Source organism: Stenotrophomonas sp. TWI819 (assembly GCF_039673075.1).
Taxonomy (GTDB): Bacteria; Pseudomonadota; Gammaproteobacteria; order Xanthomonadales; family Xanthomonadaceae; genus Stenotrophomonas; species Stenotrophomonas rhizophila_B.
Genome location: NZ_JBDJKY010000001.1, coordinates 1 through 56954, shown reverse-complemented (window position 1 = coordinate 56954; position 56954 = coordinate 1). Strand labels below are relative to the sequence as shown.

The window sequence follows — 56954 nt, the reverse complement described above, 5'->3', positions numbered from 1 at the left end:
CAGGGCTGGATCGAGCATGGCGGCAGAGGGGTCTACGGATTCGGAGGGGGATTATCGCCTGTTATGCGTTTTTCTGCCGCCGGTTCATCCCGGGCGTGGCAGAATCGCGGTGATCCATACGGTATGCCCCATGTCTGCTTCCCGCTCGACTTCTGGCAAGAACATCACCTTCCACCTGCCCCGCCGCAGCCTCGTGATCGCCGCGATCGCCTTTGGCGTGGGCCTGCTGCTGTTCCTGGTGGTATGGCTGAGCAGCCGCAACAACGACTTCTACAAGGCCGACCCGGCCGCGCAGACCCCCGCCCAGGTGGCCGAGGTGGTGCCGCTGCCGGAGCCGCTGGCCGCGGCCGCCGGCTCCAGCGACATGCCCGACGCCAAGGCCCCGCCGGTCAACGAGGAAAAGCCGCAGCTGGTGGAAACCGCCCCGCCGCCACCGCCGGCCGCCCCGGCTGCACCCGCCGCGCCTGCCGCGCCGACGGCCATGGCGCCCAGCGACCGCCCGCAGCCGATCGCCGACCAGTCGCCGCCGCCGAGCTACCCGCCCGCCGCATTGCGCCGCGGTGACCGCGGCACGGTGGTGGTCCGCGTGGATGTGGATGCTACCGGCTATCCCTCGGCCGTAACGTTGATCCAGCGCAGCGGTTCACGCGATCTTGACCGCGCGGCGTCCGATGCGGTGCGTCGCTGGCGTTTCCAGCCGGCGCAGAGCAACGGCGTGCCAGTGCCCGGCAGCCTGGAAGTACCGTTCGACTTCACGCCGCAGTGATTCATCGCCGCCGGGTGCGGCGATTGTGCAACGGCTCAGCAAACTGAACCCCGATGGGAATGCAGTCATCGCGTTGACGTTGCGCTGACACATCCACAACCGCACACGGGCAAGACTGCGGGTGTCACATCGACACCAGGAGTCAGCCATGAGTGTTACCCATGCCCCGGACATGCCCCACTCGCCGCAGCACCAGCGCGACGTGATCGATGAACCCCGCAATCGCCGCTCCTCACCCTGGTTGTGGGTAGCGTTGATCGTGGCGATGTTCGCCGCCGCGCTGGTGTGGTTGCGGTATGCCACCCCGGGCGATACGAATGACGCGCCAGTGGGCCAGCGCATGTTGCCGACGACCGAGACTGCCCCCGTGGCGACCGCGCCCGCCCCGGCTGCGCAACAGGCGGCCCCGGCCGCGGCGCAGCGCAAGGCAACCCCGGCCGTGCGCAACCGTGAGGCCCGTCCGCTGGCAAGCAACGCCAAGCCGGCCTACCCGCGCACTGCCCTGCGTAGCGGCGTGCAGGGCAGCGTGGTGGCCAGCCTCAACGTGGATACGCGTGGCCAGGTGACCGATGCCAGCATCGTGCAGCGTACCGGTACGCGTGACCGCGATCTGGATCGCGCCGTGCTGACCACCGTGCGCGACTGGAAGTTCGAGCCGGCCATGAACAATGGCCGCGCCGTGGCCAGCGTAGTGCGCGTGCCGGTGGATTTCCGTACCGAGCGCTGAGGTGATGCGCTGACGCGGGAACGAAAAGGGAGGCCAATGGCCTCCCTTTTTTGTGCCGCATTTTTTTCGTGCCGCAAGGAGCCGGACCGAACGCGGCGCTACCTCAGCCAGCGCGAAGCCCGAAACCCGCGCCGGTCGCCAGGCCATCGAAGTCGGGGAAGGACGTCGCTACGTTGGCGATGTCATTGACGCGCACCTCGCCGCTGCTGAGCTGGCCGGCAATCGCGAAGGCCATCGCGATGCGGTGATCGCCGTGGCTCTCGATGGTGCCGCTGCCAAGCACGGCGCCGCCGTGGATCGTCGCGCCGTCATCGGTTTCATCCACCTGCACGCCCAGAGTGCGCAGGCCGGTTGCCATCGCAGCCAGACGGTCCGATTCCTTGACCCGCAGTTCGGCTGCACCGCGCACCACCGTGTTGCCCTGTGCCGCGGCCGCTGCGACGAACAAGGCCGGGAACTCATCGATCATGTCCGGCACCAGCGCTTCGGGAATCTCGGCACCGTGAAGCGGTGCGTAGCGCACCACCAGATCGGCCACCGCTTCCCCACCCTGCTCGGCATGGTTTTCTTCGGTGATGTCCGCGCCCATCAGGCGCAGCGCCGCCAGCAGCCCGGTACGGCGCGGGTTGAGGCCCACGGCACGCAGGCGCAGTTCGGAACCCGGGATGACGCTCGCCGCCACCAGGAAGAACGCCGCCGAGGAGAAATCGGCCGGCACCACGATATCCGTCGGGCGCAGGCGCTGGCCACCGCGCAGGCGTGCCTTGCCCGGCGAAAAGTCGATCTCCACGCCGAATGCACGCAGCATGCGTTCACTGTAATCGCGGGTCGGGTGCGGCTCGGTGACAGACGTTTCGCCATCGGCATACAGACCGGCCAGCAGCACGGCGGATTTGACCTGCGCGCTGGCCACCGGCGAGGCGAACGTGATGCCGTGCAGCGCCTGGCCGCCATGCACGCGCAGCGGCGGCGTGCCGTCAGCCTCGGTATCGATCTTCGCGCCCATCTCGGCCAGCGGACCGGTCACGCGGCGCATCGGGCGGCGCGACAGCGATTCATCGCCGACCATCACCGAATCGAAGGGCTGTGCAGCCAGCAGCCCAGCCAGCAGACGCATGCCAGTGCCGGCATTGCCGCAATCCAGCGGGGCGCTCGGTGCCTTCAGGCCATCCACGCCGACGCCGTGCACGATGCGCTGCGAGGGCGACGGGGTGTCGATGCGCACGCCCATCTGCGAAAAGATCGCCGCGGTGGCGCGGGTGTCTTCGCCTTCCAGGAAGCCATCGATAAGCGACACGCCATCGGCCAGCGCGGCAAACATCACCGAGCGGTGCGAGACGGACTTGTCACCGGGAATGGTCAGGCTGCCCTGCAGGGGCTGGCCCTTGTGGGCGATCCAGTACGGAGATGCGGTCATGGGAAATCCTAGGGGGCGGGCCGCCGCAGCGGCGATGCAACGGTGTACGGGAGAAGCCGCAGCGCCCCTAGGGGCGCCGGGCCGGGCGCAGCGCGCGAGGCGGCTACGCCGGTCGGATCAGGGCACGGCGACCGGATAGGAGCCGAGGATCTTGATCTGCGCCGAGTGGGCTTTCAGTTCGGCCAGGGCCGCCTGCATCGCTTCGTCGTCGACATGGCCGGCCAGATCGATGAAGAAACCGTACTCCCACTTGGCGTTGTGCGAGGGGCGCGACTCGATCCGGTTCATGCTGATGCCATGCCGCGCGAACGGGCTGAGCACATCGAACAGCGCACCGGGCTTGTCGTGGATGAACACCAGCACCGAGGTGCGGTCATGGCCGGAGGTCGGGAAGATGTTGCGGCCGATGACCAGGAAACGCGTGGTGTTGTCCGCGTCGTTCTGGATCGGCTTGGTCACCACTTTCTTCAGGCCGTACACATGCCCGGCGCTCTCGCCACCAATCGCGGCGGCATCATCGGCATTGCGGGCGCGGCGCGCGCCTTCGGCATTGCTGGAGACCGGCACCTTCTCGGCCTTGGGCAGGTTGGCGCGCAGCCACGAGGAGGTCTGCATGAACGACTGCGGGTGGCCGTAGACACGCTCGACATCCTCCAGCCGGCCGCTACGCGACATCAGGTACTGCTGCACGCGCAGTTCCACTTCACCGCAGATTTTCAGGTTGGAGGTCAGGAACATGTCCAGGGTGATCTGGATGGTGCCCTGCCCCGAGTTCTCCACCGGCACCACGCCGAAATCGGCGTTGCCCGCTTCCACTTCCTGGAACACTTCTTCGATGCTGGCCAGTGGCAGGCCCAGCGCCGAGCGGCCGAAGTGCTTGAGCACGGCCTGCTGGCTGAAGGTGCCTTCCGGGCCGAGGTAACCGATCTTCAGCGGCTCCTGCTGGGCCAGGCAGGCGGACATGATTTCGCGGTAGACGTGGACCAGCACTTCATCGCTGAGCGGGCCCTCGTTGCGGTCCACCACCATGCGCAGCACCTGCGCTTCGCGCTCGGGGCGGTAGTAATCCACGGCGGCAGCGAGCTTGCCCTTGGCCTTGCCGACCTGGTGGGCGAAGTTGGCGCGCTCGGCAATCAGCGCCTGGATGCTGCGGTCGATATGGTCGATCTTGGCGCGCACATCCGACAGCACGGGCGCGGCAACCGCCGGCGCGGCATCGCGCTTGGCGGCCTTGGCCTTCTTCGCGGGGGCAGCCGCCTTGGGCGGGGTCGGTGCCGGCTTGGCAGCCTTGGGCTTGGCGGGTTTGGTGGCCATCTGGGTTCCAAGTGCAGTGGGGCGGCGAGCGCCCCGGGAAAAACGAATGCGTCAGCCGTTGCGTTGCTGGAAATCGCGCATGAAGGCGGCCAGCGCCTGCGCGCCCTCCACCGGCAGGGCGTTGTACAGCGAGGCACGGATGCCGCCGACCGCCTTGTGGCCCTTCAGCGCCAGCAGGCCGGCCGCTTTGGATTCACTGACGAAACGAGCATTGAGCGTGTCGTCGGGCAGGAAGAAGGGGATGTTCATGCGCGAGCGTGCGGCCGGCACGACCTCATTGCGGTAGAAGCCGCCGGACTGGTCGATCGCCCCGTAGATCAGGCCCGACTTGACCGCGTTGCGGCGCGCGAATTCCTCCACGCCGCCTTCGGCCAGCATCCACTGGAACACCAGGCCGGCCAGGTACCAGTTCCAGGTCGGCGGGGTGTTGAGCATGGAATCGCGGGCGACGTGCGAGCGGTAATCGAAGATGTCCGCGCGCGGTTGACCGCTGCGCTCGAGCAGGTCGCGGCGCACGATCACCACCGACACGCCGACCGGGCCGAGGTTCTTCTGCGCGCCGGCATAGATCAAGCCGTACTTGCTGACATCCAACGGCTCGCTGGCGATCGAGGAGCTGAAATCGGCGAACAGCGGCACAGCGTCCACGTCCGGGGTGTCACGGAACTCCACCCCGTGGATGGTTTCGTTGGCGGTGATGTGCACGTAGGCCGCGTCATCGGAGAGCTGCCAGCTGGCGCGCGCCGGGATGTCATGGAAGCCATTGGCTTCGCTGCTCGCGGCGACATTGACCGTGACGTAAGGGCTGACCTGCTTGATCGCGGTCTTGCCCCAGTGCCCAGTGAGCACGTAATCCACGGTCTGGCCGGGGTGGGCGAAGTTGAGTGCGAGCAGGGCCTGCTGGGTGGTGGCGCCACCGGCCAGGAACAGCACCGCGTAGTCGTCCGGGATGCCGATCAGGCGACGCAGATCGGCCTCGGCCTGAGCGGCGACGGCCATGAACTCCGGGCCGCGGTGGCTCATTTCGACAATGGAGGCGCCCGCGCCGTTCCACTCCAACATCTCTTCCTGCGCCTGGCGCAGGACCGATTCCGGCAACGTTGCAGGGCCGGCACTGAAATTGAACGCGCGCGTCATGTCACACCTATGGGGCAAGACCCCTAGTATGCCGCAGCGCACCAGCCTTTAGGCCTTGCAGCACAAGGCGAATTTGGTTGCAAACGAATCTAATGGCCCACCCGAGGCGTGCCTGGTTGCCGGCCAGCGGCCGGCACTACCTCGCGCCAAACCAGAGCAGCCCGCTCAGCGCTGCGGCCAGCAGCAACGCACTGGCCAACAGCCACGGCCAGCGACTCACCCGCTTGGGCGCAGCCACCGGTTCCGGGCGCTGACGTGCGTCGAAGCCGTCGTCCTCTTCTTCGATCACGATGCGCTTGCGGCCGTCGTGTGGGACTTCGAGCACGAAGCGATGCTGGGCATCGAAGACCAGCTGGTCGCCCGGCTGCAGCCAGCAATGGCGAACGGTGACGCCATTGACCCGCGTCGACTCGCCAGCGCCCAGGTCGCGCAGCAGCAGGCGCTCCCCGTGCTGCTCCAGACGAGCGTGCTGTTCGGCGAAGGCAGGGTCGTCGATGACGATGTCCACCTCCGGCCCCCGCCCGATCACGCGCGGGCGATCAAGGGTGAAGCTGCGCCCGTGGTGCTGGCCGCCGACCCCGCGCAACAGGCGCTGGTCGTCGCCGCCCTCATCGCTGCGCGGCGGCGCATGGACGACAGCCTCGCAATCGCCCTGCACCACCATCTCCACGCCGTCAGCGTAAACGGCGTCGCCGGCGCGCAGCAGCGCCATCCGGCGCACCGGGCGACCGTTGACGTGGATGCCACGGATTCCGTTGGCGACCTGCAGCCACAGGCCACGGTCGTCCAGGCAGAACTGGGCCAGCAACAAGGTGCCGGGCGTGTCATCGCCAAGCCGGACGGTGCCCGATGCATGACGCACGATGCGCTGCACCCCGGGCCGCAGGGGCTGGTCGGGATGTTGGCGTTGAGTAAAGTGAACTAGCAGGTTCTGCACGCGGCGCAGCCTAGCAGGTTGAATGTCAGGGAAGAAGAAGTGTGACGCAGACCTTGGAGTTGTGCCTGAGGATGCGCACAATGCACGCCCAAATCCGCGCCGTTGCCCGCCAGGAGCCCGCATGTCCACCATCGATATCCGTCACGCCCACACCCTGCCCGCCGAAAACGCGCGCAAAGCCATCGAAGAAGTCGCCGCCAAACTGTCCGAACGTTTCGGCCTGCAATCGAACTGGGTCGGTGACGTGCTGAACTTCAACGGCTCCGGTGTGGATGGCGCGATCGCGCTGCAGCCCGGCCAAGTGCAGGTCACCGCCAAGCTCGGCTTCCTGCTCTCGGCCATGAAGGGCATGGTGGAAAGCGAGATCCAGCGCGTGCTCAAAGAAAAGCTCGGCTGAACCGACGCCCGGCCCGGCGCCACAACGGCGCCGGCCATCACATCGCTTGAAGCCGGCGATGCATACGATCCAAGGGTGTCCACCCAAGGGATCGCCCCATGAATGCACCCAACGATTTCGACGATCGCATCCCCGGCGAGAAGCCCTCGCTGCAGGATCAGGCCGAGCGCTTCTCGCGCAAGCTGACCGATTCGGCCCAGCAGATCTGGCTGGCCGGCCTGGGCGCCTTCGGGCGTGCGCAGGCCGAAGGTAGCCGAGTGTTCGACAACCTGGTCAAGGAAGGCGAGAACATCGAGGCCCGCAACCGCGAACAGACCGGCGATACGCCGCGCTGGCGCGACAATGTCGAGGAACACCTCGGCGAGGCCCGCGAAAAGGCCAGCGGCACCTGGGACAAGGTCGAGAAGGCGTTCGATGATCGGGTCCAGGGCGTACTCAAGCGCCTGCACATCCCGACCGCCGAGGACGTCGCCGCGCTCAATGCCCGGATCGACGCGCTCAACACCCGGGTCAACCGTGCCGAGGCCCGCAATGCCTCGCCGTCCGGTGCGCCGTCCCCGGGCACTCACCAGTCGCCCACCTCCGACGCCTGACCGCCCCCATCGATTGTTGCAAAGCAGCACAACTTTGTTGACAATCGAAACCGACCCGCCAATCGCTTCCACCGCCGTTTGTTCCCTCCCCTCACGGCTCTGGATTGGCGGGTTTTTTGTGGGCGCTGCTACCGCAAGGACCCGCAAAGTGAGACGGCCGTCACCGACGTGATCGCCGGACACACGGCAAGTGCGAAAACGACGCGCCGCAGACGTGCAAAGGCGCATATAAACTGTCTATCGCACTTCCCTGTTCATATCCCCCTGCATGCTCTCCTGGATTCTGGCCCTGCTGTTGGCCCTCATTGTCTGGTTCCTGGCCACGGCCTACTTCTGGCTGATCAAACGGAAGCAGAAGGAGACCCAGCTCGGCCTGAACGCCTTGGCAGGGATGCACTGGCGCGAGTTTTCCCTGATCGTCCGGCGGGCGATGCACGAGCGACGCGGCCTGCAGGATGTGCCGGACGAGACTGCAGACAGCCGGGAGCCGCGCAGCGATTTCCTGATGCACGACGGTCCGCAGCGCTGGCTGCTCTCCTGCAAGCACGGCCGCGCCTACCGGATCGGCACGGCGGCCGTGAACGAACTGGGCGCCGCCGCGCGCCTGGCCGGTGCCCGTGGCGGCATCCTGATCACCGAAGGCAAGGTTGAGCGCGACGGTCGCATCGCTGCTGAAAAACAGAGCGTCGAGGTCCTCGATGGCCCGCTGCTGTGGCCGTTGCTGAAGCCCTACCTGCCGGGCGACATGGAAGCCCGTGTCGAGGCCGGTGCCCGTGGCGAGGCCCTCCGCCGTATCTCGATCGCGGCACTGGGCGCGGCGACGTTGGGCCTGATGGTCGGGCTGGGCTCGCTGACCGCCGGGCTGGAAAAGGAGTGGGCCGAGGACGAAACCACGGTGGCCCCGCCGGCTGCCGCCACATCTGCCGCAGCGCAAGCACCGGCCACGGCTGACGCACGGCCCACTGCGGCTGCGACGCCAGCCCCGGCAGCCCCTGGGACCGCTGAAAATCGCGCTGCCGACGCCGCCTTGCCTGCAATGGAAGCGAACCCGGACAACGCCACGCTGGACCGCTATCAGCAGGAATTGTCGCGCAAGGTCGCCACCCACCCCGGCGTGGCCAGTGGCATCTGGCTGACCCGCCAGACGCTGGCGATCAACCGCACCGGCGAGATCGACACGATCTGGCCGCTCATCTGCGAGGAAGTGACCCGCTACCCGGCGCTGCGCACCGTGCGCATCCAGCTCAACCCACGCCCCGGCGTGGATGAGCCGGTCCGCTGGCGGCAGTGCACCACGCTGTAAGGCTCAGCGCGCGCCCGGCGAGAACCGGGCGACCAGATCGTAGGCATCGCCCAGGAACATCTGCCGCACGCAGGTGATCGGCTGCTCGCCGCGCCATGTAAGACGGTCGATGACCAGGCACGCCGTGCCGGGTTTGACCTGCAGCAGCGTCGCTGCCGCCTCATCCGCGCCCCAGGCGCTGATCCGATGCTGAGCGCGCGTCCAGGAGACGTTCTGCAGCAGCCAGCTGCCCGGTGCCGTGGTCTCGAAATTTACCTCCAGCACCTCCGGCACACCGACCGGGCTGATCAGGCGGTGCTCCAGCGCCAACGGCCGGCCGTCGGCCAGATGCAGGCAGCGGATCGCCAGCAGCTTCTCGCTCCCGGACAGCGCGGTTTCTTCGGCCACGTGCTCACGCGGCAGCCGGTAGGCGCGCTCCAGAAGCTGGTAACCGTAGACATGGCCACGCGCCTGCACCGCCATCGCGATGTCGGGAATCTCCAGCGCCACCTGTTCCAGGTGCGGCGGCTGGCGCGCGACGAACGAGCCTGCACGGCGGCGGCGCTCGATCATGCCGCTCTCGGCCAGCGCGGTCAGCACTTTGTTCACGGTCATCCGCGAGCAGCCGTACTGCTCCATCAGTTCGTGTTCGTAGGGGATGCGGAAGCCAGGCTCCCACTGTCCACTGAGGATGCGGCTTTCCAGATCAGCACGGATGCGCTGATTGAGGGTTGCTGCTTTCTTGCCCGTCACTCTGGATTCCTGCATGGGAGGGTCGGATCAGACCCTCAACAACGGTCGAAGTGCCGCGGCAAACCGTGCGGCCACCGCCTCGCGTTGCGGGTGGCGACCATCACGGACCCACTGGCGCCCCTGGCGCCACACCGATCGCACGGCGCCATTACGTGCGGCGAACACCCAGCTGTCAAGCAAGGCATCGCCATCGCGGGCGATCAGCGCCGGGTGGTCCGGATCGAGTTCAACGATGTCGGCCGGTGCGCCTGCCTGCAGTCCGGTGGTCACGCCCAGGGCCTGCGCGGCACCGTTCAACGACTGTTCGTACAACCAGCGGCCGGTGGATTGACCATCGCCCGGGGCCAGCACATTGCGCCCGCGCAGCTGCAGGCGCTGGCCGTACTCGAGCAGGCGCAGCTCTTCGGCCACGTCGATCAGCACGTTGGAGTCCGAGCCGACCCCGAACCGGCCGCCGGCACGCGCGAAGGCCTGCATCGGGAACAGACCATCGCCCAGATTCGCCTCGGTGATCGGGCACAGCCCGGCCACCGCACGGCTGGCGACGATCTGCTGCATCTCCACCTCTGTGATGTGGGTGGCATGCACCAGACACCAGCGCGCATCCACCGGCGCGTGTTCGTACAGCCACTGCACCGGGCGCATGCCGCTCCAGGCGACGCAGGCATCGACCTCGCGGGTCTGTTCGGCAATGTGGATGTGGACGGGCCCGGTGGTGAGCGGCAGCAGCGCCGACAGTTCCTCGCCGGTCACCGCGCGCAGGCTGTGCGGGGCAAAGCCGAGCATCGCATCGTCCTGGTCCTGCAGCGCGCGCGTGCAGGCCTGCAGCAGTTCCGCAAAGCCGTCGACATCGTGGATCAGCCGCCGCTGGGCCGGATTCGGCGCGGCGCCGCCGAAATCGGCATGCGCGTAGAACACCGGCAACAGGGTCAGGCCGATGCCACTGGAGTGGGCAGCGGCCGCGATACGTTCGGCCATTTCGGCGCGATTGGCATAGGGCACCCCATCCAGGCCGTGGTGCAGATAATGGAACTCGCCGACCCGGGTGAAGCCGGATTCCAGCATTTCCACATAGGCCTGCTCAGCGATCGCCTGCATGGCTTCGGGCTGCAGATGCGCCAGGAAGCGGTACATCAGCTCGCGCCAGCTCCAGAAGCTGTCGCCGCTGTTGCCGCCGATCTCGGTGAGCCCGGCCATGCCGCGCTGGAAGGCGTGGCTGTGCAGGTTGCCCAGGCCCGGCAGCGCGATCGCCAGCGCGGTATCGCCCGGCTCGGCCGACACACCCTCGGTCACCTCGAGGAGCGTGCCGCCCTGGCTGAGGATGCGCACATCGCGCGCCCAGCCATGTGGCAGCAGTGCATGAGCGGCGTGGAAACGAAGGATCGGTGCGGGGGTGGCTGGCATCACTGGACATCCCGGAAGAGGCGCCTATATTGTATAGACATATACACCGATGTGGTTGCTGCCATGCACTGTGACACCCTCTGGTACCACGCCAACCTGATCACCGTCGACGGCCCGGGCCTGGGCGTGATCGAGAATGGCGTCATCGCCGCGACCGATGGGCGCATCATGCATGTCGGTGCGGCCGGTTCTGCCGATCACCTGCAGCCCGCCCAGCGTACCGACTGCGCCGGGCGCTGGATCAGCCCCGGTCTGATCGACTGCCACACCCACCTGGTCTATGCCGGCAACCGTGCCGGGGAGTTCGAACAGCGCCTGCAGGGCGTGAGCTATGCCGACATCGCCCGCGCCGGCGGCGGCATCGTCTCCACCGTGCGTGCCACCCGCGCCGCCAGCGAGGCCGACCTGCTCGCCGCCAGCCTGCCCCGGCTCGATGCCATGCTGGCCGAAGGCATCACCACGCTCGAGATCAAATCCGGCTACGGGCTGACCCTGGCCGACGAGACCAAGCAGCTGACGGTCGCGCGCGAACTGGGGCAGCAGCGCGCGGTCGAGATCGTGCCGACCTTCCTCGGCGCGCACGCGATCCCGCCGGGCCGGCAGGCGCAGGAATATATCGACGAGGTCTGCAACGTCATGATTCCGGCGGTCGCGGCGGCCGGGCTGGCCGAGGCGGTGGACGTGTTCTGCGAGAACATCGCCTTCAGCGCCGCACAGGCCGAGCAGGTCTTCCTCGCCGCGCAGCAGCACGGGCTGGCGATCAAGATCCATGCCGAGCAGCTCAGCAACCAGCACGGTGCCGCCCTGGCGGCACGTCACGGCGCACTGTCGGCCGACCATATCGAACACCTCGACGCCGACGGCATCGACGCCATGCGCAGCGCCGGTACCGTGGCCGTGCTGCTGCCGGGCGCGTTCTATTTCACCCGCGATACCACCCTGCCCCCGATCGCCGCACTGCGCGCCGCCGGCGTGCCGCTGGCGCTGGCCACCGATTCCAATCCCGGCACCTCGCCGCTGACCAGCCCGCTGCTGGCGATGAACATGGCCGCCACCCTGTTCCGCATGACCGTGGCGGAGTGCATCGCCGGCTTCACCCGTGAAGCGGCGCGCGCCCTTGGCCGCCAGGACCGGATCGGCCGGCTCGCCGTCGGCCTGGACTGCAACCTCGCCCTGTGGGACATCGAGGCGCCTGCCGACCTCGTCTACCGCATGGGTTTCAACCCTCTGCACAGCCGCGTGATGCGCGGCCAACCCGTCTGAATCTAGTGATGTCTGGAGATTTCATGAGCACTACCCTGACCCTGCACCCCGGCGCCGTCACGTTGGCGCAATGGCGCGCGATCCATGACGGCGCGCGGGTGCGGCTGGACCCGACCTCGGCCGCGGCCGTGCTGCGCAGTGCGCAGACCGTGGCCGACATCGTCGCCAAGGGCGCGCCGGTGTACGGCATCAACACCGGCTTCGGCAAGCTGGCCAGCGTGCGCATCGAGCGCGACGACCTGGAAACCCTGCAGCGCAATATCGTGCTCTCGCATGCGGCCGGCGTCGGCGAGCCCATGCCGGCCCCCGTGGTGCGCCTGATGATGGCGTTGAAGCTGGCCAGCCTGGCGCAGGGCGCCTCCGGTATCCGCCCGCAGACGCTGGCCTTGCTGGAAGCCTTCCTGCAACACGATTTCATTCCGGTGATTCCGTGCCAGGGCTCGGTCGGTGCCTCCGGCGATCTGGCCCCGCTCTCGCACCTGGCCAGCGTGATGATCGGCGTCGGCGAAGCCTTCGTGGCGGGCGAGCGCCTGCCGGCGGCCGAGGCGCTGGCCAAGGTCGGCCTGGCCCCGCTGGTACTGGGCGCGAAGGAAGGCCTGGCCCTGCTCAACGGCACCCAGTACTCCACCGCCTATGCACTGGCTGGTCTGTTCGCGATCGACACCGTGTTCCGCGCGGCACTGGTCACCGGTGCGCTGTCGGTGGAAGCGGCCAAGGGCTCGGACACCCCGTTCGACCCGCGCATCCACAGCATCCGTGGCCAGCGCGGGCAGATCGCCACCGCGGCGGCGCTGCGCACCCTGATGCAGGGCTCGGCGATCCGCGAATCGCACCGCGACAACGACGTGCGCGTGCAGGACCCGTACTGCCTGCGCTGCCAGCCGCAGGTGATGGGCGCCGCGTTCGACGTGATGCGCCAGGCCGCCACCACGCTGGCGATCGAAGCCAACGGTGTGTCCGACAATCCGCTGGTATTCACCGATACCAACGAGGCACTGAGTGGCGGCAACTTCCACGCCGAACCGGTCGCGTTCGCGGCGGACATGCTGGCGATGGCCGTGTGCGAGATCGGCTCGATCAGCGAGCGCCGCACCGCGATGCTGGTCGACCCGGCCCTGTCCGGGCTGCCGGCCTTCCTCACCCCGAAGCCCGGCTTGAATTCCGGCTTCATGATTCCGCAGGTCACTGCCGCGGCGCTGGTCTCGGAAAACAAGCAGCGCGCCTATCCGGCCAGCGTCGACTCGATCCCGACCTCGGCCAACCAGGAAGACCACGTCTCGATGGCCGCACACGGTGCGCGCCGCCTGATGGCGATGGCCGAGAACGCCGCCAACGTGATCGGCATCGAGCTGCTCGCCGCTGCACAGGGCTGCGATTTCCATGCCCCGCTGCGCTCCAGCGATGCACTGGAAGCCGTACGCCAGCGCCTGCGCGCGCAGGTGCCGACGCTGGAAGACGACCGTTACTTCCACCCGGACATGGTGGCCGCGACCGACCTGGTGCGCAGTGGCGTGCTGGCTGCCGGGCTGGACGACATCCTGCCGCCACTGGAGCCGCTGGCATGACTTCCCAACCGGATTGGCTGCAGATCCACCGCGGCGATGTGCCGTTGATCGTCAGCTTCCCGCACACCGGCACCGAGCTGCCCGATGCACTGGCCGCGCAGTTCGTGTCGCCGTGGCTGGCCCGCCGCGACGCCGACTGGTGGGTGCATGAGCTGTACGGCTTCGCGCAGCAGATGGGCGCCACGACGGTGCGCACCGCGGTGTCGCGCTCGGTCATCGACGTCAACCGCGATCCCAGCGGCACCTCGCTGTACCCGGGCCAGAACACCACCGGCCTGTGCCCGCTGACCACCTTCGACAACCAGCCGCTGTACCGCGATGGCCACGGCCCGGACGAGGCGGAGATCGCGCGCCGCCGCGATACCTGGTTCGCGCCTTACCACGACGCCCTCGCCGCGGAGATCGCGCGCCTGCGTGCCCTGCACGGCACCGTGGTGGTGTACGACGCGCACTCGATCCGCTCGCACATCCCGCACCTGTTCGATGGCCAGCTGCCACAGTTCAACCTCGGCACCAACGGCGATACCACCTGCGACAACGCGTTGACCGACGTGGTCGACAATCTGTGCGCGATGAGCGGCATGAGCCATGTGCGCAACGGCCGCTTCAAGGGCGGCTACATCACCCGCCATTACAGCGACATCCCCGGCGGCGTGCACACGCTGCAGATGGAGCTGGCCTGCCGCGGCTACATGCACGAGCCCGAGGCCGTGGATGAGCACAGCTGGCCCACGCCATTGGATCCCGATCACGCCGACCCGCTGCGCGCCACGCTGCAGCAGGTGCTCGATGCCTGTCTCGACTTCGCTACGTCCCGGAGTGCTGCATGACCCGTCTCGATTCCACCCGCACCATCCTCGCCCCGACCGGCACCACGCTGACCTGCAAGAGCTGGCTGACCGAAGCCCCGCTGCGCATGCTGATGAACAACCTGCACCCGGACGTGGCCGAGCGCCCGCAGGAGCTGGTGGTCTATGGCGGCATCGGCCGCGCCGCGCGCGACTGGGAAAGCTACGACAAGATCGTCGAGACGCTGCAGCGGCTGGAGGATGACCAGACCCTGCTGGTGCAGTCCGGCAAGCCGGTCGGTGTGTTCCGTACCCACGTGGACGCCCCGCGGGTGCTGATCGCCAACTCCAACCTGGTGCCGCGCTGGGCCAATTGGGACCACTTCAACGAGCTCGATAAGAAGGGCCTGGCCATGTACGGCCAGATGACGGCCGGCAGCTGGATCTACATCGGCGCGCAGGGCATCGTGCAGGGCACCTACGAGACCTTCGTGGAAATGGGCCGCCAGCACTACAACGGCAGCCTGGCCGGCAAATGGCTGTTCACCGGCGGGCTGGGCGGCATGGGCGGCGCGCAGCCGCTGGCTGCGGTGATGGCCGGCGCCTCGTGCCTGGCGGTGGAGTGCCGCAAGAGCAGCATCGAGATGCGCCTGCGTACCGGCTATCTGGACACCTGGACCGACGACCTCGACGAAGCACTGCGGCTTATCGAGGAATCGTGCACCGCCAAGAAGCCGCTCTCGGTGGGCCTGCTCGGCAACGTTGCCGACGTGCTGGACGAGCTGCTGATCCGCGGCGTGAAGCCGGACCTGCTGACCGACCAGACCTCGGCGCACGACCCGGTCAACGGCTACCTGCCGCAGGGCTGGACGGTGGAAGAATGGGACGACAAGCGCGTCTCCGCCCCGAAGGAAGTGGAAGCCGCCGCGCGCGAATCTATGGCCAACCACATCCGCGCCATGCTCGGTTTCCACTCGCTCGGCGTACCGACCGTGGATTACGGCAACAACCTGCGCCAGATGGCGCTGGAAGAAGGCGTGGAAGATGCCTTCGACTTCCCCGGCTTCGTGCCCGCCTACATCCGCCCGCTGTTCTGTCGCGGCATCGGCCCGTTCCGCTGGGCCGCGCTGAGCGGCGATCCGGAAGACATCGCCAAGACCGACGCCAAGGTCAAGGAGCTGATCCCGGACAACCCGCACCTGCACCGCTGGCTGGACATGGCCGCCGAAAAGATCAAGTTCCAGGGCCTGCCCGCGCGGATCTGCTGGGTTGGCCTGGGCGATCGTGATCGACTGGGCCTTGCCTTCAACGAGATGGTCGCCAATGGCGAACTGAAGGCGCCGGTGGTGATCGGCCGTGATCACCTGGATTCGGGCAGCGTCGCCTCGCCCAACCGCGAGACCGAGGCCATGCAGGACGGCTCCGATGCCGTCTCCGACTGGCCGCTGCTCAACGCCCTGCTCAATACCGCCAGCGGTGCCACCTGGGTATCCCTGCACCACGGCGGCGGCGTCGGCATGGGCTTCTCGCAGCATTCGGGCATGGTCATCGTCTGCGACGGTACGGAAGCGGCGGCCAAGCGCATCGCGCGCGTGCTGTGGAACGACCCGGCCACCGGCGTGATGCGGCATGCCGACGCGGGGTATGCGATCGCGGTGGACTGCGCTAAGGAAAAGGGGCTGGATCTGCCTGGGATTCTGGGCTGATGCGGGTCGGCCCCGGCCGACGGTCGGGGCCTTTCACGACCGGGGGTGACTTCCGCCGCATTGACCGGGGTGCCAGCGCTTCCTACTGTGCGGGCTCACCCACGAGGATGCCCGCAATGCGTCGTTTCGCCTTTGTCGCGGTCCTGCTGCTCGCGGTATCGACGCCGTCCGGCACCGTGCGCGCCGCGGAGTTAGACGCCCGGATCACCCGGCAACTCCACACAAACGCAGAGCGCTATGGCATCGCCGGGCAGTCGGTGCTGATACGGCACAACGGCGCGCTTCTCGTGCAGGCCGTCGCCGGAGAGGCCGACGTCACCACGCATCGGGCGGTGACCGCCGAAACGGTGTTCAATGCTTACTCCCTGGCCAAACTGCTGGTCAGCACCCTGGTCATGCAACGGGTGGAGGCCGGCAGAGTCGAGCTGGATGCACCGGCCAGCCGCTATCTTCCCGATCTGCCCGAGGCTTGGCAGGCGATCACCGTGCGGCAGTTCCTCAACCATGCGTCCGGCGTTCCCGAGTACTTCCAGTACCGGGATGGTGAGGTGATCACCTCGCAGGGCAACCGCTTCCCGGCCACGCCGGCGGAGGTGTTCAATGCACTCGCAAGCACGCCACTGCAGTTCACGCCGGGCACTGCCAACCGGTACACGCAGACCAACTATCTGGTCCTCACCGCGCTGTTGGAAGCGCAATACCAGCAGCCCTATGCGCAGATCGTACGAGACCGCGTGCTGCGACCGCTGTCGATGACGCATACCTCGCTCGGCCCGGCGACGGATGCGCGCCACGAGATCGCCATCGCCTACATCGGCAAGCAGGGCGCCCTGCAGCGCGAAGACGACATCGCCTGGCCATCCTATGCCTACGGGCATGCCGCGCTGCATACAACCGTCGGTGATCTGGACCGCTTCCTGCTGGCCCTGACCCGTGGTGAGCTGGTGGGTCGTGCCACGCTGCAGCAGCTGTGGCAGCCACAGCTGCTGAGCAGCGGACAACGCAGCGGCTTCTCCACGGGTTGGGAATTCGAAGAAAGCGGCGACTACCGCTTCGTGGGGCATGACGGTGGCACGCGGGTACGGGCGCGGATAGCCTTCACCGACGGCCTGGCCGGGGACACTTACAGCTTCATCTACCTCACCAACGGCAGTGCGAAGAATGTGTGGTCGCGCACGCTGGTGGACAGCACCATGGCAGTGGTGGCCCCGATGCAGTTCCCTCGCGAGGCCCTGTCGGAAAGGCTGATCACCTACGCACTGGAGCCCCAGACGGCCGCACGCACAACCGCGTTGAACCAGTGGCTCATCACTACCGGGCGCGGTGATCAGCCGATGCTGGAGCAGGACATCAACCGCGTGGGATACGCGGTGGCCGAGAACCTGGGCCATGCTACCGCGCTGCCGCTGTTCGCCTTCAACGCGACGCTGTTCCCGCGCTCGGCCAATGCCTGGGACAGCCTGGCAGAAACGTATGCCGCCTTGGGCGACGCGAAGCAGGCCGAACGGCTGTACGCCAAGTCGAAAGCGCTGGCAGCGGCCCGGTAATGCCGGCCGCTGGCCGGCAGTCACCGAAATAACACGTAGTGCCGGCCGCTGGCCGGCAGCCAGGCAATCATGGTTCTCACGCGACGGGATCGCGTAGATCCTGGCGAGCCGGCCAGCGGCCGGCACTACGGACATCCCGCCGTCGGCGTTCGTCACCCATACGCCCCACAAGGGTGACGAACACCCCCACATCCTGTTAACTTGCGCGCCCCACATGAAGTTGACAGGGTGCCGCGGCGACGTGGGCCGTGTCCGCACTGATACCGCGCACGAATGACTGCTCTCCCGAATCGCTCCACCGCCCCTGCCCTGTCCCTGCTCGCCGCTGCCTTGCTGGCCAGCCTTGCCACCACCGACATCGCCCATGCCGCGCCCGCCGGTCAGGCGGTCACCCTGGATGCGGTGAACGTCACCGCCGCCGACGCCACCGAGGCTGCGCGCCGCGCGCTCGACCGGGTCCCCGGCGCAGGTAACGTTGTCGATATGACGCAGGTCGGCCAGGGCCGCGTTGCCGGCACGGCCGATGTACTCGCCTACCAGCCCGGCATCAGCGCGCAGAGCGCCGGCAATGAAGGCGTCAAGGTCTCCATCCGCGGTTCGGGCCTCAACCGGGCGCCGGGTGCGCATGCCTCCGGCCTGTCGGTCTCGCTGGATGGTCTGCCGCTGACCGGCCCGGGTGGCACGCCGTACGAGCTGCTGGAGCCGCTGTGGCTGAGCCGCGTCGAAGTGCTGCGGGGTGCCAACGGGTTCGAGCGCGGCGCGCTGGCCTTGGGCGGTGCGATCAACTACATCACCCGCAGCGGCCGCGATACGCCCGGGCTCGAGCTGCACTACGAAGCCGGCGCACGCGGTTACCAGAAGCGCGCGATCAGCCTGGGTGGCGTGCGGGACGCGGTCGACTACTTCATCGCCTACAGCGACACCGAGTACGACGGCTATCAGCAGCACGCCACCGGCAAGGGCAAGGGTGCGGTGGCCAACATCGGCTGGCAGCTCACGCCGCAACTGGAGACGCGCTTCTTCCTGCGCTACCGCGAGACCGATCACGAAACCCCGGGACGCCTCACCCGCGCGCAGATCCGCAACGCCCCCCGCGCCGCCAATCCGGCCAACGTGGCCATCGATGCGCGCCGCCCGCAGCCGGGCAGCACCTGGTTCGGCAACACCACTACCTACACGATCGATGACGATTCATCGCTGCAGGCGGGCCTCGTGTATCACAAGTACCCGATGGACTTGAACGAGAGCCTGTACCGCCAGCAGCTGAACTACGCCAACCTCAACGGCACGCTGGACTACCGCCGCCGGCACGCGCTGTTCGGGCATGACAGCGTGACTACGATCGGCCTGCGCGTCACCCACGATCTGGATGCCAACGTGCGCGAGACCCTGCGCTTTTCCAGCAACGGATACGCGGCCGGCACGCACACCCGCGACTTTGAGCATTACGGCACCGACAGCGTGCTGCACATCGGCAACGATCTGGCGCTGAGCGACACGCTGCGCCTGCAGACCGGCCTGGCGTTGATCCACACCCGCCGCGATGTGCAGGTCAGCTGGCCGACGACGGCAGAGAAATTGTCCGAGCGCCAGTGGGATTACGCGCCGCGGCTGGGCTTCACCTGGCAGCAGACGCCGCAGACGCAGTGGTTCGGCAACCTGAGCCGCTCGGTGGAACCGGCCCACCCGTGGTCGATGATCTGGGGCTCGAACAAGTATTTCGCCGCCGGCAACGGTGCCTCCACGGGCCGCCAGCGCGCGCCGGTGGAACTGGACAACCAGACCGCGACCACGCTGGAACTCGGTGCGCGCGGCGACAGCGCGCTCGGCCGCTGGGAACTGACCGGCTATTACGCACGGCTCAACCACGAACTGCTCACCGTGGAAGTGCAGCCGGTGCCGAACCTGTTCATCGCCGAATCCAACGCCAGCCCGACCGTGCACCGCGGCATCGAAGCCGGCCTGGACAGTGCGCTCTGGCAGGGCATCGGCGGCCGGCTGTCGCTGCGCCAGGCCTACACCTTCAGCGACTTCCGCTACCGCGATGATGCGCGCTTCGGCAGCAACCGCCTGCCCGGCCTGCCGCGTCACTACTACCAGGCCGAACTGCGCTACGACCACCCGGCCGGCTTCTATGCCGGGCTCAACACCGAGTACGCGTCGAAGATGTTCGTCGACTATGCCAACAGCATGGCCGCCGACAGCCACGTGATCTTCGGCACCCGCATCGGCTACGACGCCCCCGGCGGTCGCTGGCAGGCTTGGGCGGAGTTGCGCAACCTGACCGACCGCCACTACGCCGCCACGGTCACGCCGGGCTACGACGATGCGGGCAAGGATGTCGCGCGCTCGACGCCCGGTGATGGGCGTGGTGTGTATGCCGGCGTACGCTGGCGCTTCGACTGACGTCGTCGCGCCGTAGCTGGGCCAGCCGGCTGGAACCCGGCCTCAGCGCGCCAGTGCCTTGGTGACGGCAGCCTCGGCCAGCGGCACCATCTTCGCGTAACCGGTCGGCGTGGGATGCACGCCATCGCTGGCCAGCTCGGGGTCGAGGCCGCCGTCCTTGTTGGTCAGGGCCGTGTGGTAGTCCAGATAGACCACGCCCTGTTGCTCCGCATACGCCCGCAGGGCCTTGTTGAGCGAGGTCACTTTGCCGGCGGGCTGCACGCCCGGCTGCCACGGGTAATCGCTGACCGGCAGCACCGAGGCGAGCACGATGCGGATGTTGTGCGCCTGCGCCAGTTCCACCATCGCGTGCAGGTTGTCTTCGATCATCGCCTGCGTGGTCGGCCCGGTGTTGCCGGCGATATCGTTGGTGCCGGCGAGGATCACCACCAGCGCCGGTTTGAGTGCGATGACGTCCTGTTGGAAGCGCACCAGCATCTGCGCTGTGGTCTGCCCGGAAATACCGCGGTTGACGTACGGCTTGCCCGGGAAGAAACGATCACTGCCGGTCGGTCCCCAGCCTTCGGTGATCGAATCGCCGTAGAACACCACCCGCTTGGTCCCAGGCGCGACGGGTGCCAGCGCGGCGTTCTCGGCGCGGTAGCGCTGCAACTGCGGCCAGTCCAGCAGGCGCTGCTGCATCTCCGTGATCTGTGCGGGCGTCGCCTTGTCGGCAGGCACCAGATACAGCGGATTGATCGCAGGACCATCCTGCGCCTGGGCCAGTGGGTGAAGCGCGCACAGCACCAGGCCGGCGGCAAGGGCGAAGGGACGGGTCAAGGCTGGCACGGTGCGGCGCTCCGGTAAGGGCAAGCCAGCAGTCTCAGCGATCCGCCACCAGCGATTCAAGCTGCAGCGCGACGCGATCGAACGGGCCGATGTCACGCATCGCCCGGCACATCGCCACCGCGCCCTCCACGCTGGCGATGATCATCGTCGCCAGCGCGTGCGCCTGCCCGGGCGTACGGGCGTCGGTGCACAACGCCTCGCTCAGCCGGGCTTCCCAGCTGGCAAACACAACGGCGGCCGCCCGCTGAGCATCGTCGGGCGCCGCATCGATCGGCTCTTCGACCGCAGCCGCCAGCACCGGGCAGCCCGCATGGAAGTCCGAACGGATCAACCGCTCGCGCCACATCGCCAGAAACAGCGACAGGCCCTCGGCACCACCGGCCTGCAGGCAAGTGGCCAGCACGCTATCGACTTTTGCGCCGGCCAACGTGGTGGCCTCGGCCAGCACCTGTTGCTTGCCGCCCGGGAAATGGTGATAGGTGGACCCGAACGGCGCCTGCGCACGCTTGGCGACCTCGCGGACACTGGAGGCATTGAGCCCATACGTGGCCAGCATTTCCGCTGCCGCAGCCACCACGCGTTGCGGGGCATCGGAATGGCGTGCGCTCATGGCCGGATTCCTTGCTAAGACAGGTGTCATAGACTAGCGTATTTGCATTATGACAACTGTAATAGAAACGACGGCCCGCTCATGAATCTCTGGTTCCGCCTGCTGCTCCTGCTGCTGTCCACCCCATTCAAGCCGAAACTGGCCGCGCCGTTTGCGGTGTCGCGACTGAACTTCCGGGTGCTGCCCAACGACATCGACAGCAACCTGCACATGACCAACGGGCGCTACTGGACGATCTTCGACCTGGGTCGCCTGGACCTGGTGTTTCGGATGGGCCTGGGCCGCGTGGCCTGGCGCTCGAAGTGGGCACCCATCGTGAGCGGCGGCACCATCCAGTTCCGGCGTGAGCTGAAACCGTTCCAGCGTTTCGTGCTGGAGACCCGCATGGTCGGCTGGGCCGGCACGCGCATCATCATGGAACAGCGCGTGTTGATCGGCGAGGAAGAGAAAGTCGCCACGCGCGCGCTGCTGATCACCGGCGTCTACGACCGTCGGCACCGCCGCTTCGTCTCTACCGATCAGATGATGGAGGCCATTGGCGCGCCTGTTGTGCCCTCACCGGAGCTGAGCAAGGCGGCGCAGGCATTGCTTGCCGCAGAGACAGCGATGAAGGAAGACTGATGCTGACGGCTCGCAATCCACGCAACGCATCGAGACTGGATCTTGGATAGAATTCATCTACAGGGGAAACAGCCAACAACCTATGGATCACACCGTACACGGACAGAACGGCATGACGTGGGCGCAATGGAAGCGCATGCATGTTGAAAGGCTCCGTCATCCAGCCAATTTTGAAGCGCTGTTCGTAGACCGCGTTCTTTCGCACATTGCATTGATTGACCCTGAGGACGTGGTACCGCAGTACGCGTTCGTCGATGACGCCGGAAAACGGCGACGTATCGACTTCATGATTATCAATCCTCACAAGGGCTATCTGCTTCCGATCGAGCTGGATGGCGCATCCAAAGACCCGACTCCGGGCAAGTGGGTTGATTTCCTTGATCGCCAGAATGCCGTCGTCAGGAGCTTTGGAACCATCCTGCGGTACGCCAATCTGAAGATGCTCAACAATCCAGATGAGATCATCAGGGAGGTATCCGAGCAGCTCTTGTCGCAGGCATCCAGAATGTCCGCCCGCGCAGTTCAGATCGATGCCACGCACGCAATCGCTGCTCCACCGGATTCAGCGCCATCGCCTTCGACCCGTGCGTCCCCTGCTCCCGCCGGGAGTGCGTCCGCGCAGATGCGTGCCCCAGCAGCGATAGGGATGCGTGCGCTGCTTGCGATCTGCGCCTTGATCTTCGGTGGAGTGAGCATGTTGGTTGTCGCTCGTCACCTGAGCTCCGGCGAGCCACCCACGGTTTCCCCCGGCACTACTGGTGCCGCTTCTTCCCACGCAGCGGTCCCCGTATCCGCTGCGAACCGGGACAGGCCCGCACCCCATTCAATAGCCGCATCCGAGGCCGGCGCACACGTTGGCCAGTTCCGTGTCGTGTGCGGACGACTGTCCGGCATCCGCCGGATATCGTCCGGGATGTTCATCAACTTCGACTACCCCTATCCGGATGAAACGCTGAGTGCCGTGATATGGGCGGATCATCTGCAGACTGTCAGCCCCCCATCCTTTGCGACGGGAGCGCATCTCTGTATCGAGGGGACCATCAAAACCTACCGTGGCAAGCCACGCATCGAGATCGAGAAAGATGAGCAGATTCTCCGTTGATTCAAAAGTGGTGCGCGGCCTTTCGCTGCTGATGCTCGCGTTCGCCGGCATGACTCCCGTCAAGGCCGAGGACCGAATTGAAGCCAGCAAGGCACCGTTCCACGTGGGCAAAACGGTGCTCGCCTGCGGCAGCGTTGCGCAGGTCACTCAGCAGCCGAAGGTCATTTACCTCAATCTTGACCGCCGCTTCCCAGACCAGACGCTTGGCCTGGTCGTATGGCAAAGCGACCGTGCTGCCTTTGAATCGCGCCTGGGGTCACTTGCCTCTCTGCAGGGAAAGCGCGTCTGTGCACGTGGCAGGATTGAAGACTTCCGCAACAAGCTTCAACTGGTGGTCAAGAATCCACAGTTCCTGAGATTGATGACCAACTGAGCGGAGAGCCCCGCACCGCATCAGTAAGGGCTGGTGCGACTGACTGCCCACGATACTGGCGACACTCAGGGCACACGCCAACGCAGAACATCCGCCTTGGTAGTCATCGCCAGTTCGATCATGCGCAGACACTTCTCCCCCGGGCTGACCAGATACCACTGCTCGCTGTTGCGCAGCAGCGGCAGATCGGCGCGGTGATCGGTGTAGGCCGTGCGCCACGGTGGCGGATAACCGCGCTCGGTCAGCATGGGAATCTTGTTCTCACCAATGCAGTGGTTTTCGCTGACCCAACCGCCGACACACGGCCGCAGGGTCGAGGCGACCAGCGGTACGTCCTTCAAACCTTCGCGTTCCAGCAACGCGCGCGCCAACGGCTCCCAGCAGCCGGTGGCGATGACAACCTCGTCGCCCTGGGCAAGATGGTGGCGCAGTCGTTCGACGCCCTCAGGCAGGAACACAGGCTCCGGGCCGGCGAATACCTCGTCGGCATGCACCACGGCAAGCCTGGCCAGCGCCTCGCGGCTGCGTCCGAACGTCGCCATCCACACGGCGAAGCATACCGGCCTCCGTCGCGTGCGCGGTAATGCCCAGAGCGGCGCCAGCACCGGCAGCGCGAGCATGACACCGGCGATCCGCCACGGTTGGCGGCGCAGCAGACCTTTGAAGAACCGGCTTGCCGTTTCCCAGCGGGTCAGCGTCAAGTCGAAATCAAATACCACCACAGTGCGGTCTGACATCCGTATCAGCTCCTTTCAGAAGACGCCCTGCACCAGCAGGTTGTCGTCATCGGTCGGTGTGAGCACCAACCCATAAGCCTCGTTTCCCAGATGGAAGCCTGCCGAGCAGATCGCGTCCCAGCCCTGCCCGCAATCCACTTCGGGATGCGCGGCAAAGACGGGCGTGCCCTCGTTGTCGGGCGCGGATGCGAGCCATCCGGCCTTGATGAGCAGCGCCTTGGCCTGCGCGTACGGCATGCCGACGGTGATGCCGATCTGCGTCCACGCGGCGGGCAGCGACGGTGCATCAGCGGCATGCACGTGGCCGGCAGACAGCAGGAGCACCACAGCCAGGAACATCGATTTCATCGGCATCACATCAACACCATGGCTGCACAGGATAAAGCGCAGAACCCATCAGAACCCATCCAGTGTCCGCAGCAGTGAGCCAAAGGTCAGATAGAACGAAGTGTGCCCACCGTGCGCGCGCCCATACCCCAGGAACACCGGCCCCAGGAACGTATCGGCGCCGACGAACAGGCTGCCTGCGGTCTGCATGCCATCCAGGCTGACATCCTCGCGGCGCTGCCAGAATCCGCCCCACTCCACACTGCCGCCGACATACAGCGGGATGGTCAGCAGCGAATCGGCGTGCGCGACGCGACGGTAATACACCACCCGGGCCAGCGCGGTCTGCGGCGCGAAGATGGATTCTTCCGGATAGCCAGACAGATTTCCCAGCCCACCCAGGAAGCCGTACGTGGCCAGCAGGTCATCGCCGCCGTGTGCGGAGGACGCGCGCAGGCCGCCCAGCCAGCGGTTGTGACCGTGCGCCCATGCCCCATCCCACTGCACCCGCGTGACCGCCGCCGAATTGTCGGTGCCCAGTGCATCGAGATAGTGCTGCCGCGTGAGCGACAGGCGCTGGCCGCGACCGGGGAAGGCCGAGCTGTCGATCGAATCGTGGCGCAGCTGCCAGCCGACGCTGCCCATGTCCGCGCGATAATTGCCCAGCTCGGTGGGGTTGCCGACGTCCAGGCGCAGGCGCTCACGGCCGCGCTCGCCGAACAGCGCGATTTCCCAATCCGGATGTGGCGAATATGCCCAACGCAGTCCGCCCAGCCACTGGCTGTAACGGAACTCGGCGAGTGCGCCGCCGCGCATCAGCGCCAGGTCCAGATCGGTGGCGCGGTACTTGGCATAGGTGGACAGCGCATGCCGACCACTGCTGCCGAACGGCCGGTAGTACTCGGCGAACGCCTCTTCGACTTCGCCCAGCCCCACACGCAGCTTCAGCTCCGCGCCCTGCTCGCTGAGGCCGGTACGGGTCAGCTCCGTGATGAGCTGGTAGTTGCTGCTGCCGTCGAAATCATCGGACAGGCGCAGCGCGAAATGCAGGAAATCCGGACCCCAACGTTTGTCCTGCGGTGCGAGCACCAGGCCCTGTTGCCCGTCACGCTCTTCCAGCCGCCACTGCACCTGCTGGTAGCGGCCCTCGCCGTAGGCCGTGGCCACGTTCTGCTCCACGCGGTCCGGTGCCAGCGGCTGGCCGACCTCCGGCTTCAGGCGCTGCTCGATATAGCGCGCGGTACGTGTCTTATCGCGCAGCACATCGATGAAGGCCACGATCGGCGCTTCATACGCCGGCGGCCGATGCTGGCGCTGGAAGGCGGCGTAGCGAGTATCGTCCACCTGGAAGCGACGAACCGCCGCGACCTCGGCCTGCGCGGCCTGCTCACCGACGCCGACCGCCTGTGGTGAGCGGTTGAAGTCCTGGCTGCCCATCTCGCCCAGCGGCGGTGTGATCAGCAGATCCTGTGGCCCGAGCGTGGCCAACTGCGCGAGTACTTCGCGCTGCATCAGCACGCTGGCCATCTGGTGGCTGATCGCCAAGGGTGAATCCAGCTGCGCTTCGGTCATCAACGGCGAGCCGACCCGCGACACGATCAGCCGCTGCGCGCCCAGCCGCCGCGCCTCATCGATCGGCACGTTGTCGACCACCCCACCATCCACCAGCAGATGGTCCTCATAGCGGACCGGCGCGAACACGCCCGGCACCGACATGCTCGCGCGGATGGCCAAGGCCAGATCGCCCTGTGCGAACACCACCTTCTCGCCGCTGACGATATCGGTGGCGATGGCCCGGAACGGAATCGGCAGATGATCGAAGTCGCGCACCTGCCAGGTCGGCAGCAGCAGGCGGCGCAGCAGCATCTCCAGCTTCTGGCCCTGGATCAGCCCCTGCGGGAACGCGATCTTGCCGTTGCTCAGGCCGACTTCGACGCCGCCCAGCAGGCGCAGGTCATCTTCCTTGCGGCGCATGCTGCGCTCATCGCGTGGCGGTTTGTCGCGCAGCACCTCGGCCCAGTCGATCCGGTCCAGCACTGCCTCGATCTCGTCGGCCGTGTAACCGGAGGCATACAAGCCGCCGACCACCGCGCCCATCGAGGTGCCGACGATGCAGTCGATCGGCACGCGCTCGCGCTCCAGCACCTTGAGCACGCCGATATGGGCCGCGCCGCGGGCACCGCCACCGCCAAGGACCAGGCAGGTGCGGGGGCGGTCGGGAACCTGCGTTGCGGAATCAACGGGCGCGGGAGCGGTCTGCGCCACCGCCATGAGCGGGGCGAACGCCAGCGCTGCCAGGACGAACAGCCAGCGGCTGCACCGACGCCGCGTGGCGGGACCGGTGGGTTGTAATGGTGTCTGCTGCATTCGATCCCTCGCTCCCCGGTACCCGGCATCCCCTTGAAGCGCACTTTGCCTGCCGGGCCGGGCGAGGTCCACCCGTCGCGCGTCGGTCCGCCATCTCAACGGCCGATGGGAAGAAAGCCCACCAGTGCCACGACCAGACAGACCAGGCCGCCAGCCAGCGGCAGATAGGTGGCCCATACCGGCGCCCCTTGGCCGATCGCGAAGGCGACGAACGCTTCCCGTATGCTCCGGCCGGTCAGGAACGGAATGACGACCAGTGCCAGCAGGGGCAACAGCGAGGCGAGCCCGAAGCCGAGGAATGCCGGCCGGTGATCGTTGCTGGCAAATCCGCCCAGCGGGTACAGGGCCAATCCCACTAGTAATCCCACGAAGAACAGGGCGTTGGCGACCCGGATCGTGGTGCGATGACGGCGCCGCAACACGGCCCTGGACCAGCCACGGAAGTGCGTCTGCAATCCCCTCGCCCAGTACGCGACGAACCATGTGGCGATGATGCCGCCGACGACACCGCTGCCCGCCGGTCCCCAAGATTGGATATCCATGCCTGCGTCCTTGTGGTCTGACCCGAGTGTAATTCCATCACCGGCCCGGAATGCAGAACGGCCGCCCATTGCGGGCGGCCGTGGGTCTGATGCGTATCGCGGCTCACTGATGAGCGGCGATACCGATGTCTCGCCTCAGCGCTTGGCCGGCGGCGCATTCTTCACATAGGTATCAAACCAGGTCAGCATTTCCGACACTAACTGCTCGTTGGATTCCAGCGCGGTGTACCAATGCGGTTCGTGCGGCAGCATCACCAGGCGCGTGGTGCCGCCATTGCCGCGGATCGCCTGGAACAGCTTGCGCGACTGGAATGGCTCGGTGCCGGGGTTGGCGTCATCCTCGCCGTGGACCAGCAGCAGTGGCAGCTTGATCTTGTCGGCATAGAAGAACGGCGAGGCCTTCAGGTACACGTCCTGCGCCTGCCAGACCGAGCGACGTTCGTTCTGGAACCCGAACGGGGTGAAGGTCTTGTTGTACGAGCCGCTGGTGGCGACCCCGGCCTTGAACAGGTCGGTATGCGCGATCAGGTTGGCGGTCATCAGGCCCCCATGGCTGTGCCCAGTGACGCCGATCCGGTTGCGGTCGACCACGCCCAGCTCCACGGCCTTGTCCACCGCGGCCTTGGCATCGGCTTCAAGCTGTTCCAGATACGTGTTGTAGGCGGTTTTCGGGTCGCCGACGATCGGGAACGAGGCATTGTCGATGATCGCGTAGCCGGCCAGCAGCATCAGCCGGTACGGTGCCAGGCGGGTGAAGGTCTGCTGCGAACCGGACACCTGCCCCGCCTGCGCGGCGTTGGCGAAATCGGCCGGGTAGGCGTAGAGAATCGCCGGCACGCGCTGGCCTTCCTTGTACCCCGGCGGCGTGTACAGGGTGAACGACAGGTCCACGCCATCAGCACGCTTGTAGGTGACCAGGCGCTTCTTGATCTGACGCACTTCGGGGGTCGGGTCCACCAGGTGGGTCAGTGCATCCGGCTTGGACGCGAACTGCGCTTCGCCCGGCTGGGCGGCGGCGACCGGTTCGCCCAGCAGGCGCACGAACGCATTCGGCGCATCGGTGACCGACTGGTGCCACGTCAGCAGGTGGCCCGGCGTGGCGCTGAAGCCGATGAACTGCTCATAGGCATCGGCATCGCTGCGGAACAGGCGCTCGGTTTTCAGGCTGCCGAGGTTGAGTGCGTCCAGGAAGGGACGATCGCCCTGAGGCGACGCACCCTGCCCGCGCAGGAACACGTTGTTGCCGTCCTGGCGCACCACGTAGGCGCCGTTGAGCAGGCGCTGGTAAACGAAATTGCCCGGGTCCTCGTACAACTCATCGCTGGAAAGATCCCACAGCAGGCGACCCTCCTGCTTCGGGTTGTCCACGTTGACGATGCGGGTCTGGCGCCAATGGCGGTTCTCGTCGTTCTCATCGAGGAAGGCAACGTCCGGCTGCGCCGTCCACCCCAGTCCTTCGAAACGCTGTGCGGTGCGCGCGATCTCGGTGGGCTTTGCGGTGAACGGGGCCTTGCGCATCAGCACGCGGTCACGATGCGGGACGGTGACTTTCCAGTCGCCCTTGTCCAGCGCCTCGGCGTAGACCAGCGTGGCTGGATCGGTGGCGCGCCAATCGAAATCACGCGGGCCTTCCGGCACGCCGTGCACAGGTACGCGGTCGGCCAGCGGCAGGCTGGCAATCGGCGTGCTGCGGCCGCTGGCGATATCCACTACCGCCACGTCATTGGCGAAACGCTGGTAGGTCACCGCATGCGAGAACGGTGCCTTGAGCGTCGTGGTGAGCACATGCACGCCATCCGGTGCGGCCCCGACGCTGTCCAGCAGCGCCGGGGCACCCACGGTGCGCACGGTGTTGGAGGTGGTATCCACGACCGCCAGCTGCGACTGGCCGTAATAGGCGAACAGCGCTTCATCGTAGGCACTGGTCAGCGTATCGCGGGCTTCGTAGGTGCTGCTTTCGCCGGCCGTGCCCAGCGACTCCTGGATGTCCGGGCCGATCGCACCGTCCGCAGACGGTGCCGGGCCCTGCGTGGCAGGCACCAGCTTGACCAGCAACTGCTGGCTGCCGCCGAGCCACTGCACGGTGCTGCCGAAGATCGGATTGAGCGCGACGTTGGGAACCTGGCGGACCTGACCGGTGACCGCATCGCCGACCCACAGCTGCACGCTGTCATCGACCACATTCTGGAACGCGAAGCGCTGGCCGTCGGCCGACCACTGCGCCATGCCGGCACACCCGTTGGGCAGCGCCACCTTGGTAGAGCGGCCGCTGAGGGTCTCCACCACGGTGAAGTCACCGACGCACGGTGGAATGCCGTAGCCGCCCGGGGTGTCATGGCGGCTGCGGTTCTTCGGCTCCAGGCGCACACCGGCCAGCTTCAGGTACGGCTGGGCAACGCGGGTGATCGAGGGATAGGTCTGCGTGGTGGTCAGCAGCAGGCGCTGGCCGGTCGGGTCGACACTGGGTGTCGGCGGCGGCGGCGCCTTGAGCACCTTGAGCAAGCCCTCCGGTGGTGTGGCGTAGCCGGCGAAGGCCGGTGCAGCAAACACAAGGCCGAGGCTGGCAACGGCCGCAGCCAGCGAGGTACGACGAACGTGCATAGATGCTCCCCTGCATTGTCGGGACTGCCCGATCTCGGACATAGAATGTACCACCGCCTAACGCAGAGGAAATCGGCCCACGGGTCCTTTCCATAGGGGCGCAAGTGGCAACCCTGCCGTTCAGATGACGACGTAATCATTGCGCGGACTCTATCGACTCAGACACCGTTGCACCACGAAGATGAACTCCAGCACGCAGGTCAAATCTCTACTAGCATGGGTTCCATAGAGGCATAGCCACACAAAAATAATTACTGGAGAGCCGTAATCGTGAAGCCCCTCCTTCAATATTGCAACGGCGCCATCCGTGCGCTAGCGGCTCAGTATGAAATGAGTAAAGTCTTAGGGCATTCGCCAACAGCAGGAACCGTTCGCGAGAATCTTATCCACGACTTTTTGACCTCTCACCTGCCAGAAATGACTAGCGCTGTAAGCGGCGTAATTGTGGATTCAGACGGAAATCGTTCCAAGCAGCAAGACATCGTCCTGATGTTAAAATCAATGCCTAGATTGCGCTTCAACAGCGGACACGACCTAATCTTCCAAGAGGGTGTTGTTGCGACGATTGAGATAAAAACGCAAGTAACCGCCTCAATTCTCGCTGAAATCGCCAGGAATATTTGTAGCGTCAGAAAATTAAAGCCAACCAGTCTCGGCGGCACGCAGATGGGTAACATCGATTGGCCCTGGTGCAGAATTCTCCACTGTGCCGTGAGTTATGGAGGATCTGAGCTTGAAACAATCGCCCACGCGATCAGCATCCTTGATGATGACTCCAAGCCGGACATCTACTTGGATCTCAGCAAGGGGATCCTCTTAAGGAATGAAGGACTGCTCTTCGAGAAGATTGGCGAAAGTGAATACGTTGTCTTCAATGACCCCGGAGAAGGGTTGGCGAGGTTGCTTTTATCCTTGTCTCTCGTAACGAGCTCCTACTCTGTGAGAGAGATCGCCTGGAAGAACTATCTTTCAGAGGCATCCAAGTAGGTTGTGACGCCTTTGGAGGTTTCGGCTACGGTATCCTTGCATCGTTCAACCGCTCCCGGACGCACCATGCGAACCGTGCACGCCCTCCGTTATGTCACCCCGCTGCGCGAAGGCGGCTCCCTGCCCGCCGTCGTCGAGACCGACGACGATGGCATGGTGGTGCTCAAGTTCCGCGGCGCCGGCCAAGGGCCCAAGGCGCTGATCGCCGAACTGATCGCAGGCGAAATCGCCCGGACGCTCGGCCTGCCGATTCCGGAAATCCTGTTCGTCGAGCTGGACCGCGAGTTCGCGCGGACCGAGCCGGACCCGGAGATCCAGGACCTGATCCGCGCCAGCGAAGGCTTGAACCTGGGCAGCGATTACCTGCCCGGCGCGATCAACTACGACCCGGCCGCGATGCAGCCCGATGCGGAACTCGCCTCGAAGATCGTGTGGTTCGATGCGTTCACCAGCAACGTGGACCGCACCGCGCGCAATCCGAATCTGATGGTGTGGCACCGCAAGCTGTACCTGATCGACCATGGCGCAGCGATGTATTTCCATCACGATTGGGCCAGCGCTGGCGAGGCGTGCAAGAAGCCGTTCGTGCTGATCCGCGATCATGTGCTGTTGCCGTTCGCCACGCAGATTGCCGAGGTCGATGCCGGCCTCGCGGTGATGCTGCCCGATGCGGAGATCGAGCGCATTGTCGCCCTGGTACCGGACAGCTGGCTGGTGGACGAACCCCTGTTCGACAGCCCGGCGGCCTACCGCCAGGCCTATATCGACTACCTGCAGCACCGCCTTCGCGTTCGCGCGGCCTTTGTACAGGAGGCCGTCCGTGCCCACACTGCACACGTATGACTATGCGGTGATCCGCGTGGTGCCCCGCGTCGAACGCGAGGAGTTCATCAACGTGGGCGTCATCGTCTCCTGCCCCGGTGCCAAGCATCTGGAAGCGGCGATCGAGCTGGATCTGGAGCGGCTGCGTGCCTTCGCGCCCGCCCTGGATATTGAAGGCCTGCAGCCGTGGCTGGACGCCATCGTGGCAATCTGCCGCGGCGACGCGAACGCAGGCCCCATCGCGCAGTTGCCGGCGCGTGCACGCTTCCATTTCTTGACCGCCAAACGCAGCTCGGTGGTGCAGATGTCGAGCACGCATGTGGGGCGCACGGCGGATCCAGCCGGTGTGGTGGAGCATCTGATGCGTAAGATGGTGCGGGTACCGACGTAGCTCACACCGGCCAGCGGCACCACGCGAACGGATAACCGTGCAGGCCGCTGGCAAGCCCCGCGCGCACGGGGGTGGAGAGGATGTCGGTGGCGCGGGCCAGCAGTTGGCGTTCATCGCACTGAGACTGGTCGTAGCAGCCCGGTTGCCAGATCCGGCCCCGGGCTGCGTTGCGCTGATGCAATGCGTGGGCCGACCGTTCCTTCAACGACCTCACGACGCTGGAGAGTGGATGTTTGCGAAGACGGAACAGCCACTGGACCTGGTCGGGCATGACGACCCAGGCCAGCGATTCGGTACGCTTTTCAGCATCGGAGGCGCGCAGCCAGCGCACGACTTCCTGCGCGTTGGCGTGATGGTTGAAGAAGGGAAAGTGGTGGGTGGTGATGGCGGTGACGACGTAACAGGCGCCTGGCGGCGAACATCGCCCGTCTGAAACAGATGAACTAGGCATCCGCCCATCATGGCAGCGGATACCGGCTCGCTTAAGCGGGGGAAAACACCGCCGATTGTCAGGTTTTTTCGTGGAATGCTGTAGTCAGGCGACGAGAGGTTCGACAGGGATTGGCCCCGCATCATTGACGCAGGGCCGCGATCCGCACCGCTGTCTTCATTGCTTCGGCAGCGCGTAGGCGATCACGTAATCGCCCGCCGGCGTCTCCATGAAATGGTGACCGCCGGCCATGATGACCACGTACTGGCGTCCACCGAATGCATAGATCATCGGGTTGGCCTGCCCACCGGCCGGCAGTTTGGCGTGCCAGAGTTCCTTGCCGGTCTTCAGGTCGATCGCGCGCAGCAGATCGTCGGTCGCGGCCGCAATGAAGATCAGTCCGCTGGCGGTGACCACCGAGCCACCGTTGTTCGGCGTGCCGATCTCGATCGGCAGGCCGGAGCGGATGCCGAACGGGCCATTACCGCGCGCACTGCCGAACGGGCGATCCCACAGCGTCTTGCCGGTGCGCAGGTCGACCGCGCGGATGCCACCGTACGGCGGCTGCTTGCACAGCAGCTTGGTGAACGGCAGGCGCCACCCCGCATTTACATCGATGGCATACGGCGTGCCCACCTGCGGATCCCCCGCGCCTTCTGCGCCGCCCTTGTCCGCTTTGACGTCCTCGCGCGGCAGCCAGCCCAGCTTGTCCGCCTTTTCGCGCGGCACCAGCCGGTTGTAGTTGGGCATGTCGTTGTAGTTGGCCACGATCACGCCGCGGCGCGGATCAACAGCGACGCTGCCCCAGTCCGAACCGCCGTTGTAACCCGGGTATTCGATGGAATGACGGTCCGCGGTGGGCGGCGTGTAGAAGCCTTCGTAACTGGCCTTGCGGAACTGGATACGGCAGACCAGCTGATCGATCGGGGTCATGCCCCACATGTCGCGCTCGGTGAGGTCCGGCTTGCGCAGCGTGTGATACAGCGAGAACAGCTGGGTCGGGGAACGCTGTTCCGGCTCGACGCCACCGCTGGGCACCCTGCGTTCCTCGGCCGGGGTCAGCAGTTTGCCGGTGCGACGGTCGAGAATGTACATGTCGCCCTGCTTGGTCGGCAGCAGCAGGGCCGGGACCTTGCCGGCGGCGGTCGGGTAGTCGATCAGGGTCGCCTGCGAGCCCATGTCGTAATCCCAGACGTCCTTGCGCACCGCCTGGAAATGCCAGGCCGGCTTGCCGGTGTTGACGTCGATGGCCACCAGCGAGGTGGCGTACGTGTTCTCGTTCTCGGTGCGTGAGCCGCTCCAGTAATCGCCTGCCGAGTTGCCCATCGGCAGGTAGACCAGGCCGAGTTCGTCGTCACCGGTCGCGGTGGTCCACATGTTGGGGGTGCCACGGGTGTACGTCTCGCCCGGCGGCGGTGCGCCGTTGCGATCGGGGCGGACCATGTCCCAGGCCCAGCGCAGCTTGCCGGTGACAGCGTCGTAGGCCTGGATCACGCCGGAGGGCGCATCCCGGCGCTGGCCATCCAGCACCTGGTGGCCGGTCACGATCACGCCCTGCACGATCGCCGGCGGCGAAGTGATGGAGACATACCCGGCCGGGCTGTCGCCCATGCCAACGGTGATGTCGACCTGGCCGTTGTTGCCAAAGCCCGTGCACGGCTTGCCGGTGGCGGCATCGACCGCGATCAGGCGGCCATCCAGGGTGCCTTCGATGATGCGGGCGGCGCAGGCCCCACGCGGCACCTGGGTCAGCACCGGCACGCCGCTGGGGACGGCAAGATCGGCCGCGACATCGTTCATCGCGGTGTCCTGCGCGGTAGCCGGCACTTCGTAGTAGGAGACGCCACGGCAGGCCGCGGTGTACGGAATGGAGGTGTCCTTGACCTTGGGGTCGTAGCGCCAGCGCTCGGTACCGTCAGCGGCATTGAGCGCGACCAGCTGGTTGCGGGCGGTGCACAGGTACAGGCTGTCGCCGACTTTCAGCGGCGTGGTTTCCGCGCCCCATCGCTTGTCCGGCAGGTCGCCCGTGCGGAACAACCAGGCCTGCTCCAGCGTGGCCACGTTGTCCGGGGTTATCTGCTGCAGCGGCGAGAAACGCGTGGCGGCATTGTTGCGGCCATAGGCGGCCCAGTCGTCATCCACCGGCCGGTCGGCCGGCTGCAGCGGTGCATCGGCGGTCGGCGCCAGCCCGGTGCTGGTGACCGGCTCGGGGAACGCGCCCTCGGCGGCGGTGACGCCGTGCGGCACGAAGGCCAGCGTGAAGGCGGCGACGAACACCAGCGCAAGCACGCCGGCGATGCCGCGCGAGACCTTGCGCGAGACCGGACGATCCAGCGTGGGCAACAGCAGCGACAGCACGAAGCCGATGGCCACGATCAGCCCCAAACGCGGCACCCAGCGCCAGTAGTTGCTGCCCGACTCCCACCACGTCCACAACAGCGTTCCGATGAACACCAGCGCGAACCAGATCGCCCCGCTGTAGCGGCCGCGCCACAGCTGTACACCCGAGATCAGCAGGCCGATACCGGCCAGGACGTAGTACCAGGAGCCGCCCAAGCTGGCCAGCCAAGCGCCGCCTACCGTGAAGACAACGCCCAGCAGCACAATGACAATCGCCAGCACTGCCACCGCCCCATGGCGGGGGTGGCGGGGGTGGCGGGTCTGCGTCGTGGTGGACATCGGTCTCTCCTGCGCGCGAAGATCGCCGACGTTGCGGCCGGCCCCGCGGCCCTTATCCCACCGGGGTCGTGAACGTTGCGCGTTCTTTGCAACGAAAAACGCCAGCATTCGCCGGCGTTCTTCGTGTGACTCCTGCTGGGTGGGCTTACGCCTCCGGCGGTGCCACCACCGGGCTGGCCTCGACGGCCGCCAGTGTTTCTTCTTCAACACCCTCGTCCAGCGAGGCATCCATGCGTTCCACCGCCTGGAGCTTCTCTTCCTTGGACAGACGGATCAGGGTCACACCCTGGGTGTTGCGGCCGACGCGCGAGATTTCCGAACCACGGGTGCGCACCAGGGTGCCACCATCGGAAATCAGCAGCACTTCGTCGCGCGGCCCCATCAGCACCGCACGCACCAGCTTGCCGTTGCGCTCGGTGGTCTGGATGCCGATCACGCCCTGCGTACCGCGGCCCTTGCGCGGGTAATCCGGCAGCGGGGTGCGCTTGCCGTAGCCGTTCTCGGTCGCGGTCAGGATGTACAGCGCGTTGTCGTCGTCAGCCCCGTTCTCGATCACGGCATCGCCGCTGTCGATCACGGTCTCATCGACCTGGCTCTCATCCTCGTTCTCGTCTTCACCGCCGCCCGCACTCTCGGCCACGATCAGACTGACCACTTCCTCGCCCTTGGGCATCTTGATGCCGCGCACGCCGGTGGCGGTACGGCCCATCGAGCGGACCTTGTCCTCACCGAAGCGCACGGTCTTGCCATTGGAGGCGAACAGCAGGATGTCGCGCTCACCGTCGGTCAGGCCGACGCCGACCAGCGCGTCACCCTCATCGAGGTTGATCGCGATCTTGCCGCGCGCCAGACGGAAGGCGAACTCGCTGAGCGGGGTCTTCTTGACGGTACCGTTGCGGGTGGCGAAGAACACGAACTGGCCTTCGGCATACTCGCGCACCGGCAGCACGGCCTGCACCCGCTCCCCGGTTTCCAGCGGAATCCAGTTGATGATCGGGCGGCCACGGGCGTTGGAACCGGCTTCCGGCAGCTGATGCACCGGCAGCCAGAACACCTTCCCTGCGCTGGTGAAGGTCAGCAGCGTGTCGTGCGTGTTGACCAGCCACAGCTGTTCGATGAAATCCTCTTCCTTGGTCGACGCGGCGCTGCGGCCACGGCCACCGCGGCGCTGGGCCCGGTAGGCACTGACCGGCTGGCGCTTGGCATAACCGGCGTGCGACAGGGTGACCACCACGTCTTCCGGGGCGATCAGGTCGAGGATGTCCAGGTCTTCTTCGCTGTGGCGGATCTCGGTGCGGCGTTCGTCACCGAACTCGGTGCGCACGTTGATCAGCTCTTCGCGGATGACCTGCAGCAGACGGTCCGGATCTTCCAGGATTTCGATCAGCCCGGCGATCACTTCCAGCAGCTGCTTGTACTCGTCGGTCAGGCGGTCCTGCTCCAGCCCGGTCAGGCGGTGCAGGCGCATTTCCAGGATCTGGGTCGCCTGGATCTCGGTCAGCTGGTAGCCGCCCTCGAGCAGGCCCACACCCTTGGGCAGATCATCCGGACGCGACGCTTCGGCACCGGCGGCGCCCAGCATCGAGCCGACCAGGCCCGGCTCCCACAGGCGGGCGAGCATGCGTTCGCGCGCTTCGGTGGGGTTCGGCGAGGTCTTGATCAGTTCGATCATCTCGTCGATGTTGGCCAGCGCGACGGTCAAGCCTTCCAGCACGTGCGCACGGGCACGCGCCTTGCGCAGCTCGAACACGGTGCGGCGGGTGACCACTTCGCGGCGGTGACGCACGAAGGCCTCGAGCATCTGCTTGAGGTTCATCAACTGCGGGCGGCCATCGACCAGCGCCACCATGTTGATGCCGAACACCGACTCCATCTGGGTCTGCTGGTAGAGGTTGTTCAACACCACTTCCGCCGACTCGCCGCGCTTGATCTCGATGAAGATGCGCATGCCGTCCTTGTCGGACTCATCGCGCAGTTCGCTGATGCCTTCGAGCTTCTTTTCCTTGACCAGCTCGGCGATCTTCTCGATCAACCGGGCCTTGTTCACCTGGTACGGAATCTCGGTGACGATGATCGATTCGCGGCCGTTGTCAGCCACTTCGACCTCGGCCTTGGCGCGGATGCGCACACGGCCACGACCGGTCCGGTACCCGGCAACGATGCCGGCGGTGCCGTTGATGATGCCCGCGGTCGGGAAGTCCGGGCCCGGGATGAACTCCATCAGGCCGTCGACGTCGATCTCGGGATTATCGATCAGCGCGATGCAGGCATTGATCGATTCGGTCAGGTTGTGCGGCGGGATGTTGGTCGCCATGCCCACCGCGATACCGGCCGAACCATTGACCAGCAGGTTCGGGAACCGCGTCGGCATGACCGTCGGCTCGAGTTCCTTCTCGTCGTAGTTGGGCTGGAAATCGACCGTTTCCTTCTCGATGTCCGCCATCAGCTCATGGGTGAGCTTGGACATGCGGGCTTCGGTGTATCGCATCGCGGCGGCGGAGTCGCCGTCAACCGAACCGAAGTTACCCTGGCCATCGACCAGCATGTAACGCAGCGAGAACGGCTGCGCCAGACGCACCAGCGTGTCGTACACCGACTGATCGCCATGCGGGTGGTACTTACCGATGACGTCACCGACGATACGCGCCGACTTGAAGTAAGGCTTGTTGGCGTGCGCGTTGAGTTCACTCATCGCGAACAGCACGCGGCGATGCACCGGCTTGAGGCCATCGCGCGCATCCGGGAGTGCGCGCCCCACGATCACGCTCATCGCGTAATCGAGGTAACTCTTGCGCATCTCGTCTTCCAGGTTGACCTGGATGATTTCCTTGGCGGTTTCTGCCATTCGGGTTCCGTTGTCTGGTAGCGGTCCAGTCCGTCACGACCGCCCTTTCGGGGCGGTTGCGCCGGAATCTCGATTAACCGTTGGATTCTACCACATCGGGCCATTTTCCGCCCGCTTTTACGGGGGTTTTACCAGCAAGAATCAGGAACTTACAGGAGCGTTGCCGGCCGACGGGCGGCACGGCCGCGGGTATCCGGCGGGGAGCCCCTTGGGCAAGGGGCAGCCGCAACGCGCCAGTGCCGCGGCTTATCCGAATGCAGCCTGCATATTGGCCACAGTCGGGTTCAGGATGACCCCGCGCTCGGTCACGATGGCATCGATCAGGCTGCCCGGGGTGACGTCGAACACCGGGTTCCAGGCGGCGATGCCCTCGGCCACGGTCCGGGTTCCGCCCACCCCGTACAGCTCGCCCGGGTCGCGCTGCTCGATCTCGATCTGCTCGCCATCGGCGGTGTCCATGTCCACGGTGGAGGACGGCGCCACCACCATGAACTTCACGCCGTGGTGGCGGGCGGCGATGGCCAGCTGGTAGGTGCCGATCTTGTTGGCGGTATCCCCGTTGGCGCAGATGCGGTCGGCGCCGACGATCACCCACTGCACCGCGCCGGTCTTCATCAGGTGCGAGGCCGCCGAATCGGCGATCAGGGTGGCGTCGATGCCATCCTGCTGCAGTTCCCACACCGTCAGGCGCGCGCCCTGCAGCCACGGCCGGGTCTCGCCGGCGAACACGCGGGCGATGCGGTGCTGGGCCATGCCGGCACGGATCACGCCCAGCGCGGTACCGAAGCCGGCGGTGGCCAGCGAGCCGGTGTTGCAATGGGTCAGCACGCCGCTGCCAGCCTCGATCAAGCCAGCGCCCAGCGCGCCCATGTGACGGTTGGCGGCCAGGTCCTCCTCGGCGATCGCCTGCGCCTCGGCAGCCAGCACCTGCTGCCAGTCGGCACCGGCCGGGGCCAGCACGCGGCGCATCCGGGCCAGCGCCCAGGCCAGATTCACGGCGGTCGGGCGGGATGCATTGAGGCGCTGCAGCGCAGGTTCCAGCTTCAGCAGCGCCTGGGCGCCATCATCGGCCTGCACCTCGTTGGCCGCCAGCACCACACCCCAGGCGGCCGCAATGCCGATGGCCGGCGCGCCGCGCACGGTCAGCGCGTGGATGGCCTCGGCGACCGCGTCGCTGTCGCGGCACTCCACGTGCTCGACAATGAACGGCAGTTTGCGCTGGTCGAGCAGCTGCAGGCTCTCGCCGGTCCACAGGATCGGGCGGATATGGTCGTAACGGGCGTAATCGATGTCGGTGGATGCGTTCATCGGCCCATTGTAGCGGCGCGCCGATGCGGGCGGAATCGCGTGCTCAGTTGACCGCGAACTCGGCCCGGCAGCCCTTGTCCACCCAGACCCCGCGACTGTCCCAGCCCCAGCTGCTGCCCTGCTCGCAGGGCGTGCCGGACAGCTGCTTGTTGAGCGTGACACCGTGGGTGATTCCCGCACCACAGAAGCGGCGCTGACGGGATTTGGATTCGCAGACGAGAATGCGTGGCACGTTGAGGAAGCCACTGCCATCGGCGGCCCCCACTTCAAACTCGCCCTGGCAGCCACGGGTCACCCAGATCTCGTTGCGGCGATAGCCCCAGCTGTGACCTTCGCGGCACGGCAGCGAGGTGAGCTGGCGAAGCAGACGCACCGGCGCACCCTGCAGCACGACCGGGCAACTCTGCGGGCGACCATTGGATTCGCAGCGCACCACACGGCGGGTGCGGCGTTCGCCATCGGCACGGGTGGCAGCGACGGCAGTCCGCGCGCGGAACTCGGCGCGGCAGCCCAGGGTGACCCAGACGCCGGAGCGATCGGTGCCCCACTCCGAGCCACGCACACAGCTGTTGTCGGACAGCTGGCGGATCAGATCGACGCCGCGTTCGGTCGGGATGTCGCAGTGCACCCATTCCATGTCGCGTGACTCGCAGCGCACCACTTCGCCGGCATAACCGCCCGTCTGCGCCAGCGCCGTGTCAGGCAGCAGCGCAGTCCACAGCAATACCGGCCACAGGGGCACGCCCGCGCCTACCAACAGCTTCATCAACACGATCCCCGCCACGCCTGAACGATCACACGACCACCTTCGGACATCCCGTGTGATCAGAGCATCATCATGCATCCCGTGCAAGACGCGAATGCGTCAACAGCACCTCACGCCCGGGCGAAATCGAAGGCCAGCACATCGGCGATCCGGCCGGTGCAGTTCATTGCCATCAACAGGCGGTCCACGCCGACCGCGACGCCCGCGCAGTCGGGCAATGCCGGCAGTGCCGCCAGCAGAGGTTCATCCAGCGGTGGCAGCACGCCGCCACGAGCGGTGCGTATCGCATGGTCGCGCTCGAAGCGCGCGCGTTGTTCAGCCGCATCGTTCAGCTCGTGATAGCCGTTGGCCAGCTCCACATCGCCCAGGTAGAGCTCGAAACGCTCGGCCAACGCGGGCGGGCCGGGGCGGATCCTCGCCAGTGCCGCCTGGGTGGCCGGCCAGTCGTGCACCACCGTCATCGTGTCGTCACGGAAGTGCGGCTGGATGCAGTGGGTCATCAGTAGATCGAGCCAGTCGTCGCGGGTGAGCCCCTCGGCATCGATGCGGATCTCGGCCAGCGGCGCCTGCAGCTGTTCCAGGCTGGCCTCGAACGGGTCCAGCCCGATGTGCCGCTGGTAGAGACCGCGGTAATCGATCACCTCCAACGTGGCCTCGCGCTGGACCAGCTGCAGTGCGGCGCGCACCAGCTCGGCGGTCTCGCCGATCAAACGGTGGTGATCCCAGCCGACCCGATACCACTCCAGCATGGTGAACTCGGGGTTGTGGCGACCACCGGCCTCGCCATTGCGGAACACGCGGCCGAGTTCGTAACAGTCCCCCACCCCGGCGGCGAGCAGCCGCTTGAGGGGAAACTCCGGCGAGGTACGCAGCCAGCGTTGCGGCGTGCCTGCATCCACGTGCCCGCTGAAGCGGGTATGGAAGCTGTCGATGTTCGGCTCGGTATTTCCCGCGGCGGACAGGATCGGCGTTTCCACCTCCAGCACATCGCGCGTGGCGAAGAAGCTGCGGATCAGCGCATTGAGCGCGGCGCGCTGGCGCAGCGCGGCAATCATGCGCGCGCGTCCTTCAGGCGCTGGGCCAGCGGCAGGGTCAGCAGATCGCGGGTGTCATCCACATAGCCGGTGGCCAGGTACAGGCGCCGTGCCAATTCGTTGTGATGGTTCACTTCCAGGCGCATGCGTTCCACGCCCCGCGCATTGGCACGCTGCTCCAGAATGGCCAGCGCCTGCTTGCCGCGCCCCCGCCCGCGCGCGGCATGGCTGAGGTACAACTCATCGAGCAGCGCGAAGTGACCGCCCTGCTCCAGGCTGAAGCCCATCGCCAACGCGCCGTAGCCCACCACAGCGCCGGCCTCGTCCAGCCACAACAGCACTTCGCCATTGCGCGGATCTTCCAGCAGTGCCGCCAAGGCATGGCGCACACGGACGTCTTCAAAATCGAGTTTGTCTTCCGCGTAGAAATCACGCATCAGCCCGATCAGCAACTCGGTGTCGGCCACGGTGGCCAGGCGGAAATCGAGGGGAACGGTGTGCATGCGGTCTCTCTTGTTCAGTGCTTCGCGAGGAAGGCGATCAGCTGGTCTTCGTCCCAGACCGGCACGCCCAGCTCCTGCGCCTTGGTCAACTTGGAACCGGCTTCCGCACCGGCGACCACGAACGAGGTCTTCTTCGACACGCTGCCGGCCACCTTGGCACCGAGCGCTTCCAGCCGCGCCTTGGCCTCGTCGCGATTCATCTGCGTCAGCGTGCCGGTCAGCACGGCGGTCTGGCCATCCAGGGGCCCTGCGACCTGGTCGGCCTGCTCCGGCGCCAGTGCCAACAGCTTCTGGCGGTACGCCTCGGCCTTGAGCAGCATCGGGCCGTGGCCCTCGCTGTCCAGCCAGTCCGCAAGGCCCATCGCGACCTCGTTGGGCAGACCGGCGGCCACGAAACGCACCGGCTCGGCATCCAGCACCGAGGCGGCATCCGGCAGCATGGCGACCAGCTTTTCGGCGCGCAGGCGGGTGATGCCCGGAATCTCTGCCTCGACCAGCAACTGCGCGAAATCCAGACCCTCGCGCAGCTTGGCGATCGGCGGGTGCACATCGCTGATGCGCACCTGACCGACCTGCAGCAGGGCATCGATCGCCTCCTGGTTGCCGGCCTGCTCGAAGAAGTGGCCGAGCGAACGCGCGACTTCGCCGCCGATATCAGGCACGCGCTTGAACAGCGGCCACGGCAGGTGGCGGATCAGCTGCAGATCGCCGAACCAGGTCGCCAAGGCCTTGGCGGTGCTTTCACCGACATGCTCGATGCCCAGCGCGAACAACAGGCGCTCCAGCGTCGTGGTGCGGCTGGCGTCGATCGCGGCGATCAGGTTGTCGGCCCACTTGGTCGCGATCTTCTTCGTGTTCCAGGTGAACGTGGCCGGCATCGCCAGCGCCTGCGCGCGCCACGCCTCGTCGCTGCCATCAAGCTTCAGGATGGCCCTCAGATAGTCGCCACTGCCTTCCGGCGGCAGGTGCAAGCCGATCTGGCTGGCTAAGGCCTCGGGCGACTCGGCATCCAGCACCAGCTTGAGCTGCAGCAGCTGGTCGCGCTGCAGGCGATACAGATCGGCCACGCCACGCACGATGCCCGCATCGACCAGCGTCTCGATGTACTTGCCGCCCAATCCATCGATATCCATCGCACGACGCGAGGCGAAGTGCGCGATGGCTTCCTTGCGCTGCGCCGGGCAGCTCAGCTCACCCGAGCAGCGCCAGGCCGCCTCACCCTCTTCGCGGACGATCTCCGAACCGCACACCGGGCACTGCGAGGGCATCTGCCACGGGGTAGTGCCGGCGGGGCGACGGTCGGCGATGACGCTGACCACTTCCGGGATCACATCGCCGGCGCGGCGCACGATCACCGTATCGCCCACGCGGACATCCAGACGCGCGATCTGATCGGCGTTGTGCAGCGTCGCGTTGGACACGATCACGCCGGCCACGGCCACCGGTGCCAGGCGCGCCACCGGGGTCGCCGCGCCGGTGCGGCCGATCTGGATCTCGATCGCCTCCACCGTGGTGGTCTGCTCCTGTGCCGGGAACTTGTGTGCGATCGCCCAGCGCGGCGCTCGGGCGACGAAGCCCATCTGTTCCTGGCCGGCACGGTCGTCGAGCTTGTAGACCACCCCGTCGATATCGAATGCCAGGCCATCGCGGCGCTCGCCAATGTCACGGTAATAGGCCAGCAGCCCGTCCGCACCTTCCACCACCTGGCACAGGTCGCTGACCGGGAAGCCCCATGCACGCAGCTGGGCCAGCGTGGCCGAATGGGTGGGCGGCAGTTCACCGCCGTCGACCTGGCCGATGCCATAGGCGTAGAAACTGAGCTTGCGCTTGGCGCTCATCTTCGGATCCAGCTGGCGCAGCGAGCCGGCCGCGGCGTTGCGCGGATTGGCCAGCACCTTGCCGTCATGCAGCCGGGCATCGGCGTTGTAGGCCTCGAAATCGGCGCGGGCCATGTAGACCTCGCCACGCACTTCCAGCACTTCGGGCCAGCCTTCGCCGTTGAGCGTCTGCGGGATCACACTGATCTGGCGCAGATTGGCACTGACATCCTCACCGGTGGCGCCATCACCCCGGGTTGCGCCCTGGACGAAGCGGCCATTCTCGTAGCGCAGGCTGATCGCCAAACCGTCGAGTTTGGGTTCGGCGGAAAAATGCAGCGTACTGCGGCGCAGGCGCTCGCCGATGCGGCGCACGAAATCCTGGACTTCCTCATCGCTGAAGGCGTTGCCCAGCGACAGCATCGGCACTGCATGGCGGACCTCGGCGAAGCGCGAAGAGGCCTTGCCACCGACCTGCCGGGTGGGCGAGTCGGCCGCGGCCAGCTCCGGGTGCGCCTGTTCGATTGCCTCCAGCTCACGCACCAGCAGGTCGTACTCGACGTCGGGAATCAACTGCTCGTCGCGCTCGTGGTATGCCTTGCCGGCATCCTCGATCTGGCGGCGCAGGACGTCGGCACGTGCGGCGGGGCTGGGGGTCATGCGGAAGGCGATCCTGGTGGGGCATTCAATTTTACCCCTCCCCCCGCTCCTGCGCGCAGTGAAGAACGCTTGCCGCCACTTCGCGGTGGCGCTAGGTTGCGCGGAACCCCTCTTTGCCCGGTGCGCCGTGACCCCTGCCCTTGCCGCTTCCCGTCGCTCGTTCCTGCAACTGGCCGGTACCGGCCTGGCGTTGTCCGGCCTGGGTGCACTGCCTGCATCGGCCTCGCCGTCGCGCACGCTCCCCGCCAGCGCAGGACCGGTGCTGCTGAACTTCAACGAATGCCCGTATGGGCCATCGCCCGCCGCGCAGGCCGCGGCGCGCGACATCGTCGCCGGCAGCGGGCGGTATCTGTTTGCGCTGGCCGGCGAGCTGCGCGACCTGTTCGCCCAGCAGGAAGGCATCGGCAAGGATCACGTGCGGCTGTATCCGGGCTCCAGCGAGCCACTGAACCGGGCGGCAGTGCTCTGGACCTCGCCTGGCGCGGGGCTGGTGGTCGCCGATCCCACCTTCGAGGCGCTGGGCGATCTTGCCGCTGCGCGTGGGGCCACGGTGGCCAAGGTGCCGCTGCGCGCCGACGGGGCACACGACGTACGTGCGATGGCGGCGGCCGCCGCGACGGTCAATGCCGGCCTGTTGTACCTGTGCAACCCCAACAATCCCACCGGCTCGATCACCCCGGCGGCCGACATCGCCTGGCTGCTGGCCAACACGCCTGCGCAGACCCGGGTGCTGGTCGATGAGGCCTACCTGCAGTACAGCGAACAACGCTCGGTGATCGCCCAGGTGATGCAGCGCGATGACGTGATCGTGCTGCGCACCTTCTCCAAGCTCTACGGCATGGCCGGACTGCGCCTGGGTGTGGCGGCTGCGCATCCGGATCGGCTGAAGGAACTGGCCAGCCTGGGCGACAACCCGTTGCCGGTCACGGCGGTGGCCGCCGGGCTGGCGAGCCTGCGCGATCCCGGGTTGATTGCACAGCGCAACGCAGAGAATGCCGTGGTGCGGCAGGAGACCATCGGCTGGCTGGGCAAGCGCGGTTTTACCTGCGTGCCTTCCGAAGCGAACTGTTTCGTGGTCGATGTGCAGCGTGACGGCGCAGCGTTTTCCGCGGCGATGGCCGAGCGCGGCGTGGTCATCGGCCGCAGCTGGCCGATCTGGCCGCGGCGGGTGCGGGTGACCGTCGGCACCGCGGCCGAGATGGCACGGTTCCGTGAGGCGTTCGAGGCGGTGGTCAGCCGCAACCGGTAAATGTAGAACCGACCGTTGGTCGCCCCTACGTAATCACCAACGCGGTGCTTTGGTGAGCGGCGGGGCCTGGTGCTGGCGGTCGTAGGCACGCAGCTCATCGCGGATGTGCGCGATGCGCTGGCGGCCCAGTGCGTTGCGGCTGTCATCGAGCACCACGCCATCGAGCAGTTCGCCCATGCGCTGCACGGTCGGCAGCATCTTTTCCCAGGCGTCCAGCGCGGTCAGCGGCGCCGGCAAGGTCAGGAAGAAGGCGATCGCCGGCGTTTCCATCTCGCGGATGTTGGCCATGTCGAAACTGCCCGGCTTCATGATGCTGGCCATCGAGAAGATCGGGCCGCGCTCAGGATGGCCTTCGACCAGACGGTGGAAGACATTCATGTGGCCGAACACCAGGCCGGTCTTTTCCGCAGCGACGACGATGTCTTCGCCACGCAGCTGCTCACCGGCACGGGCGGCCACGAACAGCGAGACGATCTTGTCGAAATCCTGGGTGGTGCGCTTGCCAAGGTCACTGGCCGGACCGGCATCCACCTCGGGCAGGCCGAGTTCGGGCTGGGTCACGCCGTCTTCGCCCACCACGGGCGCGGCGCCGTCGGCCGGGGTCTCGCCCTCGCCCAGTACGGGCTCGCGGCGCTGGCCGTTGGTGCCTTCGGCACCCTCGACGCGGCGGCCCTGCACTTTCTTTTTCGGACGGCCAAACAGGAAGATCGCAGCGATCAACAGCAGGCCGGCGGCCAGGATGCCGATGCGGAGCAGTGCCATGTCGGACATTCGGGAGGTTCTCCGGCTAAATCATTCAGGTACTTAAGGATGGCACGTCACGCCGCGCCCGCCAATCGTGCGGCTTCCTCCAGGTCGACACTGACCAGTCGGCTGACGCCCGGTTCGCGCATGGTCACGCCGGAAAGCTGGTGCGCTGCCTCCATCGTGGCCTTGTTGTGGCTCACAAACAGGAACTGAACCTTCTCGCTCATTTCCTTGACCATGTTGGCCAGGCGGCCGACGTTGGCCTCGTCCAGCGGCGCGTCCACCTCGTCCAGCAGGCAGAACGGCGCCGGGTTGAGCTGGAAGATCGCAAACACCAGCGCCACCGCGGTCATCGCCTTCTCGCCACCGGACAGCAGCGAGATGCTCGATACCCGCTTGCCCGGCGGCCGCGCCATGATCGCAACACCGGTGTCGAGCAGGTCTTCACCCGTCAGTTCCAGGTACGCATGGCCACCACCGAACAGGCGCGGATACAGCTGCTGCACGCCGGCATTGACCCGGTCGAAGGTGTCCTTGAAGCGGCCGCGGGTCTCGCGGTCGATCTTGCGGATCGCGTCTTCCAGGGTTTCCAGCGCGGTGGTGAGGTCGGTGTTCTGCGCATCCAGATACTCCGAACGCTGCGAGGCCTCACCGTATTCCTGGATGGCGGCGAGGTTCACCGGCTCCAGGCGGCGCATGCGGCCGTCGATCTGATGGACCGTCTGCTCCCAGTCGGTGATGCGCGCATCCTCGGGCAGGCCGTTGATCACGTCCTGCAGCACGAAGCCGGCCTTCTCCACCGAGGCCGACAGCTGGTCGGCGCTGAGCACCAGCGCCTGCTGGTCGAGCTTGCGCTGGGAAATCCGCTCGCGCTGCGCAAGCGCCTGTTCGTCGCGCTGATGGCGGGTCTGTTCGAAGGAGCGCAGCTCGGCATCGATGCCATCCAGCAGCGTGCGCGCCTCGCCCAGCACCCGGTCGGCGCGGACGCGCTCGCCGAGCGCGTTCTGATGTTCGGCTTCCAGCGTCTTGACCGGTGAATCGCCCTCATCGAGCTGCGAATGCAGTTCGCCCAAGCGCGTATCCAGCTGCCCGCGCTGCGTGCTCATGCGCTCCAGCGCCTGGCTCAGCGAGGCGATCTGTGCCCGTTGTGATTCCAGGGTCAGTGCCAGCGAGTGCGCCGCTTCGCGTACGTTGCGGGCCTGATCACGGGCCTGATCACGGGCATCGGTGAACTGTCGGCGCTCGCCTTCCAGCGCGGCGCGGACGGATTCAAGATCGCCCATGCTGGTGACCGCATCGTCCAGGCGCGAGCGTGCCTCGCGCACCTGCTCACGGCCGGCATCCAGCGTTTCCAGCAGCTGCACCAGTTCGCCTTCGATGCGATCGATGCGGGTGCGCGCGGCCTCCACCTTGCCCTGTTGGCTCTGCAGCTGCCCACCGAGTTCGGAGACGCTGCGATGGGCCAGGTACAGCTGGCGCTGCGCGTCTTCGCGCTGCTGCTCACCGGCCAGCAACTGGTCACGGAACCCGGCCAGCTGCTCTTCCAGTGCGGCTTCGCGGTCCTGAAGCGTGTCGATCTGCTCGCGCAGGGTGACGATCTCGCGCTCACGCAGCAGTGCGCCCTGCTTGGCCGCGCCGGAGCGCGACACGCGCACCCAGCCCTCGCCCAAGCGCTCGCCACCGCGGGTAATGACCGAGTCGCCCTCACCCAGTGTGGCCTGCAGTGCACGCGCGGCCTCGAGATCCTCGGCGGCATGCAGGCGCGCCAGCAAGCGACGGATCGCCGTCGGGCCCTGCACTTTCGCGGCCAAGGAGGTCGGGGCGACGTCCAGCGCGGCCTGCTCGGCAGAGACCAGCGCGATGCGGCCTTCGCCGAGTTCGCCCAGTGCGTCCACCAGCGATTCCGGTGCATCGACCAACACACCTTCGATCAGCTGACCGAGCGCGCTTTCCACGGCGTTTTCCCAGCCACTCTCCACGGTCAGGCGCTCACCGACGCGCGCGCCGGAATCCAGCCCACGTGCCTTCAGCCATGCCACCGCAGCGCCCTGCTCCTGGCCAAGCGCGGCCTGCTGCAGGGTTTCCAGCGAGGACAACCGGCCGCGTGCGGCCTGGGCCTGCTTGCGGATTTCGGCCAGTTCGGTCTGGCCGCTGCGCTGGCGATCCTGCAGCCCGGCCACGACATGCTTGCGTTCTTCGACCTGCTCGTTGAGGGTGTCCAGCGAGGCCTTCTGGGTCTCGTGCTGGATGTGCAGCTCCTCGAACACCTCGGCCAATGCGTCCAGATCCAGCCCGGCGCGCTCGGCCTGCAGCGACTCGCGGCGGCGGTCGGCTTCCAGCACCTGGCGGTCCAGATAGTCCACGCGGGTACGTTCAACTTCACCGGCGCGCGAGGCTTCCGAGGTATTGCGGGTATGGGCTTCCCAGCGCTGCTGCCAATCGGCCAGACGGGCCTCGGCGTCGCGCAGGGCTTCCTGTTTGATTTCGTTCTCTTCCTGCAGCTGCTCCAGGCGCGGCTCGGCGTCATCGACCGCCTCGCGCAGCACCATCAGCTTGGCCTCATCGCCACTGATGTGCTGCCCCAGATCGGCCAGCGCCTGCTGGGCTTCGTCGCGCGCCTTGTTCAGTCGCTGCGACATTTCGCGCTGATGCTGGATCTGCTGTTCCAGGCGGGCCAACGTGCTGCCGACCTGGTACACCTCGGCCTGCGCGGTGTTGAGCGCATCGGAGGCCTCTTCGCGGCGCAGGCGGCCGGTTTCAATACGGGCTTCGGCGTCACGCTGTTCGGCGATCAACTGCTGCAGGCGCGTTTCCTCGCGCGACAGCGCCTCGCGCAGGCCGCCCAGGCGCCCATCCAGGCCGCGGTACTCCAGCGCCTTCCACTCGGCATCCTTGACCTTGCGCTCTTCCTGCAGCGCCTGGTACTGCTCGGCCTGGCGCGCCTGGCGCTTGAGGTGCTCGAGCTGCTTACCGATTTCCTCGCGCAGGTCGCCCAGGCGATCCAGGTTTTCGCGGGTATGCCGGATGCGGGTTTCGGTTTCCTTGCGGCGCTCCTTGTACTTGGAGATGCCGGCGGCTTCTTCCAGATACACGCGCAGATCTTCAGGCCGGGCCTCGATGATCTTGCTGATCATGCCCTGCTCGATGATCGAGTAGCTGCGCGGCCCCAGGCCGGTGCCGAGGAACAGATCGGTGATGTCGCGGCGGCGGCACTTGGTGCCGTTGAGGTAGTAGTTGCTGCTGCCGTCGCGGCTGACGGTACGCTTGACCGAGATCTCGTTGAACGAGGCGTACTCACCGGTGATGGTGTGGTCGGTATTGTCGAAGATCAGTTCGACGGTGGCCTGCGAGACGGGCTTGCGGGCGGAGGAGCCGGAGAAGATGACGTCGGTGAGCGAGTCGCCGCGCAGGCGGCTGGCGGAGCTTTCGCCCATGACCCAGCGCACGGCGTCGATGATGTTCGATTTGCCACAGCCATTGGGCCCCACCACGCCGGTCATGTTGGTCGGCAGGTGCAGCGTGGTCGGATCGACGAAGGATTTGAATCCGGACAGCTTGATCGTGGACAGACGCATGGCGTGATGGTTTTCCGGGCGAAGGCCTGAAGCGACCCCCACCATGGTGGATTACGGAGCGGATTTACCCTTCAAGCCATTGATGTTGCAGGGTTTCAATGGCCCCGGGGGCGACGCGATAGCCTGAGTATAACGGGGCAGGTGTTCGGCGGGCTGCGTGGCTGGTGTTGGCCGTGTAGCGGTAGGCAGAGCCAGAGCAGAAGCGGCATTTCAGGTTCGTGCGTGGCGGGACGGCATGGGTGGGGTCGCGGGACCCGCCGTGAACCCGTCCATGGGGGCTCGAAATGCGCCATCCATGGCGCATTACGGTCCCGCAACCCCACCCATGCCATCCCGTAGACACATGGCTGGTGTGCAGGCTGAGAGCCAAGGCATGGCAGCCTTGGATTGACCTGGCCTGGCCTGACCCGAGCGGAATGACTCAAATCGAGCTGAGCCGCCATCGTCTGTGCGTCGGAACGGCGCGGGAGAGCCACGCCATGCGTGGCTGGGGGACGGGGAAGCAAGAACATCCACGCATGGCGTGGATCTACCTGGGCCTGGACCCGGAGCATGCCGGCTTGGGTACCGCCCGCCGCAGCCGGCGGACGCCAGCTCTTCCAACCGCCCGGACTGGATACTTGGCTGGAGGGTGCCGGGTAGCCTGGGCCGGGACCGTAATGCGCCATGGATGGCGCATTTCGAGCCCCCATGGACGGGTTTACGGCGGGTCCCGGCCCAGGCTACCCGGCGCCCTCCCACCGATGTCATCAACGCGCCAAGCCGTTGCCGTTGCCACAAACAAAAACGGGCACCCTCGCGGGCGCCCGTTTCAGTGACTCCCGCCTTTCGGCAGGGATCAGGCCTTTTCGGCTTCCACAACCACCTTGACGGTGGTTTCCACGTCGGCGTGCAGGTGAACAGTCACCTCGTACTCGCCCACGTTGCGGAAGGCGCCTTCGCCCAGGATCACTTCGCTCTTTTCCAGCGGCAGGCCGGCAGCGGTGAAGGCTTCGGCGATATCGCGCGGGCCAACCGAACCGTACAGCTTGCCTTCGGTCGACGCGTTCGCAGCGATCGTGACGCTCTTGCCTTCCAGCTTCGCCTTGCGGGCTTCGGCGTCAGCGTGGATCGACTGGGCCTTGGCTTCGTAATCAGCGCGCTTGGCTTCGAACTCAGCCACGTTGGTCGCGGTGGCCGGAACGGCCTTGCCGGTCGGGACGAGGAAGTTGCGGCCGTAGCCCGGCTTCACGTCGACCAGATCGCCCAGACCGCCGAGGTTGGTGACCTTCTGAAGAAGAATCAGCTTCATGGTGTAGCTCCAAATATGTATTCGTTAGCGAGGCTCAGGCCCCGCAGCGGATGGCTGTCCGAATATCCGAACGGCGAATCCTTAAAACCGCCCGACGCTTTACAGCGCGGGCGGCCGGATCCGCGAAAGCGGCGACCGGAAGGCCGCCCGCCTTCATCAGACGTCGTGGTTGTCGGTGTACGGAATCAGGGCCAGGAAACGGGCGCGCTTGACGGCCGTTGCCAGCTGGCGCTGGTACTTCGACTTGGTACCGGTCACGCGGCTCGGCACGATCTTGCCGTTCTCGGTGAGGTACTGGCGCAGGGTGTTGAGATCCTTGTAATCGATCTCCTTGACACCTTCGGCCGTGAACTTGCAGAACTTGCGACGACGGAAGAACTTGGACATGTCAGTGCTCCTTAAGCGGCCGAAGCGGCGTCATCGCCGGCATCGGTGTCAGCGGCGGCGGGGGTGGTTTCACCTTCTTCGTCATCACGACGACGACGCTCGCCACGCTCGGGCTTGTCACCCTTCTCGTCCTTGCTCTTCATGATCAGCGACTGCTCGGTGTCAGCTTCGTCACGCTTGATGACGAGGTTGCGCAGCACGGCGTCGTTGAAGCGGAAGCTTTCCACCAGCTCGCTCAGCACGGCCTGGTCGCACTCGATGTTGAGCATGACGTAGTGGGCCTTCACCAGGTTCTGGATCGGGTAAGCCAGCTGACGACGGCCCCAATCTTCCAGACGATGGATGGTGCCGCTGCCGTTCTCGACCAGCGCCTTGTAGCGCTCGATCATGGCCGGGACCTGTTCGCTCTGGTCCGGATGGACCAGGAACACGACTTCGTAATGACGACTCATGTGTTTTTACCTTTCGGATGTGGCCCTTTGAGGGCCGGACAGCCCCCCGCAGGTGAACGCGGTGGGGCAAGGGTCCTGCCCGGAATCAGGCAGGAAGCCGCGCATTGTGGCAGCAGAAGGGGTTCCAGGCAAGCCGGGCGGGCTGAACAGGCCCGGCGCGCGGGCAGTCAGGCCTTGTCGGCCTCGGTCGTGAAGCTCTCGCCGCAGCCGCATTCGGCGGTCGCGTTCGGGTTCCTGAACGTAAAGGTCTCGCTCAGCCCGTGCTTGCCGAAGTCGATCTCGGTGCCGTCGACCAGGTCCAGACTGGCGGCATCCACATAGATGCGGACCCCGTCCTGCTCGAACACGGTGTCGCCTTCGCGCTCATCGCGGGCCAGATCGGTGATGTGCCCCCAGCCGGAACAGCCGGTGCGGGTCACGCCGAAACGCAGGCCCAGCGCACCGGGGGTCTGCTCGACGAACTTCTGCACACGGGCAAAGGCAACAGGGGTAAGGCTTACGGCCATGACGGGCAACTCCAGCGGATCGTGATCATTATAGAGGGTATGGCGCGGCCCGGCCTCGGCGGCCGCAGCTGCGGTTCACGCGGCGCGCAGCCCCCGGGGGACGCGAGAAATGCCTCGCAAGCCGAACACCGCACCCGTTAAACTCCGTGTTCAGAGATCGAGTCGATCAATAGAGGATTCAAGTCATGACGGTGGTCAGCGTTGAACATGCGCTTGCCGGGAAGATCCCGGAAGGCGGCGAGGCAACAGTACGCGGATGGGTCCGCACGGTGCGCGGCTCTGCGGCGCTTGCCTTCGTCAATGTCACCGATGGCTCCTGCTTCGCCCCCATCCAGGTGGTGGCCAATGACACCCTGGCCAATTTCGACGACATCAAGAGCCTGACCCCGGGCTGCTCGGTGATCGCCCGCGGCACCCTGGTCAAATCCCAGGGCAAGGGCCAGTCCTTCGAGATCCAGGCCAGCGACATCGAGATCGTGGGCCTGGTCGAAGACCCGCTGACCTACCCGATCCAGCCCAAGCCGATGAGCCCGGAGTTCCTGCGGGAAGTGGCGCACCTGCGCCCGCGCACGAACCTGTTCGGTGCGGTCACCCGCATACGCAACTGCCTGGCCCAGGCCGTGCACCGCTTCTTCCACCAGAACGGCTTCAACTGGATCAGCACCCCGATCGTGACCACGTCCGATGCCGAAGGTGCCGGCCAGATGTTCCGGGTCTCGACCCTGGACATGGCCAACCTGCCGCGCAACGAAAAGGGCGAGGTGGATTTCAGCCGCGATTTCTTCGGCAAGGAAACCTTCCTGACCGTGTCCGGCCAGCTGAACGTCGAGGCCTACTGCCTGGCGCTGAGCAAGGTCTACACCTTCGGCCCGACCTTCCGTGCCGAGAACTCCAACACCACCCGCCATCTGGCCGAGTTCTGGATGATCGAGCCGGAAATCGCCTTCGCCGATCTGGCCGAAGACGCGCGCCTGGCCGAGCAGTTCCTGAAGTACCTGTTCCGCGCGGTGCTCGATGAGCGTGGCGATGACCTGGCCTTCCTGGCCGAGCGCGTGGACAAGAACGCGATCACCAAGCTGGAAGGCTTCATCAACGCCCCGTTCGAGCAGATCGACTACACCGAAGCGGTGAAGCTGCTGCAGAACTCGGGCAAGAAGTTCGACTTCCCGGTCGAATGGGGCCTGGACCTGCAGACCGAGCACGAGCGCTGGCTGACCGAAGAACACATCGGCCGCCCGGTGGTGGTGACCAACTACCCCGAGCACATCAAGGCGTTCTACATGCGTCTGAACGACGACGGCAAGACCGTCGCGGCGATGGACGTGCTGGCCCCGGGCATCGGCGAGATCATCGGCGGCAGCCAGCGTGAAGAGCGCCTGGATGTGCTGGATGCGCGCATGGCGCAGTTCGGCCTGGATCCGGCGCACTACGGCTGGTACCGCGATTTCCGCCGCTACGGTTCGGTGCCGCACGCCGGCTTCGGCCTGGGCTTCGAGCGCCTGGTGGTCTACGTCTGCGGGCTGAGCAACATCCGCGATGCGATCCCCTACCCGCGCGCACCGGGCAGCGCCGAATTCTGATCGACCTACGGAGGCACTGAACCATGACCCTGTTCTTCGCGCTGTGTTTCGTCGGCGTGGCGATCGCCGGGTTCAGTGCCTTCGTGATCTTCTGGCCGCTGACCCTGGTCCACATCCGCGACCGCCACCCGGCGCTGGCGGATCGTTTCGGCACGGGCGCATTTCTGCGCCCGGATGCGCTGCGCTGGCTGCTAGGCCGCGACTATCGCCAGAGCCCCGACCGCTCGCTGACCGGCCTGGCCGCGCCGGCCTGGCTTTCCCTGCTTACGCTGCTTGCTGGACTGGGCATGGCTGCCCTGCTCTGGCTGCTTTCGATGGTAATCACATGAACGACGACACTTCCCACCACGACGAGTGGTTCCTGGCCAGCCTCGGCAACACGCTGATCTGGGCCCGTCTGCGCGTGCGCCCGGCCGGCACCGCCGAGGTGCTGGACAGCGACGGCAACACGCTCAGCTATGACAGCGAAGACACCGCACGCTCGCAGCTGTTCGACGCCGAGTTCGTCGCCTACGACGGGCTGGATGAAGAAGACGCCCTGGTGCGCGGCTTCTCGCTGCATGAAGTGCAGCCGCCACAGGCCGACAGCGATGACGCACTGCACGGCCGCATGATCCAGAGCCTGGGCGCCCGCGCGTAACCGACGATGTTCATCCCGTCCGCCTTCGTCGAGACCGACCTGATCTGGCTGGACCGGCTGCTGGCGCGCGATGCGTTCGTCACCCTGGTCACGACCGGGGTCGACGGCCTGCCGCAGGCCACGCGGATGCCGGTGCTGTACCGGCGCGATGCCGACGGCATCCTGATCGAAGGCCACTGGGCCAAGCCCAACCCACAGGCGGGCCACGCCGGCCCTGCATTGATGCTGGTGCACGGCCCACACGCGTATGTGTCGCCGGGCTGGTACCCGGACAACGCCGTCAGGAACGGCGTTGGACAGCCGAAGGCTGGCCCGCAGGGTGAGCCCCAGGGACGGGGTGAACACAAGGAAGCACAGGCACGCGTCCCGACCTGGAACTACGCCGCGGCGGAACTGCGCGGGGTGCTGGAACCGACCACCGATCCGGACACATTGATCGCCATGCTGGACGGCCTGAGCGCACACTATGAAGCACAGGTCGGCGGCGACTGGGACCTGCTGCCGATCGAGCCGCGCCAACAGCGCATGCTCGCCGGCATCGTCGGTTTCCGCTTCCGCCCGGCGCAGGTGCAGATCAAGCTCAAGCTCAGCCAGAACCACCCCGAGGCCAACCAGTCCAGCGTGATCGACGCGCTGTCGGCACTGGACGCCCCGGCATCACGCGAGCTGGCGCAGTGGATGCGCTGGCGCCGCGAGGGCGGCACTGCCGCCGACTGACCCTCCCCACTCCTGCGACGACGCGGCCACCCTGGCCGCGCCTTGCCCCCACCCGACGTCAGGGACCCCGCACGATGAAAGACATCCACAAGCTGCTGCAGAACAACCGCGAATGGGCGGACCGGATCGAGAAAGAAGACCCGGAGTTCTTCCACCAGCTGGCCAAGCAGCAGCACCCGGAATACCTGTGGATCGGCTGTTCCGATTCGCGCGTGCCGGCCAACCAGATCATCGGCATGGCACCGGGCGAAGTCTTCGTGCACCGCAACGTGGCCAACGTCGTGGTGCATACCGATCTGAACTGCCTGAGCGTGATCCAGTACGCCGTGGATCAGCTGAAGGTCAAGCACATCCTGATCGTGGGCCATTACGGCTGCGGCGGTGTGCACGCCAGCTTGAACAACACGCGCGTGGGCCTGGCCGACAACTGGCTGCGCCATGTCGGCGACGTGGCGCAGAAGCACTCGGCGATCATGGAGGCGATCGAGGACCCGGCGCTGAAGCATGCGCGCCTGTGCGAGTTGAACGTGATCGAGCAGGTGGTCAACGCGTGCCGTTCCACGATCGTGCAGGACGCCTGGGCACGCGGCCAGAAGCTGATGGTGCACGGCTGGGTATACAGCCTGAAGGACGGCCGGGTGCGCGAGATGGGCATCGATGTCGGCGCACCGGAAGAGCTGCAGGCGGCCTACGAAAAGGCCCTGTCCTACGTGCCGCGCCACGGTCGGCGCGACTGATTCTTCCTTTTACGGACATCGCCCATGCTTGCCTCGCCCATCAATCTGCTCGGCTGGATCGACGAAAACCGGCATCTGTTGAAGCCGCCGGTCGGCAACAAGATGATCGAGAACGGCGATTTCATCGTGATGGTGGTCGGCGGCCCGAACAGCCGCACGGATTTCCATTACGACGAGGGCCCGGAGTGGTTCTATCAGCTTGAAGGGGAGATGACGCTGAAGGTGCAGGAGGATGGCGCGGTGCGCGACATTCCGATCCGCGCGGGCGAGATCTTTCTGTTGCCGGGCGGTGTGCCGCATTCGCCGCGCCGCCCGCCGGGCGGTGTGGGCCTGGTGGTGGAGCGCAAGCGGCTGGCGCATGAGCGCGACGGGTTGATGTGGTTCTGCGAGCGGTGCAATCACAAGTTGTACGAGGAGTTTTTCGCGCTGGAGAACATCGAGACGGATCTGCCGAAGGTGTTCGATCGCTATCACTCTTCGCTGGAGTTGCGCACGTGCGATGCGTGCGGACACGTGGATCCGTTGCCTGCGAAGGTCGCTGTTGAGGGGTGATGGCTCGCAAGCTTGGAAGCTTGAAAGCTTGAAAGCTTGAAAGTCAGCCGTTGAGTGGACTGGGAGTGGGCCGGTGGGGGCGGGGTTGCGGGTAACCCCCCCAATAAGTGCAATTAGGCGAGGATTGGCGCCGCCAAAGCCCCCCCCGGGCCCGGAACCCCCCCCCCCC

General features: G+C 66.4%; 52 protein-coding genes (1 of these 52 running past the window's edge). 24 read left to right on the top strand and 28 right to left on the bottom strand.

Annotated elements, in window-relative coordinates:
• Nucleotides 1-18: the 5' end (the start) of a serine--tRNA ligase gene (gene serS, locus ABE463_RS00260; protein ID WP_346466823.1), read on the bottom strand. 1263 nt of this gene lie to the left of the window's left edge; 18 of the gene's 1281 nt are visible here — the first part of the coding sequence; its start codon is at nucleotides 16-18; its stop codon lies off the left edge, out of view.
• 112 nt (nucleotides 19-130) lie between these two features.
• Here serS and ABE463_RS00255 point away from each other — a divergent pair, with 112 nt between their 5' ends.
• Nucleotides 131-766, top strand: coding sequence for an energy transducer TonB (locus tag ABE463_RS00255; protein WP_259261641.1), 636 nt, complete (start codon nucleotides 131-133; stop codon nucleotides 764-766).
• Between the two features lie 148 nt (nucleotides 767-914).
• Nucleotides 915-1493 (top strand): energy transducer TonB, encoded by a 579-nt coding sequence (locus ABE463_RS00250; protein WP_346466822.1) that lies wholly within the window; start codon nucleotides 915-917, stop codon nucleotides 1491-1493.
• A gap of 103 nt (nucleotides 1494-1596) precedes the next feature.
• On the opposite strand, the gene aroA is transcribed toward ABE463_RS00250, so the two are convergent.
• From aroA to ABE463_RS00230, 4 genes are all read right to left on the bottom strand, one after another.
• Nucleotides 1597-2910, bottom strand: coding sequence for a 3-phosphoshikimate 1-carboxyvinyltransferase (aroA, locus tag ABE463_RS00245; RefSeq protein ID WP_346466821.1), 1314 nt, complete (start codon nucleotides 2908-2910; stop codon nucleotides 1597-1599).
• 117 nt (nucleotides 2911-3027) lie between these two features.
• Complete coding sequence (gene pheA / locus ABE463_RS00240) at nucleotides 3028-4224, bottom strand: prephenate dehydratase (RefSeq protein WP_346466820.1); 1197 nt, start codon at nucleotides 4222-4224, stop codon at nucleotides 3028-3030.
• Between the two features lie 51 nt (nucleotides 4225-4275).
• On the bottom strand, nucleotides 4276-5361 hold the full coding sequence (gene serC, locus ABE463_RS00235; RefSeq protein WP_346466819.1) for a 3-phosphoserine/phosphohydroxythreonine transaminase: 1086 nt from the start codon (nucleotides 5359-5361) through the stop codon (nucleotides 4276-4278).
• Between the two features lie 136 nt (nucleotides 5362-5497).
• Nucleotides 5498-6298, bottom strand: coding sequence for an FHA domain-containing protein (locus ABE463_RS00230; protein ID WP_346466818.1), 801 nt, complete (start codon nucleotides 6296-6298; stop codon nucleotides 5498-5500).
• A gap of 121 nt (nucleotides 6299-6419) precedes the next feature.
• Here ABE463_RS00230 and ABE463_RS00225 point away from each other — a divergent pair, with 121 nt between their 5' ends.
• The 3 genes from ABE463_RS00225 (at nucleotide 6420) to ABE463_RS00215 (ending at nucleotide 8591) form a co-directional block, all read left to right on the top strand.
• Complete coding sequence (locus tag ABE463_RS00225; protein WP_259261635.1) at nucleotides 6420-6695, top strand: polyhydroxyalkanoic acid system family protein; 276 nt, start codon at nucleotides 6420-6422, stop codon at nucleotides 6693-6695.
• 98 nt (nucleotides 6696-6793) lie between these two features.
• Entirely contained in the window at nucleotides 6794-7288 is a 495-nt protein-coding gene (locus ABE463_RS00220) for a phasin family protein (RefSeq protein ID WP_123729623.1), read from the top strand.
• 268 nt (nucleotides 7289-7556) lie between these two features.
• Nucleotides 7557-8591, top strand: a complete 1035-nt coding sequence (locus ABE463_RS00215; RefSeq protein WP_346466817.1) for a restriction endonuclease — start codon at nucleotides 7557-7559, stop codon at nucleotides 8589-8591.
• Between the two features lie 3 nt (nucleotides 8592-8594).
• Here the strand turns inward: ABE463_RS00215 and hutC are convergent, their stop codons facing one another.
• Nucleotides 8595-9323 (bottom strand): histidine utilization repressor, encoded by a 729-nt coding sequence (hutC, locus tag ABE463_RS00210; RefSeq protein WP_259261633.1) that lies wholly within the window; start codon nucleotides 9321-9323, stop codon nucleotides 8595-8597.
• A 27-nt stretch (nucleotides 9324-9350) separates the two neighbouring features.
• The gene (locus ABE463_RS00205) at nucleotides 9351-10727 is read right to left on the bottom strand and encodes a formimidoylglutamate deiminase (protein ID WP_346466816.1); all 1377 of its coding nucleotides are present in this window, start codon (nucleotides 10725-10727) and stop codon (nucleotides 9351-9353) included.
• A 63-nt stretch (nucleotides 10728-10790) separates the two neighbouring features.
• On the opposite strand from ABE463_RS00205, the gene hutI reads away from it, so the two are divergent.
• From hutI to ABE463_RS00175, 6 genes are all read left to right on the top strand, one after another.
• Entirely contained in the window at nucleotides 10791-11990 is a 1200-nt protein-coding gene (hutI, locus tag ABE463_RS00200; RefSeq protein ID WP_346466815.1) for an imidazolonepropionase, read from the top strand.
• Between the two features lie 23 nt (nucleotides 11991-12013).
• Complete coding sequence (hutH, locus tag ABE463_RS00195; RefSeq protein ID WP_121037765.1) at nucleotides 12014-13555, top strand: histidine ammonia-lyase; 1542 nt, start codon at nucleotides 12014-12016, stop codon at nucleotides 13553-13555.
• On the top strand, nucleotides 13552-14385 hold the full coding sequence (gene hutG, locus ABE463_RS00190; RefSeq protein ID WP_346466814.1) for an N-formylglutamate deformylase: 834 nt from the start codon (nucleotides 13552-13554) through the stop codon (nucleotides 14383-14385). The genes hutH and hutG overlap by 4 nt, the downstream gene beginning before the upstream one ends.
• A complete protein-coding gene (hutU, locus tag ABE463_RS00185; RefSeq protein ID WP_346466813.1) occupies nucleotides 14382-16049 on the top strand; it encodes a urocanate hydratase in 1668 nt (555 codons plus the stop codon). Before hutG ends, hutU begins: the two co-directional genes overlap by 4 nt.
• A gap of 116 nt (nucleotides 16050-16165) precedes the next feature.
• Nucleotides 16166-17596, top strand: coding sequence for a serine hydrolase domain-containing protein (locus ABE463_RS00180; RefSeq protein ID WP_346466812.1), 1431 nt, complete (start codon nucleotides 16166-16168; stop codon nucleotides 17594-17596).
• Between the two features lie 273 nt (nucleotides 17597-17869).
• Nucleotides 17870-20002, top strand: a complete 2133-nt coding sequence (locus ABE463_RS00175) for a TonB-dependent receptor (RefSeq protein ID WP_346466811.1) — start codon at nucleotides 17870-17872, stop codon at nucleotides 20000-20002.
• 42 nt (nucleotides 20003-20044) lie between these two features.
• On the opposite strand, the gene ABE463_RS00170 is transcribed toward ABE463_RS00175, so the two are convergent.
• Entirely contained in the window at nucleotides 20045-20785 is a 741-nt protein-coding gene (locus tag ABE463_RS00170; RefSeq protein WP_346467159.1) for an SGNH/GDSL hydrolase family protein, read from the bottom strand.
• Nucleotides 20786-20864: 79 nt separating this feature from the next.
• On the bottom strand, nucleotides 20865-21440 hold the full coding sequence (locus ABE463_RS00165) for a TetR/AcrR family transcriptional regulator (protein ID WP_123729633.1): 576 nt from the start codon (nucleotides 21438-21440) through the stop codon (nucleotides 20865-20867).
• An 81-nt stretch (nucleotides 21441-21521) separates the two neighbouring features.
• On the opposite strand from ABE463_RS00165, the gene ABE463_RS00160 reads away from it, so the two are divergent.
• The 3 genes from ABE463_RS00160 (at nucleotide 21522) to ABE463_RS00150 (ending at nucleotide 23536) form a co-directional block, all read left to right on the top strand.
• Nucleotides 21522-22061, top strand: coding sequence for a thioesterase family protein (locus tag ABE463_RS00160; RefSeq protein WP_346466810.1), 540 nt, complete (start codon nucleotides 21522-21524; stop codon nucleotides 22059-22061).
• Between the two features lie 82 nt (nucleotides 22062-22143).
• Entirely contained in the window at nucleotides 22144-23163 is a 1020-nt protein-coding gene (locus ABE463_RS00155; RefSeq protein ID WP_346466809.1) for a hypothetical protein, read from the top strand.
• A complete protein-coding gene (locus tag ABE463_RS00150) occupies nucleotides 23144-23536 on the top strand; it encodes a hypothetical protein (RefSeq protein WP_346466808.1) in 393 nt (130 codons plus the stop codon). Before ABE463_RS00155 ends, ABE463_RS00150 begins: the two co-directional genes overlap by 20 nt.
• Nucleotides 23537-23601: 65 nt before the next feature.
• Here ABE463_RS00150 and ABE463_RS00145 read toward each other — a convergent pair whose 3' ends face one another.
• The 5 genes from ABE463_RS00145 to ABE463_RS00125 form a co-directional block, all read right to left on the bottom strand.
• Nucleotides 23602-24273 (bottom strand): HAD family hydrolase, encoded by a 672-nt coding sequence (locus ABE463_RS00145; RefSeq protein WP_346466807.1) that lies wholly within the window; start codon nucleotides 24271-24273, stop codon nucleotides 23602-23604.
• A 15-nt stretch (nucleotides 24274-24288) separates the two neighbouring features.
• Entirely contained in the window at nucleotides 24289-24621 is a 333-nt protein-coding gene (locus ABE463_RS00140) for a hypothetical protein (protein ID WP_346466806.1), read from the bottom strand.
• Between the two features lie 48 nt (nucleotides 24622-24669).
• Nucleotides 24670-26967, bottom strand: a complete 2298-nt coding sequence (locus tag ABE463_RS00135) for a patatin-like phospholipase family protein (protein WP_346466805.1) — start codon at nucleotides 26965-26967, stop codon at nucleotides 24670-24672.
• A 95-nt stretch (nucleotides 26968-27062) separates the two neighbouring features.
• Nucleotides 27063-27509, bottom strand: coding sequence for a hypothetical protein (locus ABE463_RS00130; protein WP_346466804.1), 447 nt, complete (start codon nucleotides 27507-27509; stop codon nucleotides 27063-27065).
• A 135-nt stretch (nucleotides 27510-27644) separates the two neighbouring features.
• A complete protein-coding gene (locus tag ABE463_RS00125; RefSeq protein WP_346466803.1) occupies nucleotides 27645-30110 on the bottom strand; it encodes a prolyl oligopeptidase family serine peptidase in 2466 nt (821 codons plus the stop codon).
• 270 nt (nucleotides 30111-30380) lie between these two features.
• Between ABE463_RS00125 and ABE463_RS00120 the strand changes: the two genes are divergently transcribed.
• From ABE463_RS00120 to ABE463_RS00110, 3 genes are all read left to right on the top strand, one after another.
• The gene (locus ABE463_RS00120) at nucleotides 30381-31097 is read left to right on the top strand and encodes a DUF6602 domain-containing protein (protein ID WP_346466802.1); all 717 of its coding nucleotides are present in this window, start codon (nucleotides 30381-30383) and stop codon (nucleotides 31095-31097) included.
• Between the two features lie 66 nt (nucleotides 31098-31163).
• A complete protein-coding gene (locus ABE463_RS00115; protein ID WP_346466801.1) occupies nucleotides 31164-31940 on the top strand; it encodes a HipA family kinase in 777 nt (258 codons plus the stop codon).
• Nucleotides 31918-32310: a DUF3037 domain-containing protein gene (locus ABE463_RS00110; RefSeq protein WP_346466800.1), complete on the top strand. Its 393-nt coding sequence runs from the start codon at nucleotides 31918-31920 to the stop codon at nucleotides 32308-32310. The genes ABE463_RS00115 and ABE463_RS00110 overlap by 23 nt, the downstream gene beginning before the upstream one ends.
• 1 nt (nucleotide 32311) lies before the next feature.
• On the opposite strand, the gene ABE463_RS00105 is transcribed toward ABE463_RS00110, so the two are convergent.
• The 8 genes from ABE463_RS00105 to ligA all read right to left on the bottom strand — a co-directional run bounded on the left by ABE463_RS00105 (nucleotide 32312) and on the right by ligA (nucleotide 44352).
• On the bottom strand, nucleotides 32312-32761 hold the full coding sequence (locus ABE463_RS00105; RefSeq protein ID WP_346466799.1) for a transposase: 450 nt from the start codon (nucleotides 32759-32761) through the stop codon (nucleotides 32312-32314).
• A gap of 156 nt (nucleotides 32762-32917) precedes the next feature.
• Nucleotides 32918-35419, bottom strand: a complete 2502-nt coding sequence (locus tag ABE463_RS00100; RefSeq protein ID WP_346466798.1) for a membrane-bound PQQ-dependent dehydrogenase, glucose/quinate/shikimate family — start codon at nucleotides 35417-35419, stop codon at nucleotides 32918-32920.
• A 145-nt stretch (nucleotides 35420-35564) separates the two neighbouring features.
• Complete coding sequence (gene gyrA / locus ABE463_RS00095; RefSeq protein ID WP_259261616.1) at nucleotides 35565-38264, bottom strand: DNA gyrase subunit A; 2700 nt, start codon at nucleotides 38262-38264, stop codon at nucleotides 35565-35567.
• Nucleotides 38265-38510: 246 nt separating this feature from the next.
• Nucleotides 38511-39572, bottom strand: a complete 1062-nt coding sequence (gene mtnA, locus ABE463_RS00090) for an S-methyl-5-thioribose-1-phosphate isomerase (protein ID WP_346466797.1) — start codon at nucleotides 39570-39572, stop codon at nucleotides 38511-38513.
• Between the two features lie 43 nt (nucleotides 39573-39615).
• The gene (locus ABE463_RS00085; RefSeq protein WP_346466796.1) at nucleotides 39616-40338 is read right to left on the bottom strand and encodes a DUF3011 domain-containing protein; all 723 of its coding nucleotides are present in this window, start codon (nucleotides 40336-40338) and stop codon (nucleotides 39616-39618) included.
• A gap of 110 nt (nucleotides 40339-40448) precedes the next feature.
• A complete protein-coding gene (epmA, locus tag ABE463_RS00080) occupies nucleotides 40449-41393 on the bottom strand; it encodes an EF-P lysine aminoacylase EpmA (protein WP_346466795.1) in 945 nt (314 codons plus the stop codon).
• Nucleotides 41390-41875 carry a GNAT family N-acetyltransferase gene (locus ABE463_RS00075; protein ID WP_346466794.1) on the bottom strand — a complete coding sequence of 162 codons (486 nt, stop codon included), beginning with the start codon at nucleotides 41873-41875 and terminating at the stop codon, nucleotides 41390-41392. Before ABE463_RS00075 ends, epmA begins: the two co-directional genes overlap by 4 nt.
• 14 nt (nucleotides 41876-41889) lie before the next feature.
• On the bottom strand, nucleotides 41890-44352 hold the full coding sequence (gene ligA, locus ABE463_RS00070; protein ID WP_346466793.1) for an NAD-dependent DNA ligase LigA: 2463 nt from the start codon (nucleotides 44350-44352) through the stop codon (nucleotides 41890-41892).
• 127 nt (nucleotides 44353-44479) lie between these two features.
• Here ligA and ABE463_RS00065 point away from each other — a divergent pair, with 127 nt between their 5' ends.
• Nucleotides 44480-45601, top strand: coding sequence for a pyridoxal phosphate-dependent aminotransferase (locus ABE463_RS00065; RefSeq protein ID WP_346466792.1), 1122 nt, complete (start codon nucleotides 44480-44482; stop codon nucleotides 45599-45601).
• 33 nt (nucleotides 45602-45634) lie between these two features.
• Here the strand turns inward: ABE463_RS00065 and zipA are convergent, their stop codons facing one another.
• The 6 genes from zipA to ABE463_RS00035 form a co-directional block, all read right to left on the bottom strand.
• Nucleotides 45635-46372, bottom strand: coding sequence for a cell division protein ZipA (zipA, locus tag ABE463_RS00060; RefSeq protein WP_265308310.1), 738 nt, complete (start codon nucleotides 46370-46372; stop codon nucleotides 45635-45637).
• Nucleotides 46373-46419: 47 nt separating this feature from the next.
• Nucleotides 46420-49923 carry a chromosome segregation protein SMC gene (gene smc / locus ABE463_RS00055; RefSeq protein ID WP_346466791.1) on the bottom strand — a complete coding sequence of 1168 codons (3504 nt, stop codon included), beginning with the start codon at nucleotides 49921-49923 and terminating at the stop codon, nucleotides 46420-46422.
• 838 nt (nucleotides 49924-50761) lie between these two features.
• A complete protein-coding gene (gene rplI, locus ABE463_RS00050) occupies nucleotides 50762-51214 on the bottom strand; it encodes a 50S ribosomal protein L9 (protein WP_123729653.1) in 453 nt (150 codons plus the stop codon).
• Between the two features lie 156 nt (nucleotides 51215-51370).
• Nucleotides 51371-51601, bottom strand: coding sequence for a 30S ribosomal protein S18 (gene rpsR / locus ABE463_RS00045; protein ID WP_002804494.1), 231 nt, complete (start codon nucleotides 51599-51601; stop codon nucleotides 51371-51373).
• A gap of 11 nt (nucleotides 51602-51612) precedes the next feature.
• Nucleotides 51613-52053: a 30S ribosomal protein S6 gene (gene rpsF, locus ABE463_RS00040; protein WP_346466790.1), complete on the bottom strand. Its 441-nt coding sequence runs from the start codon at nucleotides 52051-52053 to the stop codon at nucleotides 51613-51615.
• Between the two features lie 167 nt (nucleotides 52054-52220).
• On the bottom strand, nucleotides 52221-52559 hold the full coding sequence (locus ABE463_RS00035) for an iron-sulfur cluster assembly accessory protein (RefSeq protein WP_346466789.1): 339 nt from the start codon (nucleotides 52557-52559) through the stop codon (nucleotides 52221-52223).
• A 185-nt stretch (nucleotides 52560-52744) separates the two neighbouring features.
• Here ABE463_RS00035 and asnS point away from each other — a divergent pair, with 185 nt between their 5' ends.
• The 6 genes from asnS (at nucleotide 52745) to ABE463_RS00005 (ending at nucleotide 56785) form a co-directional block, all read left to right on the top strand.
• Nucleotides 52745-54139, top strand: a complete 1395-nt coding sequence (gene asnS / locus ABE463_RS00030) for an asparagine--tRNA ligase (RefSeq protein WP_019184350.1) — start codon at nucleotides 52745-52747, stop codon at nucleotides 54137-54139.
• Nucleotides 54140-54162: 23 nt separating this feature from the next.
• Nucleotides 54163-54468: a hypothetical protein gene (locus ABE463_RS00025; RefSeq protein WP_259261606.1), complete on the top strand. Its 306-nt coding sequence runs from the start codon at nucleotides 54163-54165 to the stop codon at nucleotides 54466-54468.
• A complete protein-coding gene (locus ABE463_RS00020) occupies nucleotides 54465-54779 on the top strand; it encodes a hypothetical protein (protein WP_046273331.1) in 315 nt (104 codons plus the stop codon). Before ABE463_RS00025 ends, ABE463_RS00020 begins: the two co-directional genes overlap by 4 nt.
• A gap of 6 nt (nucleotides 54780-54785) precedes the next feature.
• Nucleotides 54786-55496, top strand: a complete 711-nt coding sequence (locus tag ABE463_RS00015) for an FMN-binding negative transcriptional regulator (RefSeq protein WP_346466788.1) — start codon at nucleotides 54786-54788, stop codon at nucleotides 55494-55496.
• A gap of 74 nt (nucleotides 55497-55570) precedes the next feature.
• A complete protein-coding gene (can, locus tag ABE463_RS00010; protein WP_123729657.1) occupies nucleotides 55571-56233 on the top strand; it encodes a carbonate dehydratase in 663 nt (220 codons plus the stop codon).
• Between the two features lie 24 nt (nucleotides 56234-56257).
• Complete coding sequence (locus ABE463_RS00005) at nucleotides 56258-56785, top strand: 3-hydroxyanthranilate 3,4-dioxygenase (protein ID WP_346466787.1); 528 nt, start codon at nucleotides 56258-56260, stop codon at nucleotides 56783-56785.
• Nucleotides 56786-56954: the final 169 nt, after the last annotated feature.

Bases quoted from the DNA above. Each gene is read 5' to 3' on its own strand.
- asnS (WP_019184350.1), top strand. From the start codon at position 52,745: ATGACGGTGGTCAGCGTTGAACATGCGCTTGCCGGGAAGATCCCGGAA.
- smc (WP_346466791.1), bottom strand. From the start codon at position 49,923: ATGCGTCTGTCCACGATCAAGCTGTCCGGATTCAAATCCTTCGTCGAT.
- ABE463_RS00250 (WP_346466822.1), top strand. From the start codon at position 915: ATGAGTGTTACCCATGCCCCGGACATGCCCCACTCGCCGCAGCACCAG.
- rplI (WP_123729653.1), bottom strand. From the start codon at position 51,214: ATGAAGCTGATTCTTCTTCAGAAGGTCACCAACCTCGGCGGTCTGGGC.
- ABE463_RS00225 (WP_259261635.1), top strand. From the start codon at position 6,420: ATGTCCACCATCGATATCCGTCACGCCCACACCCTGCCCGCCGAAAAC.
- ABE463_RS00130 (WP_346466804.1), bottom strand. From the start codon at position 27,509: ATGGATATCCAATCTTGGGGACCGGCGGGCAGCGGTGTCGTCGGCGGC.
- zipA (WP_265308310.1), bottom strand. From the start codon at position 46,372: ATGTCCGACATGGCACTGCTCCGCATCGGCATCCTGGCCGCCGGCCTG.
- ABE463_RS00175 (WP_346466811.1), top strand. From the start codon at position 17,870: ATGACTGCTCTCCCGAATCGCTCCACCGCCCCTGCCCTGTCCCTGCTC.
- gyrA (WP_259261616.1), bottom strand. From the start codon at position 38,264: ATGGCAGAAACCGCCAAGGAAATCATCCAGGTCAACCTGGAAGACGAG.
- ABE463_RS00150 (WP_346466808.1), top strand. From the start codon at position 23,144: ATGAGCAGATTCTCCGTTGATTCAAAAGTGGTGCGCGGCCTTTCGCTG.
- ABE463_RS00215 (WP_346466817.1), top strand. From the start codon at position 7,557: ATGCTCTCCTGGATTCTGGCCCTGCTGTTGGCCCTCATTGTCTGGTTC.
- ABE463_RS00165 (WP_123729633.1), bottom strand. From the start codon at position 21,440: ATGAGCGCACGCCATTCCGATGCCCCGCAACGCGTGGTGGCTGCGGCA.
- hutG (WP_346466814.1), top strand. From the start codon at position 13,552: ATGACTTCCCAACCGGATTGGCTGCAGATCCACCGCGGCGATGTGCCG.
- hutU (WP_346466813.1), top strand. From the start codon at position 14,382: ATGACCCGTCTCGATTCCACCCGCACCATCCTCGCCCCGACCGGCACC.
- ABE463_RS00145 (WP_346466807.1), bottom strand. From the start codon at position 24,273: ATGTCAGACCGCACTGTGGTGGTATTTGATTTCGACTTGACGCTGACC.
- ABE463_RS00115 (WP_346466801.1), top strand. From the start codon at position 31,164: ATGCGAACCGTGCACGCCCTCCGTTATGTCACCCCGCTGCGCGAAGGC.
- ABE463_RS00005 (WP_346466787.1), top strand. From the start codon at position 56,258: ATGCTTGCCTCGCCCATCAATCTGCTCGGCTGGATCGACGAAAACCGG.
- ABE463_RS00155 (WP_346466809.1), top strand. From the start codon at position 22,144: ATGGATCACACCGTACACGGACAGAACGGCATGACGTGGGCGCAATGG.
- serC (WP_346466819.1), bottom strand. From the start codon at position 5,361: ATGACGCGCGCGTTCAATTTCAGTGCCGGCCCTGCAACGTTGCCGGAA.
- pheA (WP_346466820.1), bottom strand. From the start codon at position 4,224: ATGGCCACCAAACCCGCCAAGCCCAAGGCTGCCAAGCCGGCACCGACC.
- can (WP_123729657.1), top strand. From the start codon at position 55,571: ATGAAAGACATCCACAAGCTGCTGCAGAACAACCGCGAATGGGCGGAC.
- ABE463_RS00125 (WP_346466803.1), bottom strand. From the start codon at position 30,110: ATGCACGTTCGTCGTACCTCGCTGGCTGCGGCCGTTGCCAGCCTCGGC.
- ABE463_RS00160 (WP_346466810.1), top strand. From the start codon at position 21,522: ATGAATCTCTGGTTCCGCCTGCTGCTCCTGCTGCTGTCCACCCCATTC.
- ABE463_RS00085 (WP_346466796.1), bottom strand. From the start codon at position 40,338: ATGAAGCTGTTGGTAGGCGCGGGCGTGCCCCTGTGGCCGGTATTGCTG.
- ABE463_RS00105 (WP_346466799.1), bottom strand. From the start codon at position 32,761: ATGCCTAGTTCATCTGTTTCAGACGGGCGATGTTCGCCGCCAGGCGCC.
- ligA (WP_346466793.1), bottom strand. From the start codon at position 44,352: ATGACCCCCAGCCCCGCCGCACGTGCCGACGTCCTGCGCCGCCAGATC.
- ABE463_RS00180 (WP_346466812.1), top strand. From the start codon at position 16,166: ATGCGTCGTTTCGCCTTTGTCGCGGTCCTGCTGCTCGCGGTATCGACG.
- ABE463_RS00035 (WP_346466789.1), bottom strand. From the start codon at position 52,559: ATGGCCGTAAGCCTTACCCCTGTTGCCTTTGCCCGTGTGCAGAAGTTC.
- mtnA (WP_346466797.1), bottom strand. From the start codon at position 39,572: ATGAACGCATCCACCGACATCGATTACGCCCGTTACGACCATATCCGC.
- hutH (WP_121037765.1), top strand. From the start codon at position 12,014: ATGAGCACTACCCTGACCCTGCACCCCGGCGCCGTCACGTTGGCGCAA.
- aroA (WP_346466821.1), bottom strand. From the start codon at position 2,910: ATGACCGCATCTCCGTACTGGATCGCCCACAAGGGCCAGCCCCTGCAG.
- ABE463_RS00220 (WP_123729623.1), top strand. From the start codon at position 6,794: ATGAATGCACCCAACGATTTCGACGATCGCATCCCCGGCGAGAAGCCC.
- ABE463_RS00025 (WP_259261606.1), top strand. From the start codon at position 54,163: ATGACCCTGTTCTTCGCGCTGTGTTTCGTCGGCGTGGCGATCGCCGGG.
- rpsR (WP_002804494.1), bottom strand. From the start codon at position 51,601: ATGTCCAAGTTCTTCCGTCGTCGCAAGTTCTGCAAGTTCACGGCCGAA.
- ABE463_RS00140 (WP_346466806.1), bottom strand. From the start codon at position 24,621: ATGAAATCGATGTTCCTGGCTGTGGTGCTCCTGCTGTCTGCCGGCCAC.
- ABE463_RS00015 (WP_346466788.1), top strand. From the start codon at position 54,786: ATGTTCATCCCGTCCGCCTTCGTCGAGACCGACCTGATCTGGCTGGAC.
- ABE463_RS00255 (WP_259261641.1), top strand. From the start codon at position 131: ATGTCTGCTTCCCGCTCGACTTCTGGCAAGAACATCACCTTCCACCTG.
- ABE463_RS00100 (WP_346466798.1), bottom strand. From the start codon at position 35,419: ATGTCCACCACGACGCAGACCCGCCACCCCCGCCACCCCCGCCATGGG.
- ABE463_RS00205 (WP_346466816.1), bottom strand. From the start codon at position 10,727: ATGCCAGCCACCCCCGCACCGATCCTTCGTTTCCACGCCGCTCATGCA.
- epmA (WP_346466795.1), bottom strand. From the start codon at position 41,393: ATGATTGCCGCGCTGCGCCAGCGCGCCGCGCTCAATGCGCTGATCCGC.
- ABE463_RS00135 (WP_346466805.1), bottom strand. From the start codon at position 26,967: ATGCAGCAGACACCATTACAACCCACCGGTCCCGCCACGCGGCGTCGG.
- ABE463_RS00075 (WP_346466794.1), bottom strand. From the start codon at position 41,875: ATGCACACCGTTCCCCTCGATTTCCGCCTGGCCACCGTGGCCGACACC.
- ABE463_RS00020 (WP_046273331.1), top strand. From the start codon at position 54,465: ATGAACGACGACACTTCCCACCACGACGAGTGGTTCCTGGCCAGCCTC.
- hutI (WP_346466815.1), top strand. From the start codon at position 10,791: ATGCACTGTGACACCCTCTGGTACCACGCCAACCTGATCACCGTCGAC.
- rpsF (WP_346466790.1), bottom strand. From the start codon at position 52,053: ATGAGTCGTCATTACGAAGTCGTGTTCCTGGTCCATCCGGACCAGAGC.